The organism is Rahnella sp. CFA14(1/10) (genome assembly GCF_004195095.1).
GTDB lineage: Bacteria > Pseudomonadota > Gammaproteobacteria > Enterobacterales > Enterobacteriaceae > Rahnella > Rahnella perminowiae.
The window spans coordinates 1-57671 of the sequence record NZ_SEWS01000017.1; the positions used below are offsets into that span (position 1 = coordinate 1).

Annotated in this window: 51 protein-coding genes, 1 tRNA gene and 2 pseudogenes (1 of these 54 running past the window's edge); 31 read left to right on the plus strand and 23 right to left on the minus strand. The window is 52.7% G+C overall.

Features of this window, described 5'->3' with window-relative positions; all coding sequences use genetic code 11:
* Positions 1 to 124: 124 nt before the first annotated feature.
* From EVX52_RS24070 to EVX52_RS24080, 3 genes and pseudogenes are all read left to right on the plus strand, one after another.
* Positions 125 to 742: pseudogene (locus EVX52_RS24070) on the plus strand (IS3 family transposase); the annotation flags it as partial.
* A 90-nt stretch (positions 743 to 832) separates the two neighbouring features.
* A complete protein-coding gene (locus EVX52_RS24075; protein WP_129992275.1) occupies positions 833 to 1189 on the plus strand; it encodes a hypothetical protein in 357 nt (118 codons plus the stop codon).
* A 101-nt stretch (positions 1190 to 1290) separates the two neighbouring features.
* The gene (locus EVX52_RS24080; RefSeq protein WP_129992276.1) at positions 1291 to 1920 is read left to right on the plus strand and encodes a hypothetical protein; all 630 of its coding nucleotides are present in this window, start codon (positions 1291 to 1293) and stop codon (positions 1918 to 1920) included.
* On the opposite strand, the pseudogene EVX52_RS24085 reads toward EVX52_RS24080, so the two are convergent.
* The 3 genes and pseudogenes from EVX52_RS24085 to EVX52_RS24095 form a co-directional block, all read right to left on the minus strand.
* Positions 1865 to 2287: pseudogene (locus EVX52_RS24085) on the minus strand (tyrosine-type recombinase/integrase); the annotation flags it as partial. The gene EVX52_RS24080 and the pseudogene EVX52_RS24085 overlap by 56 nt on opposite strands.
* A 196-nt stretch (positions 2288 to 2483) precedes the next feature.
* A tRNA-Arg gene (locus tag EVX52_RS24090) sits at positions 2484 to 2560 on the minus strand.
* A 145-nt stretch (positions 2561 to 2705) separates the two neighbouring features.
* Positions 2706 to 3617, minus strand: coding sequence for an L-lactate dehydrogenase (locus EVX52_RS24095; protein ID WP_129955575.1), 912 nt, complete (start codon positions 3615 to 3617; stop codon positions 2706 to 2708).
* 185 nt (positions 3618 to 3802) lie between these two features.
* Between EVX52_RS24095 and folD the strand changes: the two genes are divergently transcribed.
* Positions 3803 to 4675 carry a bifunctional methylenetetrahydrofolate dehydrogenase/methenyltetrahydrofolate cyclohydrolase FolD gene (gene folD / locus EVX52_RS24100; protein ID WP_129992277.1) on the plus strand — a complete coding sequence of 291 codons (873 nt, stop codon included), beginning with the start codon at positions 3803 to 3805 and terminating at the stop codon, positions 4673 to 4675.
* A gap of 32 nt (positions 4676 to 4707) precedes the next feature.
* A complete protein-coding gene (ybcJ, locus tag EVX52_RS24105) occupies positions 4708 to 4926 on the plus strand; it encodes a ribosome-associated protein YbcJ (protein WP_129955577.1) in 219 nt (72 codons plus the stop codon).
* Between the two features lie 98 nt (positions 4927 to 5024).
* On the opposite strand, the gene EVX52_RS24110 is transcribed toward ybcJ, so the two are convergent.
* Positions 5025 to 6092, minus strand: a complete 1068-nt coding sequence (locus EVX52_RS24110; protein ID WP_129955578.1) for a DUF1176 domain-containing protein — start codon at positions 6090 to 6092, stop codon at positions 5025 to 5027.
* Between the two features lie 254 nt (positions 6093 to 6346).
* Between EVX52_RS24110 and EVX52_RS24115 the strand changes: the two genes are divergently transcribed.
* The gene (locus tag EVX52_RS24115) at positions 6347 to 7522 is read left to right on the plus strand and encodes a hypothetical protein (protein ID WP_129992278.1); all 1176 of its coding nucleotides are present in this window, start codon (positions 6347 to 6349) and stop codon (positions 7520 to 7522) included.
* 55 nt (positions 7523 to 7577) lie between these two features.
* Here EVX52_RS24115 and nudK read toward each other — a convergent pair whose 3' ends face one another.
* A complete protein-coding gene (gene nudK, locus EVX52_RS24120) occupies positions 7578 to 8168 on the minus strand; it encodes a GDP-mannose pyrophosphatase NudK (RefSeq protein WP_129955580.1) in 591 nt (196 codons plus the stop codon).
* A gap of 72 nt (positions 8169 to 8240) precedes the next feature.
* On the minus strand, positions 8241 to 8531 hold the full coding sequence (locus EVX52_RS24125; protein ID WP_129955581.1) for a helix-turn-helix domain-containing protein: 291 nt from the start codon (positions 8529 to 8531) through the stop codon (positions 8241 to 8243).
* Positions 8532 to 8861: 330 nt separating this feature from the next.
* Between EVX52_RS24125 and acrD the strand changes: the two genes are divergently transcribed.
* From acrD to EVX52_RS24160, 7 genes are all read left to right on the plus strand, one after another.
* Complete coding sequence (acrD, locus tag EVX52_RS24130) at positions 8862 to 12017, plus strand: multidrug efflux RND transporter permease AcrD (RefSeq protein ID WP_129955582.1); 3156 nt, start codon at positions 8862 to 8864, stop codon at positions 12015 to 12017.
* 448 nt (positions 12018 to 12465) lie between these two features.
* Entirely contained in the window at positions 12466 to 12849 is a 384-nt protein-coding gene (locus EVX52_RS24135) for an ArsC family reductase (protein WP_129955583.1), read from the plus strand.
* A 1-nt stretch (position 12850) separates the two neighbouring features.
* On the plus strand, positions 12851 to 13978 hold the full coding sequence (gene dapE / locus EVX52_RS24140) for a succinyl-diaminopimelate desuccinylase (RefSeq protein ID WP_129955584.1): 1128 nt from the start codon (positions 12851 to 12853) through the stop codon (positions 13976 to 13978).
* An 11-nt stretch (positions 13979 to 13989) separates the two neighbouring features.
* A complete protein-coding gene (locus EVX52_RS24145; protein WP_205951638.1) occupies positions 13990 to 14649 on the plus strand; it encodes a M15 family metallopeptidase in 660 nt (219 codons plus the stop codon).
* Between the two features lie 10 nt (positions 14650 to 14659).
* Entirely contained in the window at positions 14660 to 14845 is a 186-nt protein-coding gene (locus EVX52_RS24150; RefSeq protein WP_013576544.1) for a YpfN family protein, read from the plus strand.
* Positions 14846 to 14954: 109 nt separating this feature from the next.
* A complete protein-coding gene (locus tag EVX52_RS24155) occupies positions 14955 to 16253 on the plus strand; it encodes a hypothetical protein (RefSeq protein WP_240783495.1) in 1299 nt (432 codons plus the stop codon).
* 2 nt (positions 16254 to 16255) lie between these two features.
* Positions 16256 to 17356 (plus strand): phosphoserine transaminase, encoded by a 1101-nt coding sequence (locus EVX52_RS24160; RefSeq protein WP_129992279.1) that lies wholly within the window; start codon positions 16256 to 16258, stop codon positions 17354 to 17356.
* Between the two features lie 77 nt (positions 17357 to 17433).
* Here the strand turns inward: EVX52_RS24160 and ypfH are convergent, their stop codons facing one another.
* The 7 genes from ypfH to dapA form a co-directional block, all read right to left on the minus strand.
* The gene (gene ypfH / locus EVX52_RS24165) at positions 17434 to 18084 is read right to left on the minus strand and encodes an esterase (protein ID WP_129955587.1); all 651 of its coding nucleotides are present in this window, start codon (positions 18082 to 18084) and stop codon (positions 17434 to 17436) included.
* 108 nt (positions 18085 to 18192) lie between these two features.
* Positions 18193 to 20178, minus strand: coding sequence for a tRNA(Met) cytidine acetyltransferase TmcA (locus EVX52_RS24170; RefSeq protein ID WP_129992280.1), 1986 nt, complete (start codon positions 20176 to 20178; stop codon positions 18193 to 18195).
* A 1-nt stretch (position 20179) separates the two neighbouring features.
* Entirely contained in the window at positions 20180 to 20632 is a 453-nt protein-coding gene (locus EVX52_RS24175) for a DUF441 domain-containing protein (RefSeq protein WP_129955589.1), read from the minus strand.
* A 113-nt stretch (positions 20633 to 20745) separates the two neighbouring features.
* Positions 20746 to 21621, minus strand: coding sequence for a neutral zinc metallopeptidase (locus tag EVX52_RS24180; RefSeq protein WP_129955590.1), 876 nt, complete (start codon positions 21619 to 21621; stop codon positions 20746 to 20748).
* A 225-nt stretch (positions 21622 to 21846) separates the two neighbouring features.
* Positions 21847 to 22560, minus strand: coding sequence for a phosphoribosylaminoimidazolesuccinocarboxamide synthase (gene purC / locus EVX52_RS24185; protein ID WP_015698209.1), 714 nt, complete (start codon positions 22558 to 22560; stop codon positions 21847 to 21849).
* A 56-nt stretch (positions 22561 to 22616) separates the two neighbouring features.
* Positions 22617 to 23696: an outer membrane protein assembly factor BamC gene (bamC, locus tag EVX52_RS24190; protein WP_129955591.1), complete on the minus strand. Its 1080-nt coding sequence runs from the start codon at positions 23694 to 23696 to the stop codon at positions 22617 to 22619.
* Positions 23697 to 23712: 16 nt separating this feature from the next.
* Positions 23713 to 24594 (minus strand): 4-hydroxy-tetrahydrodipicolinate synthase, encoded by an 882-nt coding sequence (gene dapA / locus EVX52_RS24195; RefSeq protein ID WP_013576553.1) that lies wholly within the window; start codon positions 24592 to 24594, stop codon positions 23713 to 23715.
* A 145-nt stretch (positions 24595 to 24739) separates the two neighbouring features.
* Here dapA and EVX52_RS24200 point away from each other — a divergent pair, with 145 nt between their 5' ends.
* Both EVX52_RS24200 and bcp read left to right on the plus strand, forming a co-directional pair.
* Positions 24740 to 25306 carry a glycine cleavage system transcriptional repressor gene (locus EVX52_RS24200; protein WP_129992281.1) on the plus strand — a complete coding sequence of 189 codons (567 nt, stop codon included), beginning with the start codon at positions 24740 to 24742 and terminating at the stop codon, positions 25304 to 25306.
* Positions 25307 to 25331: 25 nt separating this feature from the next.
* Complete coding sequence (bcp, locus tag EVX52_RS24205) at positions 25332 to 25799, plus strand: thioredoxin-dependent thiol peroxidase (protein WP_015698249.1); 468 nt, start codon at positions 25332 to 25334, stop codon at positions 25797 to 25799.
* 76 nt (positions 25800 to 25875) lie between these two features.
* Here the strand turns inward: bcp and EVX52_RS24210 are convergent, their stop codons facing one another.
* Entirely contained in the window at positions 25876 to 26940 is a 1065-nt protein-coding gene (locus EVX52_RS24210) for an AI-2E family transporter (protein WP_129955593.1), read from the minus strand.
* A 260-nt stretch (positions 26941 to 27200) separates the two neighbouring features.
* Here EVX52_RS24210 and EVX52_RS24215 point away from each other — a divergent pair, with 260 nt between their 5' ends.
* Together EVX52_RS24215 and arsC are read left to right on the plus strand one after the other, a co-directional pair.
* Positions 27201 to 28733, plus strand: a complete 1533-nt coding sequence (locus EVX52_RS24215) for a M48 family metallopeptidase (RefSeq protein ID WP_165383774.1) — start codon at positions 27201 to 27203, stop codon at positions 28731 to 28733.
* Between the two features lie 27 nt (positions 28734 to 28760).
* Positions 28761 to 29117 carry an arsenate reductase (glutaredoxin) gene (gene arsC, locus EVX52_RS24220; RefSeq protein ID WP_129955595.1) on the plus strand — a complete coding sequence of 119 codons (357 nt, stop codon included), beginning with the start codon at positions 28761 to 28763 and terminating at the stop codon, positions 29115 to 29117.
* 51 nt (positions 29118 to 29168) lie between these two features.
* On the opposite strand, the gene hda is transcribed toward arsC, so the two are convergent.
* The 3 genes from hda to upp form a co-directional block, all read right to left on the minus strand.
* Positions 29169 to 29876 carry a DnaA inactivator Hda gene (gene hda, locus EVX52_RS24225; RefSeq protein WP_013576559.1) on the minus strand — a complete coding sequence of 236 codons (708 nt, stop codon included), beginning with the start codon at positions 29874 to 29876 and terminating at the stop codon, positions 29169 to 29171.
* Positions 29877 to 30052: 176 nt separating this feature from the next.
* Positions 30053 to 31345, minus strand: coding sequence for a uracil permease (gene uraA / locus EVX52_RS24230; protein ID WP_129955596.1), 1293 nt, complete (start codon positions 31343 to 31345; stop codon positions 30053 to 30055).
* Between the two features lie 205 nt (positions 31346 to 31550).
* On the minus strand, positions 31551 to 32177 hold the full coding sequence (upp, locus tag EVX52_RS24235) for a uracil phosphoribosyltransferase (protein WP_013576561.1): 627 nt from the start codon (positions 32175 to 32177) through the stop codon (positions 31551 to 31553).
* A 232-nt stretch (positions 32178 to 32409) separates the two neighbouring features.
* Between upp and purM the strand changes: the two genes are divergently transcribed.
* The 5 genes from purM to ppx all read left to right on the plus strand — a co-directional run bounded on the left by purM (position 32410) and on the right by ppx (position 38996).
* Positions 32410 to 33447 (plus strand): phosphoribosylformylglycinamidine cyclo-ligase, encoded by a 1038-nt coding sequence (gene purM, locus EVX52_RS24240; protein ID WP_129955597.1) that lies wholly within the window; start codon positions 32410 to 32412, stop codon positions 33445 to 33447.
* Between the two features lie 36 nt (positions 33448 to 33483).
* Complete coding sequence (purN, locus tag EVX52_RS24245) at positions 33484 to 34122, plus strand: phosphoribosylglycinamide formyltransferase (protein ID WP_129992282.1); 639 nt, start codon at positions 33484 to 33486, stop codon at positions 34120 to 34122.
* A gap of 220 nt (positions 34123 to 34342) precedes the next feature.
* A complete protein-coding gene (speG, locus tag EVX52_RS24250; RefSeq protein WP_129955599.1) occupies positions 34343 to 34918 on the plus strand; it encodes a spermidine N1-acetyltransferase in 576 nt (191 codons plus the stop codon).
* Between the two features lie 441 nt (positions 34919 to 35359).
* Positions 35360 to 37429 (plus strand): polyphosphate kinase 1, encoded by a 2070-nt coding sequence (ppk1, locus tag EVX52_RS24255; RefSeq protein WP_129955600.1) that lies wholly within the window; start codon positions 35360 to 35362, stop codon positions 37427 to 37429.
* A 22-nt stretch (positions 37430 to 37451) separates the two neighbouring features.
* Complete coding sequence (gene ppx, locus EVX52_RS24260) at positions 37452 to 38996, plus strand: exopolyphosphatase (RefSeq protein WP_129955626.1); 1545 nt, start codon at positions 37452 to 37454, stop codon at positions 38994 to 38996.
* Positions 38997 to 39070: 74 nt separating this feature from the next.
* Here ppx and EVX52_RS24265 read toward each other — a convergent pair whose 3' ends face one another.
* On the minus strand, positions 39071 to 41275 hold the full coding sequence (locus EVX52_RS24265) for an EAL domain-containing protein (RefSeq protein WP_240782878.1): 2205 nt from the start codon (positions 41273 to 41275) through the stop codon (positions 39071 to 39073).
* Between the two features lie 769 nt (positions 41276 to 42044).
* Between EVX52_RS24265 and mgtE the strand changes: the two genes are divergently transcribed.
* Positions 42045 to 43484, plus strand: a complete 1440-nt coding sequence (gene mgtE, locus EVX52_RS24275) for a magnesium transporter (protein ID WP_129992283.1) — start codon at positions 42045 to 42047, stop codon at positions 43482 to 43484.
* 202 nt (positions 43485 to 43686) lie between these two features.
* The gene (locus EVX52_RS24280) at positions 43687 to 45963 is read left to right on the plus strand and encodes a diguanylate cyclase (RefSeq protein ID WP_129955604.1); all 2277 of its coding nucleotides are present in this window, start codon (positions 43687 to 43689) and stop codon (positions 45961 to 45963) included.
* 13 nt (positions 45964 to 45976) lie between these two features.
* On the opposite strand, the gene alkA is transcribed toward EVX52_RS24280, so the two are convergent.
* Both alkA and cysS read right to left on the minus strand, forming a co-directional pair.
* Complete coding sequence (gene alkA, locus EVX52_RS24285; RefSeq protein ID WP_240783497.1) at positions 45977 to 46840, minus strand: DNA-3-methyladenine glycosylase 2; 864 nt, start codon at positions 46838 to 46840, stop codon at positions 45977 to 45979.
* A 121-nt stretch (positions 46841 to 46961) separates the two neighbouring features.
* Entirely contained in the window at positions 46962 to 48353 is a 1392-nt protein-coding gene (gene cysS, locus EVX52_RS24290; protein ID WP_129992285.1) for a cysteine--tRNA ligase, read from the minus strand.
* A gap of 227 nt (positions 48354 to 48580) precedes the next feature.
* Here cysS and ppiB point away from each other — a divergent pair, with 227 nt between their 5' ends.
* Together ppiB and lpxH are read left to right on the plus strand one after the other, a co-directional pair.
* Positions 48581 to 49075 carry a peptidylprolyl isomerase B gene (ppiB, locus tag EVX52_RS24295; RefSeq protein ID WP_129992286.1) on the plus strand — a complete coding sequence of 165 codons (495 nt, stop codon included), beginning with the start codon at positions 48581 to 48583 and terminating at the stop codon, positions 49073 to 49075.
* 11 nt (positions 49076 to 49086) lie between these two features.
* Positions 49087 to 49809, plus strand: coding sequence for a UDP-2,3-diacylglucosamine diphosphatase (gene lpxH, locus EVX52_RS24300; RefSeq protein WP_129992287.1), 723 nt, complete (start codon positions 49087 to 49089; stop codon positions 49807 to 49809).
* Between the two features lie 111 nt (positions 49810 to 49920).
* On the opposite strand, the gene EVX52_RS24305 is transcribed toward lpxH, so the two are convergent.
* Complete coding sequence (locus EVX52_RS24305; RefSeq protein WP_129992288.1) at positions 49921 to 50553, minus strand: tRNA-(ms[2]io[6]A)-hydroxylase; 633 nt, start codon at positions 50551 to 50553, stop codon at positions 49921 to 49923.
* A gap of 180 nt (positions 50554 to 50733) precedes the next feature.
* On the opposite strand from EVX52_RS24305, the gene purE reads away from it, so the two are divergent.
* Together purE and purK are read left to right on the plus strand one after the other, a co-directional pair.
* A complete protein-coding gene (purE, locus tag EVX52_RS24310) occupies positions 50734 to 51243 on the plus strand; it encodes a 5-(carboxyamino)imidazole ribonucleotide mutase (protein WP_129955610.1) in 510 nt (169 codons plus the stop codon).
* Positions 51240 to 52304 carry a 5-(carboxyamino)imidazole ribonucleotide synthase gene (gene purK / locus EVX52_RS24315; protein ID WP_129955611.1) on the plus strand — a complete coding sequence of 355 codons (1065 nt, stop codon included), beginning with the start codon at positions 51240 to 51242 and terminating at the stop codon, positions 52302 to 52304. The genes purE and purK overlap by 4 nt, the downstream gene beginning before the upstream one ends.
* 120 nt (positions 52305 to 52424) lie before the next feature.
* Here the strand turns inward: purK and ybbP are convergent, their stop codons facing one another.
* Together ybbP and ybbA are read right to left on the minus strand one after the other, a co-directional pair.
* Positions 52425 to 54857, minus strand: a complete 2433-nt coding sequence (ybbP, locus tag EVX52_RS24320) for a putative ABC transporter permease subunit YbbP (protein WP_129992289.1) — start codon at positions 54855 to 54857, stop codon at positions 52425 to 52427.
* Positions 54854 to 55540 carry a putative ABC transporter ATP-binding protein YbbA gene (gene ybbA, locus EVX52_RS24325; RefSeq protein ID WP_129955613.1) on the minus strand — a complete coding sequence of 229 codons (687 nt, stop codon included), beginning with the start codon at positions 55538 to 55540 and terminating at the stop codon, positions 54854 to 54856. Before ybbA ends, ybbP begins: the two co-directional genes overlap by 4 nt.
* On the opposite strand from ybbA, the gene tesA reads away from it, so the two are divergent.
* The 3 genes from tesA to EVX52_RS24340 all read left to right on the plus strand — a co-directional run.
* A complete protein-coding gene (tesA, locus tag EVX52_RS24330) occupies positions 55511 to 56140 on the plus strand; it encodes a multifunctional acyl-CoA thioesterase I/protease I/lysophospholipase L1 (RefSeq protein WP_129955627.1) in 630 nt (209 codons plus the stop codon). The genes ybbA and tesA overlap by 30 nt on opposite strands.
* Positions 56141 to 56261: 121 nt before the next feature.
* Positions 56262 to 57038 carry an SDR family oxidoreductase gene (locus EVX52_RS24335; protein WP_129955614.1) on the plus strand — a complete coding sequence of 259 codons (777 nt, stop codon included), beginning with the start codon at positions 56262 to 56264 and terminating at the stop codon, positions 57036 to 57038.
* A gap of 208 nt (positions 57039 to 57246) precedes the next feature.
* Positions 57247 to 57671, plus strand: the beginning of a protein-coding gene (locus tag EVX52_RS24340; RefSeq protein WP_129955615.1) for a co-chaperone YbbN. The gene runs 433 nt beyond the window's last position; the window shows 425 of its 858 coding nt (coding positions 1-425); its start codon is at positions 57247 to 57249; its stop codon lies off the right edge, out of view.

Below are 57671 nucleotides of genomic sequence, written 5' to 3' on the forward strand. Positions count from 1 at the left end.
GGGCAATACCCCTGCGGGAATCACATAGGAATGAAGACGACGTCTGGCAACATGTTGTAGCATCTAAAAAATGACTACGAAGACGACAAAGACCCCATCTGATCCAGATATTGACTGATTAGACGACCACAAACGCGTTCACCGGATTTACTGTCTGCTGAAACTGAATTTTCGACGCAAGGGTAAGCAACGTCTTCCGGTGCGCAATCCGGCTCCGCTGGCAACGCCGGAAGCGCTCAATCAGAGCTGGTCTATCGATTTTATGCACGACGCGCTGGTCTGTGGTCGGCGTTTTCGGACCTTCAACGTGGTGGATGATTTTAACCGCGAGGCCCTTGCGATAGAAATCGATCTGAATATTCCTGCGCAACGAATGGTGCGGGTCCTGGACAGGATAGTGGCGAATCGCGGATATCCGCTGAAGATGCGGATGGATAACGGCCCGGAACTGATATCACTGGCTCTGGCGCAATGGGCTGAAGACCATGGCGTGATGCTGGAATTTATCAAGCCGGGTAAGCCAACACAGAACGCGTTTATAGAACGGTTTAACCGAACATACCGGACAGAAATACTGGATTTTTACCTGTTCAGAACACTGAATGAAGTACGAGAAATAACGGAGCGCTGGCTGGCTGAATATAACAACGAGCGGCCTCATGAATCCCTGAACAACCTGACGCCGGAAGAGTACCGGCTGATGGCCGAAAACCCGGAAGTCTCAAAAAGTGCGTGGAACTAAAGCTGGGATACTTACAGTGGGCCTGCGGATCATATTGAATCTCCTGCTTGAACCGCACTTTATCCGTTCTGCGCAGCAAGGAAGCTGATTGTGAAGAAAATCATTACACGTCTGGGAATATTGTTCCTTCTGCTGGCCGTTGCAGTTGCGGTTATCAGTGTGATCCGGCAATTCAGCGTGTTTTCTTCGTTCGCAGATGGCCCGGGCATTTTAATGTCCGTTGTGGTCATCACGCTGATTGTCGCGCTTATTGCCCTGTCATTTACCCTCGTCACCACGTCGGCCAGCTGGCGGGTCCCGGTGCGTCCCAAAGTCGCACCGGCAGGTACAGAATCGGAGCGGCCTGTTCAGCCGTCCATTGATGTTGGCCGGTTGAGATCTGCACTCAGGCATCGCTACGGCCTGCGCTGGAAGCGCAAATTCTCCTGGCTGCTGGTGATGCGCTGATTTGGGTCAGTCATGAGGCGCACTATACCCAGGCGGAGCAGGCAGACACGGTACTTCGCGGTTATAAAATCGTCCGCCATCAGTTGCGCTGGGAGCTGCCGGTGTATCTGCTGGACCGGCGTGAACTGAGCTGGCCGCAGCCTGAACGTGCGGTAAAGCTGATCGGTGTATTGGAGCACAAAAGGCTGACGCCGGCGTCTTTATCGTCTTCCGTGGAGTCCCTGCTCCCGGAGCTGCGCGCACAGGGCATGGCACAAATCAGTGAAAATATGCGTCACACGTTTTTGCTGCAACTGGTCAGTGATTTACAAGCCCGCCTGTCCGGTTGGGCAGATGCATTCAAACCGCTGCTCAGTGGCTATTTTCAGCTGCCGCTGTACGGCGTGGTGTTTTCACCGGCATTGGTGTTTCAGGCGTACAGCCCGCATGAGCGCGCGGATTCTCCGGTCTGGCGGGAGTTGTCTGCGGGTATTCATCGCCGCGCCGGTCGTCCGGTTGGGATGACGGTGCGTACCGTTACGCAGTGGTGTGCCGACACCGCGATACTGATTTTTGCGGTCGGTACGATAGTGTCCGGCGTCAGCAATTACCGACTGGTGACCGGCAGTGCGGAGCAGGTTCAGCAGGCAAAAATCTCCCCCTCGCCTGCCGTCTTGTCTTCACTGCGACAGAGGGTGCAATCGGGCGCTTACCGATATCCGGGAATATATCATTTTCAAACGCTTCCATAATGTCTTCAGCGTAACCCTTCGACCAGTTAGGGCGTTTGTACTCATGCCATTCCAGAGCGATCGCTTTGAAAGTATTTTCCACTGTAGCTTTGCGAGCTTGTTTCTCAACCTTTTTCTGTTCACTGGGGTCGATAGCGTTAGCAACTTGCCGCTTAGCTTCATCTCTCCGCTGCCTGGCTTCAGATAAAGAAATCTCAGGATAGATACCCAACGCCAACATCTTTTGTTTACCGTCAAAACGGTACTGTAAGCGCCAGTATTTAGATCCATTAGGATGAACCATTAAATGCATTCCTTCGCCATCGGTAATCTTGTAAGGCTTATCCGTGGGCTTTGCACTTCTTACCTTTACATCGGTTAAGGCCATTTGAGGCCCTCCGTTGCTGGCTGTTGGTACAGGATTTCATTGAACGGGGATATACCATCACATATACCAACAGATACTACTTGATGCAGGTAAATGTAGGTAGACTCAGAGAGAATTTCGACGCGCCAAAATTAGCCAACACACTTGAATTTAAGGCATAAAAAAAGACGTCGGTTGACGTCTGTTTACTTCGAAATGGTACGCCCTACAGGGCTCGAACCTGTGACCTACGGCTTAGAAGGCCGTTGCTCTATCCAACTGAGCTAAGGGCGCATTGCTTGTCCCTTTCGGGAGCGTTGCGGGTTCGGATTATACGGGCAGACCGGGATGAGTCAATGGCTTTCGAACTCACTGCTTAATGCCTGAGCAATTTGCAGATATTCCCGGCTGTCTTGCAAGGTTATGTACACGGTATCGGCTATTTGTCGGATTTCAGCGCGGCAGCTATCACACGGGCGGAAGCATGATAAGCCACGCTTTCGTAAGCGGTCAGTTCCGGCAGCAGTGTTTGTACAATGCCCTTTTTGCCAATGACGGCTGGCTGACCAATATAAACGCCCAGTTTTTCATCCAGGGCAGAAACCGGATACACGCTATGGGCGTCAGACAAAATGGCATTCACCAGTCTGGCAGTGGCTGTAGCAATGCCAAAACTTGTCCACCCCTTCCCCTGCAGGATTTCCCAACCTCCGCCCCGTACAGCATCGTTCATTTTTACCCAGTCGACGTCACGGTCGCCTGCCAGTTCAGCCACCGGGCGTCCGCCGAGGGTGACGGTACTCCAGGCCACAAACTGTGATTCTCCGTGTTCGCCCATCACATAACCGGTGACACTTTTCGGATCAAAGCCAAAAAATTCGCCCACGACACGTTTCATGCGCGCGGTATCAAGCGAGGTGCCGGTGCCGAAGACCTGTGCGTCAGGGAATCCGCTGGTCTGCTGAATAATCTGCGTAATAACATCACACGGGTTGGTGATGTTGACGATCACACCGCCAAAGCCGCTGGCAATCACGCGGGGGATCACTTCGCGCACGGCGGCGCGGGTCTCAGCGAGTTCTTCCAGGCGGTCTTCACGCAGCAATGTTTTCGGTCCAACGGCAATCACCAGGACATCGGCGTCATGCAGCTCGCTATAATCATTGGCAATAACCTGTACGCGTGAGGTCGTCAGCGACGCCATGTCGCGCAACTCCAGCGCCTGACTGGCTGCTTTAGGTTCGTTTTCGTCGAGCAAAACTATTACGTCACACAAACCCTGCGTGACCAACGAGAATGCAACGTCAGCACCCACATGACCGGCACCGATGATCCCCACTTTGCGTGTCATTTGTTCCTTTCCTTATGATTTAAAAAGAGCCAGCTCTAAAATAGACACTTTTTCCGCCCCTGTCTCAGGTTAAATTTTCAGCCGTGAATAACAACTTATTCGCATTCAACGCCTGACAGCGTCCGCCGCTTCTGACAAAATAGACTTATCCCCCTGCATTTATTAATTGATGGATTTACTCCCTGATGGCAGCAAAGATTATTGATGGTAAAACGATTGCGCAGCAAGTCAGAAGCGAAGTTGCGGCGCGTGTTCAACAACGACTGGCTGAAGGAAAACGCGCCCCAGGTCTGGCTGTCGTGCTGGTCGGTGAAAACCCGGCATCACAGATTTATGTCGCCAGCAAACGTCGTTCTTGTGAAGAAGTCGGGTTTATCTCCCGTTCTTATGATCTCCCTGCCACCACCACCGAAGGTGAGTTGCTGGAACTGATCGAAAAACTCAATAACGACAGTGCCATCGACGGCATTTTGGTTCAGCTTCCCCTGCCTGCCGGTATCGATAACATTAAAGTGCTGGAGCGTATCCACCCGGATAAAGATGTCGATGGCTTCCATCCGTATAATGTCGGTCGTTTGTGTCAGCGTGCACCGACGCTGCGCCCATGTACACCGCGCGGCATTGTGACGCTGCTGGAGCGTTACGGTATTGATACCTTCGGGCTGAACGCTGTTGTTATCGGTGCTTCCAATATTGTGGGCCGTCCGATGAGCATGGAATTACTGCTGGCCGGTTGCACCACGACCGTCACGCACCGTTTCACCCGGAATTTGCGCCACCATGTTGAGAATGCCGATCTGATGATTGTCGCTGTGGGTAAACCGGGCTTTATTCCCGGCGAATGGATTAAACCAGGCGCGATTGTCATTGATGTCGGTATTAACCGTCTGGAAAGTGGTAAAGTTGTCGGCGATGTGGAATATGATGCCGCCGCTGAGCGTGCTTCCTTTATCACACCGGTGCCGGGCGGCGTAGGCCCGATGACGGTCGCGACGCTGATTCAAAATACCTTGCAGGCATGCGAGGAATATCACGATATCAGTGCCAGTAAGCCTTAAACCATTTGCATTACACAAAAAGTCAGGAATACATGGAAACTTTCTTTCTCGAAAAACACCCGCACGTTGAACTGTGCGATCTGCTCAAATTTATGGGCTGGTGTGACAGCGGCGGTACGGCGAAAGCAGTGATTGCCGAAGGCCAGGTTAAGGTCAACGGTAAAGTCGAAACCCGTAAACGCTGCAAAATCGTTGCTGATATGAATGTTGAGTTCGCCAGCAATAAAGTCGTTGTGAAAGCATCCGCATAATCTTTCCTGCGACGTTGCAACGTAAAAGAAAATGCCCTGGAAGCGAAAGCTCACAGGGCATTTTTCATTGACAGGCTGAGCACAAGCCCGGGCATCCGTTACGGCTGCGTCACCCACAATACCGGCCATTCTCCACCACGGCTATAACCATCGCAGCTGGGCTCAGAGGCAAAAGCCGCCAACCGGAACTGTTTGCCATCAAACACCCAGCGCGAAGAGACGCCACAATCACCGATGCCTCGTCCTTTATCGTAGGTCGAGAGCATACCGGTTTTCGGGTCGAAATCAGCGTTGATAAGCTCCGGCGACTCATCATCCTCACCCAGTTTAAACGGCATATTCAGCGTCAGATTTTCCATTTTATAAGGCGCCTGTCGCGAAACCAGGAAACCCAGCGCATACAGGTTGTATGCCCCCATATCGCAGTTGACGGTCATCAGGGCTTTATCGTTGCTCAAAGCGAAAATATGCACTTCACGTTCGGAAGGGTCGAGACTGCAATCGTTATTTTCAATGGTGGTCGCGGCATTTTGTGTAATGGCTGAAATCTCGGTTTCAGATAACGCATGCGGTTCGCTGAAACGCGCAATGACCGGCGTGGCCGGGATCGGCGGCACACTGCTGGCAGGTTTTGCACCCCGGCTAACCCAGGCGGTTTTGGTGCCGACACGGCCTTGTTGCGCATCAATCGCCAGCAGCGCGGCTTTTATGCCTTTGAGGGAGATTACCGGCCTGACAGGCTGAGCCGGATCGGCTTTTACTGCCAGCTGAATGCTACTGCCTTCGCGGACAGTGGCGATAAAATCATTCACCACCAGACGGTTAGTGGTGGAAAGATGTTTTGTACTGACATCCCATTCGCGGTGATTAAAACTCAGCGTTTTGCCGTTCATCTGCAAATGGTTAGCAACCGGCACATCCGCCGTCTGCTCATCACTGTTACGCTGATAATCAATACTGACGGAGGATTTTCCTTCCGGTCCGGCTTCGCGGGTGATTTTCATGACCAGCTCCTGCCCGTCCTGCGAATTGCGCGCGACACAGTGATTCAGGTTGTCACAGCTGACCTGCCAGTCGTTATAAATAGCCTGCAACGGCTCAGCCTGCACACTAAAAGCCAGTATTGTGGCCAGCAGGCATAAAGGGGCGGTTATCCATTTACACATTATGAGTTTCAGCTCTGTTCGAAATTATCTTTCTGATAATAGCGTAACCCCCGGCAAGACTCTGCCACCAATTCAGCATTTTTTATTCGGATTTAGAAAGAGATACTCTGCCAGCAGGGTGTGCGGCAGACAATAATTTTTCATGACAGGCAAGAAGCCGTAATGGTGACGCAGGGAAACTTTCAGTACACTGGCTGAGCCAAAAACAAACAATAATGGCGAAAGGATGAAGATCATTTCTCTGGGAGATACGGATGAAGTTATTGGTTTTGATGATAACGCTGTTATCACTGCCTGCGCTGGCTGAAGAGCCGCCGGTGGTGTACGCCGGCACACTGGGTAGCACCAGTATTGTTGTCGAACTCGATTTAAATAAACCTGACGAAGTCACCGGCCGGTATTTCTATCAAAAATACCGGCTGGATCTGCCGCTGAACGGGGTGCTGGATGGTCAGGAACTAAAATTACAGGAAGGCCTGGATGATTTCGACGATACGCCGCGTCCTGAACTGACGCTGACCAAAGATGAAAACGGTGGCTGGCAAGGCAACTGGACTAACCCGCAGGGCAAAAATATGCCGGTTAAGCTTCAGCCTGCGCAGTTACCGGCAGCAGCCACTGACGACGGCTATCTCAGTTCTTTGTTCCACACCGATCCATATGAGTATTTGCGTTTATCCGCGCTGCAACTGAAAGCCGGTAAAAATGAAAACTTTATGGGTTATCAGCTGCAATGGTGGACTGAGCCACAGTCGAAAATCAGCTTCTTTGAGATTGTCTCCGGCTATCCGGAAGCCAGTTTACCGGCCATTAACCAGAAGCTACGCGCCCGTTTATGGCAGGAAGTCAGCGGCTGGCATGCCTGTATGCTGGGTGCCAGTCGTTTTGGTCAGGGTGAATATCAGCAGACAGTGACGCCTGAATACATGAGCGACCAGGTCGTCAGTATCAGCGTGTTTACTTCTTATGATTGCGGTGGCGCGCATCCTGATTTTGGCGAGGCACCGATCAACCTGAACGCAAAAACTGCAGAAACACTGACGCTGGAAGATGTGGTCTGGGTGGGCGATGGTGCACCATTCCACTATCTGAATGCTGAAGATCGCGCCCTCACCGGTAAGAACGATGTGGATTTCGATACCTTCGCCCAGTACCGCGATAAAAAATGGGCACCGTGGCTGGTAAAACAGCTGGCAGTGGCCTATCCGCAACAAATGAAAAAACCGACAGAAGAAAGCGAAGACGATTGCGATTACTCAGACCCGTCGGTCTGGCAGTTCCCGGCCTGGTATTTCACGCCAAAAGGGCTGTATTTTGATCCGACCTTTGCCCGCGTTATGCGTTCGTGCGAAGGCCCTGAATGGTCAGTTTTGCCGTGGTCTGCCATGAAAGGTCACGCAGGCAGTACCGTGATAAACATGGAGCACTGAAACAACAAAGGCACCTGCGGGTGCCTTTGGCGTTAATGCATTTCGCCGGTCTTCTTTACGCCAGCCAGCCCTGAATCTGCGCATATTGCAGCAACATGATGGTTTTACCATCTTTGATGCGCCCGTCTTTGATCATCGCCAGTGCCTCGGTAAAGGGCACCTCCAGCACATCAATGTCCTCGTCTTCCACACCACCACCGGCGTTCTGACGCTGCGACTCATCATATTCCGCCGCAAAAAAATGTACGATTTCTGTCACGCTGCCCGGCGACATATAGGCTTCAAAAAGTTTATCTACCTTGCCCACCGCAAAACCGGTTTCTTCGATGGCTTCTTTACGGATGCAATCTTCCGGCGAGTCGTTGTCGAGCAAACCGGCGCAGGTTTCCAGCAGCATACCGGTCGGGTTGCCATTGACGTAGGTCGGCATACGGAACTGTCTGATCAGCAGGACGGTTTTCTTAGGACGATTATAGAGCAGAATCGTCGCGCCATTACCCCGGTCATACACTTCGCGGGATTGCGGCTGGCGTTCGCCATTACGCTTGATTAGATCATAGGTATATTTGCGAAGAACATACCAGTTATCAGACAGTAACTGGTTCCGGACGTTTTCGATTCTGGATGAATTGTCATCAGATGACATAAAGCGTGCCTCCGCTCAGAGGGGGTGAGAGAAGCCAGACATCATAGCGATATTACACCGCGCCCGCCAGATTCAGCCGTGCTCAATTGCATTAAGCAATTGTTCACGATGGCGTTCAATCCACTTTGCATCCAGTGGCCCCCAGCCTGAAAGCTGATAATACCCGTCATTGTTGCGTACACCTTGTTGCACAAACTCCAGCTCAACGCCCATGCCCGGCAACGCTTTCAGAACGTCCTGCAAAGTGCGGCGTGGCCAGCCGGTGATTTCCATCAGTTTCGGTACGTTCGGTTTTTGCTCAGTGTCCAGCAACCAGCAAAGGTAGAGACGACGGGCGAAAACCGAATTTAACATCAAACTCATCTGAACGGCTCCGGTATGGACATAAGAATGGGGGCTAAAAAAAGCGGGCAGTCAAAGCGTAGCCGCTTTTAGCGAATCTGTCTGCGAGATAACCCTGTGTGCGGGGAGGTTTTTTTTACATTATCTCCTTTATTTCTCCACGTTTTATACGTGATGAGAAGGTAAAGTGCACTGATGTAGCACTACACTCTAACACTTGCTCAGTCCCGCCGGGACGGTACCGCCTCTGAGAAGATGACGCTCAGGGGATTTTTTTGTCAGATTACTGACATTGTGTTTGTTTGCTGATGTTAGTCACTCACGCCAGAGTGACAACGAGGTTTCTGAAGCATGGCTAACTTTTTTATCGATCGCCCAATCTTTGCCTGGGTTTTAGCGATCATCATTTCTTTATCCGGCGCACTCGCTATCTATTTTCTGCCGGTTGAGCAGTATCCCGATCTGGCTCCGCCAAACGTCAGGATTTCTGCAACCTATCCCGGTGCATCAGCACAAACATTAGAAAACACTGTTACTCAGATTATTGAACAAAACATGACCGGCCTCGATAATCTGATGTACATGTCTTCACAGAGTAGTAACGACGGTAAATCGCAGATTACCCTGAGTTTTACTGCCGGAACCGATCCGAATGAAGCGCTGCAACAGGTACAAAATCAACTGCAACAGGCGCTTAAACGTCTGCCACAGGATGTTCAGACGCAAGGGGTGACGGTATCAAAAACCGGTGATACCAACCTGATGATGGTGGCGTTTGTATCCACAGACGGCAGTATGGATAAACAGGATATTGCCGATTATGTGGCTTCCAATATTCAGGATCCGCTGAGCCGCGTGCCCGGCGTCGGCAGCATCGATGCTTACGGCTCACAGTATGCGATGCGTATCTGGCTGGATCCGGATAAACTCAATAATTACCAGCTGACCACTGCCGATGTGGTCACCGCCATCAAAGCGCAAAACAGTCAGGTCGCCGTGGGCCAGCTCGGCGGCGCGCCTTCGGTAGATTTTCAGGCGCTGAATGCCACCATTAATGCCCAGGCGCAGTTACAGACGCCGGAGCAGTTCCGTCAGATCACGCTCAAAGTAAACCAGGACGGCTCACAGGTTAAACTTGGCGACGTCTCAACTGTCGGTCTTGGTGCGGAAAACTATGCCCTGCTCAGCCGGTATAACGGGCAGGCTGCGTCCGGTATGGGCGTGAAACTGGCGTCCGGTGCCAACGAACTGCAAACGGACAAAGCCGTTCGTGCACGTCTTGATGAGCTCTCTCACTATTTTCCGCACGGGCTGAAAGCCGAAATTGCCTACGAAACCACGCCATTTGTTAAAGCGGCAATCACGGACGTCGTGAAAACGCTGTTTGAAGCTATCGTGCTGGTGTTTTTGGTGATGTATTTATTCCTGCAAAACTTCCGCGCTACGTTGATCCCGACGATTGCCGTGCCGGTGGTTTTACTGGGGACTTTCGCCGTACTGCATCAGTTCGGCTACAGCATAAATACCCTGACGATGTTCGCGATGGTGCTCGCCATCGGCTTGCTGGTAGATGACGCCATCGTGGTGGTGGAAAACGTAGAGCGCGTAATGAGCGAGGAAGGCCTCAGTCCCCGAGAGGCGACGCGAAAATCGATGGGGCAAATTCAGAGTGCGCTGGTCGGGATTACGATGGTGCTGTCAGCGGTATTCGTGCCGATGGCGTTCTTCGGCGGAACCACCGGCGCGATTTATCGCCAATTCTCCATCACGATTGTCTCGGCGATGGTACTGTCAGTCTTTGTCGCCCTGACACTGACACCGGCGCTATGTTCGACCATTCTTAAACCCGTCACGCAGGGGCATCACCACGGCAAACGCGGCTTCTTCGGCTGGTTTAACCGGATGTTTGACCGCAACGCCCGTCGCTATGAGAACGGCGTGGCACGGGTGCTGCGTAACAGCCTGCGTTACATGCTCGGTTATGCCGCACTGGTCGCGGTGCTGGCGGTCATGTTTATCAAATTACCCACGTCGTTTCTGCCACTGGAAGACCGCGGGGTATTCACCGTGCAGATTCAGTTGCCGCCGGGTTCGACGTTGCAGCAAACCCAAACAGTCGTGGAAAAGGTCGAAAAGTATTTTCTGACTGAAGATAAGAAAGACGTACTGTCGGTGTTCTCGACCATAGGTGCAGGGCCGGGTGGTAACGGGCAGAACGTCGCACGTATGTTTGTGCGCCTGACGCCATGGGATGAACGTACCGGCACAGATGACTCTTCCTTTGCCCTGATTGAACGGGCAACCAAAGCGTTTAACAAGATTACTGAAGCCCGTGTTATCGCCAGCAGCCCGCCTGCCATCAATGGTCTCGGCAGCGCGACCGGCTTTGATATGGAATTACAAGATCACGCCGGGCTGGGCCACGACGCGCTGATGGCGGCACGTGATCAGTTACTGGCGATGACCGCTAAAGACAGCAATCTGACCCGTGTGCGTCACAACGGTCTGGATGACAGTCCGCAGTTGCAGATCGATATCGATCAGGTGAAAGCGCAGGCTCTGGGTGTGGCAATTACGGATATCAACAGCACGCTGAGCACCGCGTGGGGCTCAACGTACGTCAATGACTTCGTTGATCGTGGCCGCGTGAAGAAAGTCTATGTGCAGGCCGCAGCAAAATACCGCATGTTGCCGGATGATATCGATCGCTGGTATGTGCGAAACTCGGCCGGAACCATGGTGCCCTTCTCCGCTTTTGCGACGTCAAAATGGCTGACCGGTTCGCCACGTCTGGAACGTTATAATGGCTATTCCGCGCTGGAAATTGTGGGCGAACCGGCAGCGGGTATCAGCAGTGGTACCGCCATGGATGATATGGAAAAACTGGTAGCAAAATTGCCGGTCGGGATTGGCCTTGAATGGACCGGACTGTCATATCAGGAAAGGCTGTCAGGCTCACAGGCACCGGCGCTGTATGCGATTTCCCTGCTGGTGGTATTCTTGTGTCTGGCCGCGTTGTATGAGAGCTGGTCAATTCCGTTCTCCGTCATGCTGGTGGTGCCGCTCGGGGTACTGGGGGCGGTCATTGCCACCTGGCTGCGCGGGCTGGAAAACGATGTCTATTTCCAGGTCGGGATGCTGACTATCATTGGTTTGTCGGCGAAGAACGCGATTCTGATTGTCGAATTTGCCAATGATCTGAATGTCCGCGGGAAGGCATTACTGGAGGCCACCCTGGAAGCCGCAAGAATGCGTCTGCGTCCGATTCTGATGACCTCGCTGGCGTTTGTTTTCGGTGTTTTGCCAATGGCAACCAGCATGGGTGCCGGTTCAGGCAGCCAGCACGCGGTCGGTACTGGCGTGATCGGCGGGATGATTTCCGCAACGATTCTGGCCATTTTCTTCGTGCCGCTGTTCTTCGTCCTGATCCGCCGCCGGTTTCCCGGGAAAATCGTGCATCCGGTGATTGCTGATATCGTTGAGACTGTGCCCGCAGAACATAAATAACGGTGCTGGATAACGGACAACAAAAAAGGCGTTAATAGAGATTAACGCCTTTTTTATTAATGATTTACTGGCTGTGAGAATCGTCGATAAATCGGACGTAATGATCTTCCTGAACAAACGTTTTTTATAATGACGTGCTGCACTGAGAATAAATCTTTTCTTTGCTTTAACGGTAACGATGTGGGGCAATTACGCTTTCAACATACGGTCGATAAAGTCTTTCCAGTGACCTAACTCTTGTTCTAACATTTTACTCCCCTTGATTGGACGAACGCATTATACGTCTATTTTTTAACCATGCAAAAACTCCATCATTATTTTTTAAGCGCGATCACAATCCCGCCCCGTCTGGATCCTGCCGACGTTTTGCCTCATTATGTGTTCTATCCTTACGCCCGTTTTTATGCGGGTGAAAAGTTCTTATTTTACTGACAGGTTACGTTTTTCTATGGCAACGACTTCTGCTCCAACCTCTTTTATTCTCTACGGCATAAAAAATTGCGATACCGTCAAAAAAGCCCGACGCTGGCTGGAAGAAAACGGGGTTGACTATCAGTTTCATGATTACCGTGTCGAAGGACTGGATGGTGCGTTGTTGCAAAACCTGCTGGATAAACAGGGCTGGGAAGCCATGCTTAATACCCGCGGGACAACCTGGCGTAAGCTCGATGAAACGACACGCGCCGCCTGCAATAACGAAGCCAGCGCCAAAGCCGTGATGCTGGAACAACCTGCGGTAATCAAACGCCCATTTTTACTGGCCGCAGAGGGTCAGTCCCTGCTGGGATTCAAACCAGAAATCTATCAGCAATTCCTCGCACAGGTGAAGTAACATGAGTTGTCCGGTTCTCGATTTAGCCCAACAGTTAATCCGCCGCCCTTCCCTCAGCCCGGATGATGCCGGTTGTCAGGAGATTATGATTGCCCGCCTCAGGGCCATTGGTTTTCACATTGAACCGATGCATTTCGGCGATACCCTGAACTTCTGGGCAACGCGGGGAGAAGGTAAAACGCTGGCATTTGCCGGACATACCGATGTCGTCCCGACCGGCGATCACAAACTCTGGGTCACCGGCCCGTTTGAGCCCACGCTGCGCGACGGCATGTTGTATGGTCGCGGTGCGGCAGATATGAAAGGTTCCCTGGCGGCGATGGTGGTGGCAGCGGAGCGTTTTGTCGCCGCCAATCCCCACCATCAGGGGCGTCTGGCTTTTCTCATTACTTCTGATGAAGAGGCCAGCGCCGTTAACGGCACCGTGAAAGTAGTGAATGCGTTAATGGCGCGCAATGAACGCCTTGATTACTGTCTGGTAGGTGAGCCTTCCAGTACCACGCGCGTCGGCGATATCGTGAAAAATGGCCGCCGTGGTTCCATGACTGCCAATCTGCATGTGCATGGCGTTCAGGGACACGTCGCGTATCCGCATCTGGCAGATAATCCGGTGCACCGCGCCATGCCGGCACTGAACGAACTGGTCGCTACCGTGTGGGATAACGGCAACGAATTCTTCCCGCCGACCAGCATGCAAATCGCCAATATCAACGCGGGCACCGGCAGCAACAACGTCATTCCGGGCGAACTGTATGTGCAGTTCAACTTCCGGTTCAGCACCGAGCTGACCGATGACATTATCAAACAGCGCGTGGCAGAACTGCTGGACCGGCATAACCTGCAATACACCCTGAACTGGGTGGTTTCCGGCCAGCCCTTCCTGACATCACGCGGTGCGCTGGTGGATGCGGTGGTCAATGCGGTGCGTCATTACAGCGAAATCACGCCGGAACTGCAAACTACCGGCGGTACTTCAGACGGGCGTTTTATCGCACTGATGGGGGCGCAGGTGGTCGAACTCGGGCCGGTCAACGCCACTATCCACAAGATCAATGAATGCGTCCATGCCGCCGATCTGCAGGTGCTCAGCCGCATGTATCAGCGCATCATGGAACAGTTAGTCGCATGATCGATCACGAGATGCTGACCGGGCGCTCCGTTGCACATCTGGTGACGCTGGGTGAAGGGCCACACCGGTTGCAGAAAGAGGCGGCACACGCATTTGAAAAAATGCATCAGGCAGCCCGTGAGGCTGGTTTTGACTTACAACCGGCCAGTACCTTTCGTGATTTCGATCGGCAACTGACCATCTGGAATGGCAAATTTCGCGGCGAACGACCAGTATTAGATAAGAACAGCCAGCCGGTAGATATCCGTGCACTGACGACCGCAGAACGTTGTGAGCTGATTTTACGCTGGTCTGCACTGCCGGGCGCCAGCCGTCACCACTGGGGCAGTGATCTGGATGTGTATGATCCTTCATTGCTTCCGGCAGGTAAAACGCTGCAACTGGAGCCGTGGGAATATGAGCAAGACGGGTATTTTTATCCGCTGAACCAATGGATGTCAGCGCATATGGCAGAGTTTGGTTTTTACCGCCCGTATGCCGAAGACCGCGGCGGCGTGGCTGTCGAACCCTGGCATCTGAGCTACCAGCCGCTGGCGGCGGAATGTGAAAAACAGCTCACGCCGCAGGTCTTACTCAGCGCCTGGACCGGAAAAGACGTGGCTGCCGCAGACTGGTTAGCCGGGCAAATAGACACCCTTTTCCCGCGATTTATCGCCCCCTCACCCCTTTAAGGAGTACACCATGGAGTGGATTAAAGATTACTGGTGGATCGTTCTGATCATTCTGGTCGGCATGTTCATCAGCGGTATCAAAGAGCTGAACCGCGTTGATGTGAAAAAGTTCCTGAAAGACAAACCTGAAATCCCGCCGCATCGCGACAATAATGCCGAGTGGGATAAAGATGACGACTGGCCAAAGAAAAAGTAACGCCCCGTCAGCCTCTCATCGTTAATCAATATTAGTCGGCGGATAATCTAGCGATTCTCCGCCGATTGACTTTCTCTCCTGCCATTATCATGCGACATGAAACTGATGCATGGAGAGAGCAAGTCCTTTGCAAACATTACCTATTTCCCGGGCGGACCACGCAGTGCCTGAACGCTTCGACGCCTCGCAATTTCTGGGTCTGGCTCCGTTTTTACGCATGAGCATCGCAGGCGAAGAATGGTCTGACATTGCGCAGGTGCTGATCACCCGTGCGCAGCAATCCCCTGATGACGCCGTATTGTGGATGAATCTTTCTACCGTCATGCTGTGTCTGCAACGCACTGAACTGGGTCTGACTATTCAGAATCAGGCACTGGCGATGCAGCAGGTCTATACCCTTCGTGCCGCGCGACAACCGGCAACATTACGCTTACTGATACTGATGGTGCCCGGTACGCTTTCTGCGAACGTACCGCTGGATTGCCTGCTGGAAAACAGCGATATCGAGCTGATTTATTACTACATTACGCAAGAAGCCCCGTTTGAAGCCCCGATCCCTGAGCACGATTTAATGATGGTCGGCATCAGCGCCACCACTGAAAATTTGTTCCTGTTGCAGCAACTTGAGAATGTCACGCAACATTGGCCGGTGCCTGTTATCAATGCGTCACAACATATCCCGAATTCTGAGCGCCACACTGCCAGCCGGTTGTTGCAAAACAAACCCGGTTTAGCCATTGCACAGGCGCATGCGGTGACATTTGCCACTTTATCGGCCGTCGCCGCCGGAGAAACCACGCTGCACGATGCGTTGCCTGAAAGCCACTATCCGGTGATCCTGCGTCCTGCCGGTTCGCACGGCGGCCACGGTCTGGAAAAAATTACCTGTCAGAAAACACTCGCGGACTATCTGACCCGCGTGCAGGTTGAAGATTATTTCCTGTCGCAGTTTATTGATTACAGCAATAAAGACGGCCAGTTCCGTAAGTACCGAATTTCGTTGATCGACGGCGTGCCTTATGCCTGTCATATGGCGATTTCATCCCACTGGATGGTGCATTACGTGAACGCTTTCATGTACGAAGACATTCAAAAACGCGAAGAAGAAGCGGCATTTCTGAACAACTTCCGGGCATTTGCGACGCGCCATCAACAGGCGCTGCAAGCGATTTATGACGCCACGCAACTTGATTATCTGGGCATTGATTGCAGTGAAACGCCGGACGGCAGGTTGCTGGTGTTTGAAATCGATCCGGCCATGGTGGTACATGCGATGGATCTGGAAGTGATGTTCCCGCACAAACAAATCCACATGAATAACGTTAAAACAGCATGCCGCGAGTTGCTGCTATCCCGTGCCCTGGCGCACACCAACATCTCTGCTGATGCGTTTAAAGGACAAGAATAAATATGATTTCACGTAACGCTCTGAATTTCTCCGGTGGACCTGGTGCATTGCCGGAAACCGTGCTCACTCAGGTTGAAGCTGCAATAAAAGAAGTGCCGGAGGTGGGGCTGTCGATACTGGGTATCAGCCACCGTTCAGACTGGTTTGCCGCCATTGTGCAGGAAACAGAAAACAACATCCGGGCCCTGCTCGGGTTATCGAAAGACTTCCATATCCTGTTCCTGCAGGGCGGTGCAACGCAGCAGTTTTCGATGGTGCCGATGACCCTGTTACGCGGCCAGAAGCACGCCGCCGAATATCTGGATACCGGTTACTGGAGCAGTAAAGTCGTCACCGAAGCGCGTCGCGAAGGGCCGGTAAAAGTCCTGTGGAGCGGTGAGTCCTGCGGATTTAACCGTCTGCCTACGGACGAAGAGCTGGCATTCTCGCCTGATGCGCCGTATCTGCATTATGTTTCTAACGAAACGGTGGAAGGATTACAGTTCCAGCGCGTTCTCGGCCGCGACGATGTGCCCCGTGTCTGCGATATGTCTTCTGATTTTCTGTCCAAACCGTGCGATGCGAACAAATTTTCCGTGATCTACGCCCACGCACAGAAAAACATCGGCCCGGCAGGCGTCACCATCGTACTGGTGCACGATACCGTCGTGAAAGCATCTTCAGATGAATTGCCGTCATTCCTGAACTACCGTCGTCAGGTTGAATCCCATTCCAACCTCAATACGCCGCCGGTGTTTGCGATTTACGTTGTACTGCTGGTCACCCGCTGGTTGCTCAACGATGTTGGCGGTCTGGAAAATATGGAACAGACCAACCGCCATAAAGCGGAACTGTTATACGCGATGCTCGACAACAGCAATGGCTTCTACAATGGCTGGAGCAGCAAAGCAGACCGTTCATCTATGAACGTGGCCTTTAAATTGCCTGATGCGGACCTGGAGAAAAAATTCCTGGCAGAGAGCCATGAAGCTGGCTTTTCCGGCCTGGCGGGTCACCGCGCGATTGGCGGTATCCGTGCCTCTATCTACAACGCCCTGTCGCTGCCGGCAGCCGAAAAGCTGACGAACTTCATGGATGATTTCATGCGTAAGAACCGCAAATAATCACCCTCAGTCAGCCATAAAAAAACGCCCCCGGTTGTGATACAGCCGGGGGCATTTTTTATTAAAGTCGCGAAAAATTAATGCTGATGTGATTTCGGCTCGTAGTTTTTCAAATGCGCTATCGCCGTATTAATCATATGCGAATCCAGCCCGTGGCCCATGCCCGGCTGAAGATTGAGCGTACATTCACAACCTAATGATTTCAGACGTTCTGCCGCACTTTTCGACTGGAACGGATTAATCACCGGATCCTGCTCCCCATGAATGAAATGCACGACCGTACCGGCGGCAATCGGTTTTTCCGGAAGCGTTGAAAAACGTCCGCTGAACGCGATAATACGCGACGCCAGATGCTCTTCTACTTTCGTTGATTCCAGCGCCATGATGGTGCCCTGCGAGAAACCGACTAATGTGGTGTGTTCCGGCGGGACACCGGTTTTTTGCTGCCAGTCACGCACAATCTGCACAAAAACTGGCATTGCGGCATCGACACGCGGCTGACGGTTTTGCTCAGTCACACCCTGAACTGAGAACCACTGGAAGCCCCGGCCAAAATCACAGATATCCGGACTGCCGACGCTGATCACCTGCGCCTGCGGAAATGAAACAGCGAAAAATTTACCGATTTCCCCCATTGAAATCGGATTATCGCCTACGCCATGAAACAATAAAATCAGCTGATTAGCCCTTTCCTCCGGCTGCCGGACGATGATCTGTTCTGAGCTCATTGCTCTCTCCCGTTGTCGAATAATGGGTTCACTATACGCCGCCTGCCGGTCAGTGAAATCGGGTTTTATTGAACGAGTCTTTCCATTTATTGCAATGAAAGCGGGGGCTTATCCGCCCATACCCGCCTCTTTCAGTATCTGCTGCGTTTCCTCACGCCAGCGCGAAACCAGCGCTTTGCGCCCGGAAAGCCGCAAGTGTTGTACGATGTCCGCCACGCTTTTCCCTTGCTGCAAATACGCACGCAACGCCGTCAGCGGCAAATCACTGTGCAGCAAAACACGGCTGAGCGCAGGTAAACTGCTTTCCAGCGGACGATGGGCGAAGGCAAATCCGCTCAGCTCGCGCCAGTCGGCGTCATCGGGTTGTGTATCTGCAGCGATATTGAGCGGCAGAGTTAAATCCACCTGAGGTGCCAGCCAGCGCCAGTCCCGCTGAAGCTGATGCACGGCGTTGTCCGCCAGTGCCTGCCCCGCCGCGCTCAGCGGTAATATCGCCATCGCAGCATAACACCCGCTGCTGGCTTCTTTGTGCATACTCACGCGTACCAGCCGGAATCCGGTCTGCTGCCACAGAGCAGCCAGCTCCGTGGTATAACCAAAACTGACCGACAGAAAATCCAGCCCCGCCTGCTGAGCCTGCCGTTTCTGCGTCAACAATAAATGACGGGCAATCCCCTGACGACGGAATAACGGGTGCACGGCAATCCGGCTGATGCGCCGTGAACGCATGACGGCAGCCTCCTGGAACCCCGCGTGCGCGGCAAGCGACTGCGCCACCAGATTCCCGCGCGGACGCCGTCTTCCGGCCCAGACTTCCTGCGCCAGCGCTGCGCTAAGGCCGCCCTCATCCACCAGCCATAACGCGCCGGTCAGCGTATTGTTGTGCCGTGAGGCGCTGAACGTCATGCCCGGCGCATCCAGCAGACGCCGCAGATCCAGCGGCGACGTGCGGTAATGTGCGCTGGTCAGCAGGCCGTAGAAATCCTCTAACAGCACCGGTTCATTCGGCCAGTCGTCAGCATGAATCGGAAAAATTTCTGATGTACCGCGCGCCTCACCGGCCACCGGCAGATGCTCCTCAAACAGCAATAACTGGCTGATGAACGGCTCAAGCGTGTCGGATGATGACCAGCGGATGGGTGCGTTCAGACGCAAGTCATGCCACTGCGGCAAAGACGCACAGAATTTGAGTAAGAATCCGCGTCCGGTGCCTTCGTACCCCTGAACCGTAGTGGTGAGCAACACGCGCGGAAAAGCCGCGATAATTTCCGACAGCATCGGGGCCGGAATGGCGGCAGCTTCATCGATGATCAGCCAGTCAACGCCGGTTACCGCGCCTTCGCGACATAAGGCAAGCAATGCATCAGGTGCGATAAAGCAGGCAGAGTCTGTTTGCTGATTAAGGATCTGGCTGGCAGAGGCTTTAGCCGGTGCGGTTACCCGGCAGGTACCCGGCCAGTGTTTGACCAGCATTCCCGCCAGGGTCGATTTCCCCCGCCCGCGCGGCGCGGTCAGCACCCACACGCCGGAACCGGCCTGCATCAGTTGTTTTAAAATCTGGGACTGCTCAGAGGTTGGCTGGCCGTCGGGTGGCAGCCAGTCGGGTGCGGCAGGCAGAGGAGCAATAGTTAAAGGCTGACCCTGCCGGCAAATCGTAATGCCAGAGTCTTGCTCAAGGAAAGACCGGAAACGACGTATAAAACGCGGAGTGGGGATTGGCCGGGGTTGCTCGCTCCAGCGCAGGCTGTCCGCGTCCGGCGTGTCAGCCCAGCAATGCCATTCCGGTATCAGCAGAATCAGCCAGCTTCCGGCTTTTAATGTGCCTGAAAACGCCGCCAGTGCCTCGACATTCAGACCATAACGCGCATCAAACACACCGTGAAAAATATCCTGCCCGAGCAACGTATGTGCCGCTGAAGGCGGACAGGAAGTGACGCCGTCAGGCGGTGAATCGCTCAGCCAGAGCCAGTCACCCACACTATGTGCAGAAAACAGAATCGCCTGTTGCTCACACCACTGCGTTGCGCCACTGAACACCAGCAAACGCCGGACGCCCAGCCGCTGCAACTGTTGCTGTAGCAAAGTGGCAGACATCTCAGGTTTTCCCGATAATCATCGATAACAGACCGGCAGCAATCAGCGGCCCGACCGGCACGCCTTTAAATAACGCCACCCCCAGCACGGTGCCTACTAACAGGCCAGCCACCAGATGCGGCTGCGTGCCCATCAGCGTCAGGCCACGCCCGCCCAGCCACGACACCAGCACACCAACCAGAATGGCAACGATGGATTTCCAGTGGAGGAAAGAATGTACAACGGTACTGGCGCTGATTTTTCCGCTGGCAATCGGTGCCATTACCCCAATAGTGAGAATAATAATACCGAGGGTCAGACCGTATTTTTCTATCCACGGAAAAAAGCTGTTCAGCGGCGTGATGCGCACCGTGAGGAGGAAAAACATGGCGATGGTGACGGCGCTGTTATGGCTGATAATGCCCAGACCGGCGAAGACAAGTAAGATCAATAGCGTTGGATCGAGAAAAGCCATGGCGTTCCCAGCGGGTCAACATGAAAATGAAAGAGAGATCCGCAGACCTCTCCGGATCAGTCACTGATTATTAAACAGTTTTTAGCAGCAAACCAGCGCTTCCTGCCACATAATCAGCGGCTGGCAAAGGTATTACACTGGTCAGGATTACCGGTATCAAACCCGCGTTTGAACCAGGTATAACGCTGCCGGGAAGTCCCGTGGGTAAAGCTGTCCGGCACCACGCGCCCCTGACTTTGCTGTTGCAACCGGTCATCGCCGATGGCCTGTGCGGCATCCAGCGCTTCTTGCAGGTCACCCTCTTCGAGAACGTTTTGCTGCTGCATCGCATGTCCCCAGACACCGGCATAACAGTCAGCCTGTAATTCCATTTTTACCGATAGCTGGTTTACCACAGCCTGCGATGCGCCCTGTTGCAACTGGCGAACCTTGCGTTCAGTGCCCAGCAGATTCTGCACGTGATGGCCGACTTCATGCGCCACAACGTAGCCCTGTGCAAAATCGCCCCCCGCCCCGAGTTTGTCCTGTAATTCCTGATAAAAAGACAGGTCGATATAGACCGTGCTGTCCGCCGGGCAATAGAACGGGCCCATTACCGACTGGCCGGTACCACACCCGGTGCGGGTCGCGCCGCGATACATCACCAGTTTGGGCTCACGATAAGTCATGCCCTGCTTCTGGAAAATGTCTTTCCAGGTGTCTTCTGTCGAGGCAAGGATCACCGAGGTGAATTTTGCCTGCTCGTCATCTTTCGGGCTGATGGATTGTGATTGTGTTTGTTGCTGCATGCCGCCGGACTGACCACCATCAATCAGCGGCGTCAGGTCGATACCGTAATACCCGGCGACCAGCACCACGATGATGATCACGATACCGCTTTTGCCACGGATCGGCAGGCGCATTCCTCCGCCACCTAAACCGCCGCTGTTAGCTCCCTGTCCGCGTCTGTCTTCTACATTGTCGCTTTCGCGACGCCCTTGCCAACGCATAATCACCTCCAGACTGTTTTTGTAAGACTAGCCAGCACACGCGGTTAATACCATCCGCGAAGGGACGTAATTTTAGGGAAGTCAGAATTAAATGAAAGAAAGCAGGGCAGGAAGACAAAAATAAAACGCAAATAAAAGAACGGGAAGCGGTATCCGCCCCCCGTTTAGCGCCAGCGCAGACTGCGTAAACGATTGCGCAGCCTGGCTAAAAAAATAATGCGCAGCTTAGTCCAGTTTCACACCGATACGGTGAGCGACTTCTTCGTAAGCTTCGATCAGGCCACCCAGACTCTGGCGGTAACGGTCTTTGTCCATTTTGTTCAGGGTTTCTTTATCCCACAGGCGGCTGCCATCAGGAGAAAACTCATCACCGAGCACCACTTCACCGTTGAACAGACCGAATTCCAGTTTGAAGTCGACCAGGATCAGACCGGCGTCATCAAACAGTTTGCTCAGCACGTCGTTGGCTTTGTAGCTCAGCTCTTTCATGCGTGCGAGGTTTTCTTCATTCACCCAGCCAAACGTCTTGCAATACGATTCGTTGACCATCGGGTCATGCATGGCGTCATTTTTGAGGAACAAATCGAACAACGGCGGATTCAGTTCCAGACCTTCTTCAATGCCCAGACGTTTTACCAGCGAACCTGCAGCACGGTTACGGATAACGCATTCAACCGGGACCATATCCAGTTTTTTCACCAGCACTTCGGTGTCAGACAGCAGGCGTTCCATTTGGGTTGGAATACCGGCTTCTTCCAGCTTAGCCATGATGAAATGGTTAAATTTGTTGTTAACCATGCCTTTACGGTCGAACTGCTCAATACGCTGACCATCCAGTGCTGACGTATCGTTACGGAACTCCAGTACCAGAAGGTCCGGGTTTTCGGTGGTGTAGACGGTTTTCGCCTTGCCGCGATACAACTCAGCTAACTTTTGCATCTTTACTTACTCCAGTGGAAAAAACAGATGTAAAAAGGGGCCGGAGCCCCTTGGTATTATTTTGCGCTGCTCTGGCTAAACGCGGCCTGCATGACCGCCACCATCGCATCGTTCTGCGACTGGCTGAGAGCATGACCTTTCGGATCAAGGAACTGCAAGCTGCTGCGGTTGTCCAGATCGCCAACCTGAAGTTTGTAATCACCGGAAGTCAGGCCCGGATCTTTCGCACCCAGTGTCTGCCATGCATCGTCATTCAGCGGTTTGTAGGTCACAGACAATGTGCCTTGCGGACGGCTGCTGTCGGTCACTTTCATGCCAGCTTTTGCCAGGGCATTTGGCAGGCGATCCCACACAACGCCGTAGTTCTCACGGACAATCAGCACCGGCAGGCCGGTATCATCTGCGCCGCTCTGAACGTCAATCTCACCAACACGACGGTTGTCGAGACGCGCCTGCGTATCCTGCTGCACTTTATCCAGACTCGCCGTGATGGAGTTCATCATCTGGCTGTTATAACGCTGGATTTCAGCGGAAGACGTCACAGCTTTATCCTGTTGTTTCAGCTCAAGCGTTTTCACCGTCAGCGCTAACTGGTAGCTCTGCTGTTTCACGCTAACCTGATAACGTCCCTGATACTGGAAGTCTTCATCCGCACGATTCCAGTCAATGAAATCAGTGGTGAGCGTCTGGTTAGCGTCATCACGGTTGGCAATTTTGAAGTTATTTTGCTCAACGGCTTTCACGACGTTATTCCACAGGTCACGGTTCTGTGCGGTGTTTTCCAACAATACGGTACTGCTGTCACCAGAGAACTGCGTCTGAGAACCATTCAGCAGCGCCAGTGGCTGGGAAGGAGGACGGATGTCAAGCTGCTTACCTACCGCGCCTTGCATTGCACCGGGCTGAATTTCGTACGTTCCGTTCTGCACTGGCAAAATCATGCCGGTCGGCGCTTTGAGCTCATGCAGCCCTGCCGCATCCAGGTAGGACTCATCACCACTGACCTGGCGTTTGTAACGTTGATCACTTGAACAGGCGGCCAGCAACATGATCAGGGAAACCCCGACCACTTTCGCTACCGCCGTTTTCTGCAAACGGGTCATCTGGAAACTGTTCTTGTCAAATAAAGAGGCCATCAAATCTTCCTAAGAGTTACAGCAAACCGGCGCTTTTTAATGCTTCTTCCACGACCGGACGGGCAGCATCTGTTAACGGCGTCATAGGCAGACGCATCGTATCGGTTGCCATCAAACCCAGTGCCTTACAGGCCCATTTCACCGGGATTGGGTTTGCTTCTACAAACAAATTCTGATGCAAAGGCATCAGGCGCTGATTCAGGCGACGCGCTTCGGCAAAGTTGCCAAGCGCAGCCAGCTCACAAAGTTGTGCCATCTCACGGGCAGCTACGTTAGCCGTGACGGAAATAACACCCTTACCACCGAGTTGCATAAAGTCCAGACCGCTGGCGTCATCGCCGCTCAGCAGAATGAAATCTTCATCATCAACCAGCACTTGGATCTGACTAACGCGACTTAAGTTCCCTGTTGCTTCTTTAACAGCAACAATATTCTTCAATTTTGCTAAACGCGCGATGGTCTGCGGCAACATATCGCAGCCGGTACGTGACGGCACGTTGTAGAGAATTTGCGGCAGAGAGGTATTTTCAGCGATGGCCTTGAAGTGCTGATACAGACCTTCCTGCGTCGGACGGTTGTAATAAGGGGTGACAGTCAGACAACCAACAACGCCACTTTTTTCAAAACGTTGCGTAAGAGAAATCGCTTCAGCGGTCGCGTTTGCGCCGGTGCCTGCGATAACAGGAATGCGTCCATCAGCCAGTTCCAGCGTCTGTAAGACCACGTCACCGTGCTCTTCATGGCTCAACGTGGCCGACTCGCCGGTCGTGCCAACGGAAACGATCGCCGCAGTACCACTGGACACATGATAATCAATCAGTTTTTTCAGACTCGCGCGATCGACAGCACCTTTGGTGTCCATCGGCGTAACCAGTGCAACAATACTTCCCGTAAACATTGACCTTCCCCTCCACAAACAGGTCACTCATGGTACTTTTGACACCACTGCAAAAGCAAGCAATCAACGAGCGGTAACCGCTTGTCCGGCGGTTTTTTTTATGTTTACCTTGGGAATACTCCCAAGCACGACAGGAAGACCTATTTTGCCGCAGCCACAACAACATTATCTCGTGATCACCGCGTTAGGTGCTGATCGCCCGGGCATCGTCAACACCATAACCCGCCAGGTCAGCAGCTGCGGCTGTAATATTGAAGACAGCCGTCTTGCGATGCTCGGTGATGAGTTTACGTTTATCATGTTGCTTTCCGGTAGCTGGAATGCGATTACGCTGATTGAATCCACCCTGCCGCAAAAAGGCGCAGAGCTGGAATTATTAATCGTGATGAAGCGAACCAGCGCACATGAACGTCCGCCCATGCCTGCTACGGTTTGGGTGAAAGTGGAAGTGAAAGACTCAGCGCATCTGATCGAGCGTTTTACCGATTTGTTCGATACGCATCAGATGAATATCGCCGAACTTGCCTCCAAAACCCGCCCGGCAGATGCCAACACACCGGCGCAGTTATCGATTCAAATTACGGCGCACAGCGCAGCCAACACTGATGCGGCAATTATTGAGCAGGCGTTTCATCAGCTATGTACAGAACTGAAAGCGCAAGGCAGTATTAATGTCGTTAGTTATTCTGAGAATGAAGATAAACTGCAGTAATCGCTAAGAGATATGGAGAAAGACAATGAGCCCACTGAAAGCCGGTGACCCTGCGCCGCAATTTAGTTTGCCCGACCAAGACGGTGAACAAATTAATCTGGCCGACTTCCAGGGACAGAAAGTCCTGGTCTATTTCTATCCTAAAGCCATGACCCCGGGTTGTACCGTACAAGCCTGCGGACTGCGCGATAACATGGATCAGTTAAAAAGTGCCGGCGTTGAAGTGCTGGGGATCAGCACCGATAAGCCGGAAAAGCTGTCGCGTTTTGCTGAGAAAGAACTGCTGAACTTCACCTTGCTGTCCGATGAAGATCATCAGGTCTGTGAACAGTTCGGTGTCTGGGGTGAAAAATCCTTTATGGGTAAAACCTACGATGGCATTCATCGCATCAGCTTCCTGCTCGATGGCAATGGCAAAGTCGAGAAAGTGTTCGACGATTTCAAAACCACTAATCACCATGACATCGTGATGGCCTACCTGAACGGTAAATAACCGAAACGGTCAGAGTGTGGATACAAAAAAAGCGCAGACGCGCTTTTTTTTTATTGGATACGCTCAGCAGAATAAATCACCGGGTTTCGTTCAGTGATTCATCCGGCCAGACGTGAACCACTGCTTTGACCAGCGTCGCCAGCGGTATTGCAAAGAACACGCCCCAGAATCCCCACAATCCGCCAAACACCACGACAGAAAGAATAATCACCAGCGGATGCAGATTCACCGCTTCCGAGAACAGCAACGGCACGATCACATTCCCGTCCAGCCCCTGCACTACCAGATAGGCAACGAAAAGCGTCCAGAAATCCGCGCCCAGTCCCCACTGGAACATCGCGACAATGACCACCGGAATGGTCACCAGCATCGCGCCGATATACGGAATCAGAACCGATACACCGACCAGCACCGCCAGCAGCAGCGAATAATGCAGATCCATCACCCAAAACACCAGATAAGTGGCCACACCGACGATAATCATCTCGAGCACTTTGCCGCGGATATAGTTGGTGACCTGCTGATTCATCTCCACCCAGACCTGTCCGGCCAGTCCACGATCGCGTGGCAGTATGCGACGCACGGCATTCAGCATCTGCTCTTTATCTTTAAGCAGGAAGAAGACCATCATCGGTACCAGAATCAGGTAAATCGCCAGCGTCAGTAAACCGACCAGCGAGGCCAGTGAATATTTCACCACTGATTCACCCAGACCGGATAATTTGCTGCGCATATTTTCTGCCATCATGTCGATGATGCCCGCATCCACCAGCGCAGGATAACGTTTCGGCAATGTCGCGGCGAAATCATAGAAGCGGTTCAGCATGCTCGGTAAATCAGTCATCAGGTTCACGCCCTGCTGCCAGGTCACCGGCGCAATGACAAACATACCGAGCAGTAAAATACCGGCGAAAATAATCAGCACCACGCTCACCGACAGCGTGCGGGAAAGCCCGACATGTTGCAGACGCACTGTCGGCCACTCCAGCAAATAGGCGAGCACCATCGCCACCAGAAGCGGCGCCAGGATGCCATTGAGGAAATAGAGAATGCAGAAACCTGCGACCAGAATAGCCAGCAGTGCGATAGCCTGCGGATCCGTAAAGCGACGGCGATACCACTGTAATAACATATCCAACATCAAGAAAACGCTCCTGTAATTTCGGGTCCGGCATATGCGCGCTGTTCGTTCCCTGCGCGCTCAGACACAAGTAACTATTTAAAAAGTTCGTTGTCACACAACTGTAGCTTCGGAGTGTTTTAAACTCTCACGCGGATAGCTACTATAGAGACCGGCGCAGAGAAAAGCGCAAGAAAATAACAGTCTGGCTGACTGTTCGCGAAAGAAAGGCTCGTAAAGCTCATCGGTATCGCGGTTAACTTATTGGGAAGCAAATGTTTATGGTTATGCGGTTGAAAAAAAGAGTGATTGCCCTGTGTCTGGGTAGCCTGCTCGCGGGTTCCATACTGCCCGCCGGTGCAGATGACAGTTCATTCTGGTCAACTCCCGCGGGTCCCGCAAAAAGCATTAACTCGCCCTTAGCCCCGCCGGTGAGCGACCAGTTACCGGACATCGGCACTACCGCAGGCGGCACGCTCAGTATTAATCAGGAATTACAGATGGGCGATTTTTATGTCCGTCAGATGCGCGCCAGCACGCCGCTGATTAACGATCCGCTGCTCAATCAGTACATCAACGAACTGGGGCAACGGCTGGTGGCGCATGCCTATTCCGTACGCACCCCGTTCCATTTTTTCATCGTTAATAACGATGAGCTGAACGCCTTTGCCTTTTTTGGCGGCAATGTTGTGCTTCACTCTTCGCTGTTCCGCTACACCGATAACGAGAGCCAGCTGGCCTCCGTCATGGCGCACGAAATTTCCCACGTAACCCAGCGCCATCTGGCGCGTGCGATGGAAGACCAGCAACGTAACGCCCCGCTCACCTGGGTGGGCGCGCTGGGGTCGATTCTTCTGGCGATGGCCAGCCCGCAAATGGGCATGGCGGCACTGACCGGTACCCTGGCCGGCACGCAACAGGGCATGATCAGTTTCACGCAGGGCAATGAGCAGGAAGCTGACCGTATCGGCATTCAGGTCTTACAGCGTTCCGGTTTTGATCCGCAGGCTATGCCAGCCTTCCTGCAAAAACTGGCGGATCAGGCAAGTTACTCGACCCGTCCGCCGGAAATGCTGCTGACTCACCCCCTCCCCGACAGCCGCCTGGCCGATATCCGTAACCGCGCCAACCAGATGCCGCACCCGATTGTGCAATCCTCACAAGATTATCTGATGGCAAAAGTGCGCATTTTGGGCATGTACGGTTCCGAGAGTTTCCCGTTGTCAGATGACTATCTGCAAAAACTGAGTAACGGCAATATCCGTGAACAACTGGCGGCAAAATATGGCCGTGCATTGCAATTTTACAAAGCCAAGAAGAATGATCAGGCACGGACCTTACTGGATCAGTTGCTGATACAGTATCCGGGCAATGAATGGTTGCTGGATTTAGCCACCGATAATGATATCGACAGCAAACGTGCACCGCAGGCGATTGCGCGTCTGGAACAGGCCGGTGCGGCCAGTAGTTCCAACGCCGTGCTGCAACTCAACCTGGCCAACGCCTATCTTGAGGGCGCCAAACCCGCCAATGCCATGAAAATTCTCAACCGCTATACTTTTAATTATCCGGGCGATCCGAATGGCTGGGATTTGTTGTCTCAGGCCGCTGCGGCACAAGGACTGCGTGCGCAGGAACTGGCTGCCCGGGCAGAAAGCATGGCGTTAGTCGGACGTCTGGATCAGGCGATTGAGATGCTGAGCAATGCCAGCGCATTACAAAAATTAGGCAGTCTGGAACAGGCCCGTTACGATGCACGAATCGATCAGCTTCGTCAGTTACAGCAACGGTTCCGTCAGTATCAGAAAGGCTGATCCCAGGGCCAGAATGGAGGAAATCTTATGCAACACGATGTCGCAATCTATCATAATCCGGCATGTTCAAAGAGCCGCGAAACCCTGAAATTGCTGGAAGCAGAAGGCATTGAACCGGAAGTGATTTTATATCTGGAAACGCAGCCGTCTGTGGATAAGCTTAAGGAACTGCTCGGGCTGCTGGGCTTTAGCTCAGCACGCGAACTGATGCGTAAGGGCGAGCAAATTTACAAGGACATGAATCTGAAGGATGCTCATCTGAGCGAGGACGCGCTTTTACAGGCAATGGCTGATCACCCGCGGCTGATTGAACGTCCGATTGTGGTAGCCAACGGCAAGGCGCGTTTAGGGCGTCCGCCGGAGCAGGTGAAAGAGATTTTATAACCCCCCGCTTTCCGTTCGGGTTCAGCTAACGAACCCGGACATTCCTTCCCGTTACAGCCCGAGAATTTCTTTCACAAACGGGATTGTCAATTTCCGCTGCGCCGTAATAGAAGCGCGATCGAGCTGATCAAGGGTCATAAACAGCGTACGCATTTCCCGGTCGAGACGCTTAAGCAGAAAACGGCCCACGTCTTCCGGCAGTTCAAAGCCGCGCAGTTTAGCGCGTAACTGCAATGCCTGAAGCTTTTCTTCATCGGAAAGCGGCTGAAGTTTGTAGATTTGTCCCCAGTCCAGACGGGAGGCCAGATCCGGCAGGCTGAGATTCAGCTGACGCGGAGGACGATCGCCGGTAATAAACAGGCGCGTACGACCGGTTTCAAGAATGCGGTTATAGAGATGAAAAACAGCCGCCTCCCATTCATCATCACCGGCAATGCCTTCAATATTGTCGATACAAACCAGCGCCAGATGTTCCATACCGTCCAGGACTTCAGGCACAAAATAAGCGCGTTTATCCAGCGGCACATAACCGACCGCTTCACCGCGTTGTGATAATTCAGCACAAGCCGCATGCAGCAAATGGCTGCGGCCACCGCCTTCACGTGACCAGAAATAAATATAGGTGCCGTGTTCCTGATGCAATGCGCTCTGAATGGCAGAAAGCAGAGAAGGGTTTTCCCCCGGATAAAAACTGGCAAAGGTTTCATCATCGGGAAGATAAAGTGGCAGGGAAAGCTGTGCCGGCGTATTCAGAAGCACCTCAACCAAAGCGGCATGATGACCGCAGATGTTGTCACGTCAAAAAAAAGAACTGCCGAATTCTAGCAAGGATCCGCGGTGAAATGAACTGTGCCCGGTGCAACCGCTTGCGATCCGAGCACCCGACCGGCGGGTTATGCGCCCGCCGGTCAGGGATTGACTTAAAAACGCCCGGATCAGACTGGCGGATTTTCCCGCTCATCATCAACATCAATGATCTGTTCTTCACCACGGAAAATCTCGATCACTTTGAACAACAGACTCAGGAAAATGCCCACGATCGTTGCCAGCGCCATACCTTTCAGCTCTGCCGCACCAATGTGGATCTTCGCGCCGCTGACACCGATAATCAGGATCACCGCCGTCAGGATCAGATTCTGTGCTTTGTTGTAATCAACCTTCGATTCAATCAGCACGCGGATACCGGATGCGCCAATCACGCCGTACAGCAGCAAAGAAACGCCCCCCATCACGGGCACCGGAACGGCCTGGATTGCCGCCGCCAGTTTGCCGATACAGGAAAGCAGAATGGCGAGGATAGCCGCGCCGCCGATCACCCAGGTACTGTAGACCTTGGTGATGGCCATGACGCCGATATTTTCACCATACGTGGTGTTTGGCGTTGAACCAAAAAAACCGGATAACACGGTCGACAGGCCGTTAGCCAGCATCGAACGGTGCAGGCCAGGATCACGCAGCAAATCTTTCTTCACAATGTTTGCCGTCACAACCAGATGCCCGACGTGTTCGGCAATAACAACCAGCGCCGCAGGCAGGATCGTGAGGATTGCGACCCATTCAAAACGTGGCGTATAGAAGGTTGGCAGCGCGAACCAGTGCGCGTTTTCAATGGCAGAAACATTCACCACGCCCATGAAGAACGACAGCGCATAACCCACCAGCACGCCAATCAGGATCGGGATAATCGCCAGGAAGCCGCGGAACAATACGGAACCGAGAATAGTCACGGCCAGCGTCACCAGCGAAATGGTAATGGTGGTGGAATCCACCGCAGCGCCATCAGCAGGCAGCAACCCCGCCATGTTCGCCGCCACGCCCGCCAGCTCCAGCCCGATAACGGCTACAATTGCGCCCATTGCCGCCGGAGGGAACATCACGTTAATCCAGCCAATCCCGGCTTTCTTAACAATCAGCGCCACCAGACAAAACAACAGACCACAGGCAATAAAGCCGCCCAGCGCCACTTCATACCCCATCGGCAACAGCAACAGCACCGGAGAAATAAATGCAAAACTTGAGCCGAGGTAGGCGGGTATCTTCCCTTTACAGACAAATAAATACAGCAAAGTCCCTATGCCATTGAACAGCAGCACTGTTGCCGGGTTGATCTTGAACAGAATAGGCACCAGAACGGTGGCACCAAACATGGCAAACAGATGCTGGAAACTCAGGGGAATCGTCTGCAGCAATGGCGGACGTTCGCTTACCCCGATGACACGACGGGTCATGAATGTGATCCTCTCAAAGGTGTTTGTGATGTGGTGTTAAACAGAACCTTTTGCTCTGCATAATTCGGGTTGCAGAAAGGCGGCCAATCCGTAAGCCCCGGAGGCACAGATAATTATGCGCTCAGGGTGAACAGGCACAGCCAACGCATCCGCAGCCTGAAGTATGACGAGCAAAAAAAAGCCGACTTCTCAGTCGGCTAATAACTTATTTCGTACCAAATATCTTGTCGCCCGCATCACCGAGCCCCGGGATGATGTAGCCTTTATCATTGAGCCCCTGATCCACCGAGGCGGTGTACAGCTCAACGTCCGGGTGCGCAGCTTCCAGAGCGGCGATCCCTTCCGGTGCGGCAACCAGCACCAGGACTTTAATACTCTGGCAGCCAGCTTTTTTCAGCAGGTCGATGGTCGCAATCATAGACCCCCCGGTCGCCAGCATCGGATCAACCACCAGAGCCAGACGTTCTTCAATGTTAGAAACCAGCTTCTGGAAATACGGCACAGGTTTCAGGGTTTCTTCATCACGGTATACGCCGACTACGCTGATACGCGCGCTTGGAACGTGCTCCAGTACGCCTTCCATCATGCCCAGACCGGCACGCAGGATAGGCACTACGGTAATTTTCTTGCCTTTGATTTGATCAATTTCGACCGGGCCATTCCAGCCTTCAATCGTCACTTTTTCAGTTTCTAAATCGGCAGTCGCTTCATACGTCAGCAGACTCCCCACCTCAGAAGCCAGTTCGCGAAAACGTTTCGTGCTGATGTCATTTTCACGCATCAGGCCCAGCTTGTGTTTCACCAGCGGGTGTTTCACCTCGACGATCTTCATTATTTATTCTCCTAAGGTGGTTGAGCTGCAAAAAAAAATCGCGAGATTATAACGCCATTTTTTTTGAACGCCATACCAAATAGCCTGATCTGGATCATCACTAACCCGGTTAGAGTATAGACAGCCTAAAATCCCTCATCGAATAAGGCGCTCGCAAACGTTTGCTTGCACTGTTAGAATTGCCCCGCTTTATTCTTCAACCACCAACCCAAACCGCCGTGGGGACTTCGCAGTGACCGACAAAACCTCTCTCAGCTATAAAGACGCAGGCGTAGATATCGATGCCGGTAACGCATTGGTAGACCGCATTAAAGGTGTAGTAAAACAGACTCGCCGCCCTGAAGTCATGGGTGGACTGGGCGGTTTTGGTGCCCTCTGCGCGCTGCCGCAAAAATATCGTGAACCCGTGCTGGTATCGGGTACCGACGGCGTTGGCACCAAGCTGCGTCTGGCGATGGATTTGAAACGCCACGATACTATCGGTATCGACCTGGTCGCGATGTGCGTCAACGATTTGATCGTTCAGGGCGCCGAACCCCTGTTCTTCCTCGATTATTACGCTACTGGCAAACTGGACGTCGATACGGCTGCCAGCGTGATCACGGGTATCGCAGAAGGCTGTAAACAGTCTGGCTGTGCGTTAGTTGGCGGTGAAACCGCTGAAATGCCGGGCATGTATCACGGCGAAGATTACGACGTGGCAGGCTTCTGCGTGGGCGTGGTGGAAAAATCAGAAATCATCGACGGCAGCAAAGTGGCTGACGGGGATGTGCTGATTGGTCTGGCCGCCAGTGGCCCGCATTCTAACGGTTATTCTCTGGTGCGCAAAATTCTGGAAGTCAGCAAGACCGACCCGGAAACCACCGATCTGGCAGGCAAACCGCTGGCTGATCATTTGCTCGCACCGACCAAAATTTACGTGAAATCGATCCTGAACCTGATCGAAAACGTGGATGTTCACGGCATCGTCCATCTGACCGGTGGCGGCTTCTGGGAAAATATCCCCCGCGTATTGCCGGACAACACGCAGGTGATTATCGATGAATCAAGCTGGCAGTGGCCGGATGTCTTTACCTGGTTGCAAACCGCCGGTAACGTCAGCCGTCATGAAATGTACCGCACCTTTAACTGTGGTGTCGGCATGCTGGTGGCACTTCCTGCAGAACTGGCCGATCAGGCGATTGCATTACTGAACGATAACGGCGAAAAAGCGTGGAAAATTGGCTACATTAAAGCCTCTGATGCCGCTGAACGCGTGATTATTGAATAAAACCAGTAAAACAACTGACTGATGACGGGTAGGAAAATGAAAAGGATTGTGGTTCTGGTATCGGGCGAGGGAAGCAATTTACAGGCCCTGATCGATGCCTGCCAGCAGGGACGAATCAATGCAACGCTTTGTGCGGTCTTCAGCAATAAAGTAGCGGCATACGGGCTTGAAAGAGCCCGTTCAGCCAATATTCCCGCGCATGCGCTGGATGTTAAAGCCTATGAAGACCGTGCGGCGTTTGACGTTGCGCTGGCCGATGCTATCCAAAGTTACCAGCCTGATCTGGTGGTACTTGCCGGTTATATGCGTATTCTGACCGCTGAATTCGTCCGGCGCTTTGCCGGTCGCATGATCAACATTCACCCTTCCCTGCTGCCAAAATATCCGGGTCTGCATACACACCGTCAGGCCATTGAAAATCAGGATGCCGAACACGGTACGTCCGTGCATTTCGTGACTGAAGAACTCGACGGTGGTCCGGTAATTTTACAGGCTAAGGTACCGGTATTTGCTGAGGATACCGAAGAAGATCTGATCGCCCGCGTGCAAACGCAGGAACACAGCATTTATCCGCTGGTGGTCAGTTGGTTTGTTGAGGGACGTTTGTCGCTGCAAAACGGCCAGGCACTGCTGGATAACCATTCACTTTCTGAACGTGGATACGCGGAAGATTAATCTGTCATTGCATCACGATTTCACTATAAACCGGCCACGTGCCGGTTTTTTATTTTCCGTTATTTGACATTTGTTTACATTTCGCCCGATATAATGCCCGTCCCGGTGCACGTTTAAACGTCGTTTGTGCGCCGACCTTCATCTGAACCACGGTTGTTTCAGATTTTATATTTACGAAGGTTACCCTCATAAAACGGCTTGTATAGTTGAGGAACACCCCATGTTTAGCCATAACAGCGTCAGATTACGTCCACTGGAAAAGGACGACCTGTCGTTTGTTCATCGTCTTGATAATAACGCCAGCATCATGCGTTATTGGTTTGAAGAACCTTACGAGGCTTTCGTCGAACTGACCGATTTGTATAACAAGCATATCCATGACCAAAGCGAGCGCCGCTTTATTATCGAATTCGAAAGCGGACCGGTCGGCCTGGTCGAATTGGTGGAAATTAATCATATTCACCGCCGCGCGGAGTTTCAGATCATTATTGACCCGCAGCATCAGGGCAAAGGCTTTGCCGGTGATGCCGTCCGTCTGGCGATGGATTATGCCTTCTCCGTGTTGAACCTCTACAAACTGTATTTAATTGTGGATAAAGAAAACAAAAAGGCAATCCATATTTACAGCAAATTAGGGTTCGAGCTTGAAGGGGAACTGAAACAGGAATTTTTTGTGAACGGCGAATATCGCAGCGCCATCCGCATGTGTATTTTCCAGCCTCAGTTCCTGGCGAAATACAAAACCAAGCCTGCTCAGGTCAAACCTGAATCTCTGGTGGGTGCCAGCGCGATTTAATTTATCGCGGTAAAAATTATTCAATATTTATACCCAAAATAATTCGGTTCGCAGGAAGGCGGCAAGTGGGTGAATCCCGCATCACTGATTTAAGTCAGTGGCGCGGGTCAGCAAACGGAGCCAACGCACCTGCGATCTGAAGTATGAAGCGTATCGGTCAGGGTAGACGAACTCCTTCACATGTAAGGCTTTGTCCTCCTTTTTCTCGCAATAATTCCCCTGCTATAAACTCTTCTGAAATCATCCTTTGTTATGTTGGACTTTCCTGTCAATCTTTCGCAATATTGATAGTAGACACTAGGTCCCTCTCACAGATGGCTTCCTGATGCGCTGGCCGCTTAAAAAGCGGGCAACACGAAGAATATGTTGAGCTATATTGCGGTGTTTTCAGGCAAATTTGCCTGTATGGGCCAGGTTGCAAGCTAAATGAACGGAGTGAAAATGGGTCAGGAAAAGCTTTATATCGAGAAAGAACTAAGCTGGCTGTCCTTCAATGAGCGCGTGTTGCAAGAAGCGGCTGACAAAAGCAATCCCCTGATCGAACGGATGCGTTTTTTAGGGATCTATTCCAATAACCTGGATGAATTTTATAAAGTTCGTTTCGCCGATTTAAAAAGACGGATCCTCATCAGCGAAGAACAAGGTTTTCTGGGCGCGTCCCGCCATTTACTGAAAAAAATCCAGGCCAAGGTGCTGCGCATTGATCAGGAGTTCGACAGCCTTTACAACGACTTGCTTCTGGAAATGGCGCGTAATCAAATTTTCCTTATTAACGAACGTCAGGTTTCCGAAAACCAGCAAGCCTGGCTGCGCCAGTATTTCAAACATCATCTGCGCCAGTACATCACACCGATTCTGATTAATCACGACACCAACCTGGTGCAATTCCTTAAAGACGATTACACCTATCTGGCGGTTGAAATTATCCGCGGCGAAGAGATCCACTACGCGCTGCTCGAAATTCCGTCCGATAAAGTGCCGCGTTTCGTTAACTTGCCACCGGAAGCACCACGCCGCCGTAAGCCAATGATTCTGCTGGATAACATTCTGCGTTATTGTCTGGATGATATTTTTAAAGGCTTCTTCGATTACGATGCGCTGAATGCGTACTCAATGAAAATGACCCGCGATGCTGAATATGATCTGGTCACGGAAATGGAATCGAGCCTGCTGGAGCTGATGTCATCGAGTCTGAAACAGCGTCTGACCGCCGAACCGGTACGTTTCGTTTACCAGCGCGATATGCCGGATGAAATGGTGGAGCTGCTGCGCGGTAAACTCGGTATCTCCAATTATGATTCGGTGATCGCCGGTGGCCGTTACCACAATTTCAAAGATTTCATTGGCTTCCCGAATGTTGGCAAAGCCAATCTGGTGAACCGTCCGCTCCCCCGTCTGCGCCATTTGTGGTTCGACAAATTCCGCAACGGCTTTGCGGCGATCCGTGAACAAGACGTACTGCTGTATTATCCGTATCACACGTTTGAGCATGTACTGGAACTGTTGCGTCAGGCATCTTTCGATCCGAACGTGCTGTCGATAAAAATCAATATATACCGCGTGGCGAAAGATTCCCGCATCATCGAATCGATGATTCACGCTGCCCACAACGGTAAGAAAGTCACTGTGGTCGTCGAACTGCAGGCGCGCTTTGATGAAGAAGCGAATATTCACTGGGCGAAACGCCTGACGGAAGCCGGTGTGCACGTTATTTTCTCTGCGCCGGGTCTGAAAATTCACGCAAAACTCTTTCTTATTTCCCGCCGGGAAGGCGATGAAATTGTCCGCTATGCTCATATCGGGACCGGTAATTTTAACGAGAAAACAGCGCGGCTTTATACCGACTATTCACTGCTCACCGCCGATGCGAGGATCACCAACGAAGTCCGACGTGTCTTCAACTTTATTGAAAACCCGTACCGCCCGGTGTCGTTCGAGCATCTGATGGTGTCACCGCAAAACTCACGCGACATGCTTTACCGTTTGATTGACCGTGAAATTGCCAACGTGCAGGCAGGGGGTACCGGCGGTATTACGCTGAAAATCAACAATCTGGTGGATAAAGGGCTGATTGACCGTCTCTACGTGGCGTCAAACGTCGGGGTGAAAATCCGTCTGCTGATCCGCGGCATGTGCTCACTGGTACCGAATTTGCCTGGTTTTAGCGAAAATATTCAGGTCACCAGTATCATTGACCGTTATCTGGAACACGATCGCGTGTATGTCTTTGAAAACGGCGGCGAGACTAAAGTCTTCCTGTCTTCTGCCGACTGGATGACACGTAATATTGATTACCGTATTGAAGTGGCCGTTGCCCTGCTCGATCCGCGTCTGAAACAGCGCGTTCTGGATATCCTTGAACTGCTGTTTAGTGACACAGTAAAAGCCAGAGTGATTGATAAAGAACTGAGCAACCGGTATGTTCCACGCGGAAATCGCCGCAAAGTTCGTGCGCAACTGGCGATTTATGAATATCTCAAAGAGCTGGAACAACAAAGTCAGCAAGCCTGAACCCCTGGAGCGTTATACCATTATGCCCCTTAAAAGCAGCCCACTGAATGCTAAACCACAGGAAATTGCGGCCATCGATCTCGGGTCGAACAGTTTCCATATGGTCATTGCCCGCGTCGTCAACGGCGCGCTACAGGTCCTCGGACGCCTGAAACAACGCGTTCATCTGGCCGATGGCCTCGACGCTAAAAATGTGCTCAGTGAAGAAGCCATTCAACGCGGGCTGGATTGCCTGGCTTTATTCGCCGAACGCCTGCAGGGGTTTGCGGAAAATAACGTCACTATCGTCGGCACGCATACGCTGCGTCAGGCAGTGAATGCCGAGGAGTTTCTCAAGCGCGCCAAAGAAGTCATCCCCTACCCGATTGAAATTATTTCCGGGCAGGAGGAGGCACGACTTATTTTTATGGGTGTTGAACATACCCAGCCTGAAAAAGGCCGCAAGCTGGTAGTCGATATCGGTGGCGGTTCAACAGAACTGGTCATCGGGGAAGATTTCGAGCCATTGCTGGCCGAAAGCCGCCGTATGGGCTGCGTCAGTTTTGCGCAGATGTTTTTCCCCAATGGCGAAATCAGTCGCAGTAATTTCAAACGTGCGCAGCTTGCCGCCGCGCAAAAGCTGGAAACTCTGGCGTGGCAATACAGGCTGCAAGGCTGGCAGTATGCTTTGGGTGCATCCGGCAGTATTAAAGCAGCACATGAAGTCCTGGTCGCCATGGGCGAGAAAGACGGCTTAATTACCCCTGAACGGCTGGAAATGCTGACCGAAGCAGTACTGAACTTCAAGCATTTCAGCGCACTGGATTTACCGGGTTTATCGGAAGACAGGCAATCGGTTTTTGTACCGGGTCTGGCCATTCTGCGCGGCGTATTTGATGCGCTGGCGGTCAAAGAGCTGCGTCTTTCGGACGGTGCGCTGCGTGAAGGAGTGCTGTATGAAATGGAAGGCCGCTTCCGTCATCAGGATATCCGTACCCGTACCGCGAAAAGCCTGGCTGAGCATTATAACATTGACCGGGAACAGGCTCGCCGCGTGCTGGATACGACCGAGCAATTGTATGCACAATGGCTGGCGCAAAATACCAAGCTGGTGCAGCCGCAGCTGGAATCACTGTTGAAATTCAGCGCCATGTTGCATGAGGTCGGCCTGAGTATTAACCACACCGGCATGCACCGTCATTCCTCGTATATTTTGCAAAATACTAACTTGCCGGGGTTCAACCAGGAACAGCAAACGCTGCTGGCCACACTGGTACGTTTCCACCGCAAAGCCATCAAGCTGGAAGAACTGCCGCGCCTGAATTTGTTCAAGAAGAAGCACTACATTCCGCTGATTCAGCTTCTGCGCTTAGGCGCATTGCTCAATAACCAGCGTCAGTCGACGACAACGCCTGAATCCCTGCGGTTATCCACCGATGATAATCACTGGACGCTGCGTTTCCCGGCCGGATATCTGGCGCAGAATAACCTAGTTCAGCTGGATTTCGAAAAAGAGCAAAGTTACTGGGATGACGTAACAGGCTGGAAACTGATGCTGGAGGAAGAAGACGGCATTGCGGAAAACTAACCGTTTCGCTGCAATAAAAAAGCCCTCTGGCATCTGATGCGCAGAGGGCTTTTTTCTCCGGCAGCCGTTCAGTTTCAGGCGCCCGGGAGTTCAAGTAGTGTCTTTAACGGCTCCGGTTTACCCACCAGATAACCTTGCATGTAATCCACACCCAGCGCATGCAGCGCGGTTTTCTGGTCTTCAGTTTCTACATACTCCGCCACAATCGATAAATGCTTCATGCGCGCCACCTGACAGATCGACTGCACAATGTAGGCATCCAGCGAATCAGTGAGCATATTGCGCACGAAGCTGCCGTCAATTTTCAGAATATCAGCCTGGATAGCCTTCAGACGACCATAACTGGCATAGCCGGTACCGAAGTCATCAATCGCAATGCGGCAACCATAAGAACGTAATTCCCGCATCGCCAGGTCAGCATATTTCATATTCTGTAGCAGATGAGATTCAGTCACCTCCAGCACAATCTGGAACGGTTCCACCTCATATTCCAGCATGAGTGCTTTAAAATCGCGGGTAAATGTCGGGCGGCACAACGTCGAAGGTGTGAAATTCACCGCAAAACGCAGGCTTGGCAGACGGACACGGTTTTGATTGATAAACATCAGCGTATGTTTCAGCACCCACATATCCAGCTGATACGACAAACCAAATTCATGCACCACCGGCAGGAACTTATCCGGTGTGATCAGCGTTTCATGCGCACCATCTGACATGCGCAGCAGAATTTCATGATAACTGTCGCCGCGTACCCCTAAGATCGGTTGCGCCATCAGCACAAAACGATCGTCATCCAGTGCCCGCTGGATTTTGTGCAGCATATCGACCTTCTCTCTGATCTCCAGTTGTACCTGAGTGTGATCGTTTTTATTCGATTCCGGCTGTCCGGTGGTCAGGGAAACTTCGGCAATCCCGCTCAGTTCGCCCAGTAAAACCGGCAGATGTTCCACCGGCGAATACACCGTACAGTAAGATAAACCAATGTTGGGATGCAGCGGCAAACCGTTCCAGATGAGTCGGAAATCTTCCAGATAGTCATGCAAATTCTGCAGTTTTTTATCCGCATCTTCGCAGTTAAGCCGCAAGACCAGATCATAACCCGGCAAATGATAAACCTGCTCCTCCTTCTGCAGATAAGGCTTCAGCCCGAGCGCCAGTTGTTGTTTGAACTGAATACGTAACTGCATGCCGTAATTACGGCTTAACACATCCATATCGGAGACGCGGATAAAACAGAGCATGGAACGCGGATAGCGCGCCAGATCACGGTTGAAGGCACGCAGGTTAGGCAGGCCAAACACCGGGTCCTGCAAGGCGGCGGCACTGGATCTTTTCATCAGCAAACGCTGCCGTGAGGCGATAGCCGCCATCAGTAACAACGTGATGGTATAAACCAGCATCAGGGCGGAGACGAACACCAGATTATGAATAAAGCCATTCCCGGAAATAAACCCCTGATAGTAGTGAAATAAAACCGTCAGGGTGAGGGTCCAGACAATACTGATAAAGTAATAACCGTAGCGCCATGCCCCAAACAGCAATACCGGGAACAGTAGCGTCAGCGTGTAATCGCTGAGTAAAATCTTCATGAACGGTTCACTCATCCCCGGCAGGCACAGCAGCGTGACCATAAACACCAGAACCGTAAACCACAGCACAATTTCAGCAAATCTCACGCCCGCTGATTGCTCTTTTCGCAGCCTCATGCATATCACACGTAAATAATGCGGCTTACGGATAATGCGTAACACCAGATAAATCACATGAGAGTTAAGCAGAATGCCGAGGATCAATGCCTGTAAATTGACCAGCGTCCTGAGCGTAACAAAATCCCGTGTCGCCATGCCGAGATAACCGGGCAGTAGCCCGCTTTCAATCACAACCTGCAGCACAATGACGAAAAATAACGTCAGGAAAATCACCAACCAGCCTACGCGGGCCTTCGCCAGATTCATCAGCCCGAGCGGTGCGGACCAGCGGCTGCCCGCCTGCCAGCGATAACCCAGCCAGGCCAGGGACAGCGCGGTGAAGTAAATTACCGTCATCAGCATGCCCATCTCGACCCCAACCCGCAGGTAATAACGCAGGAAAAGCGTCAGGACGATGCCAGGTAATGCAGCCCAGTCAAACACCATCAGCAACGCGACACAGGTCGCCATCGGCATATAAATAAGATAAGTGCGGCCATCCGGCAGGGAGATCATCGGAGAAAGCCACGAGGTCACCGGGATCAGCACCAGCGCACAAATTACGGGGAGTCCCCACCATTTATGGCGCATGTTGTGCCTGGAAAAAATTTTATGCATCAAGTCCATCTAAGTTTTGTGCATGAATTTCATGCCGCAATGAAGGGTTCAAAGTATAACTGACGTCAGACTGGCAGTCCGATGACGGTGGCTACGGGTCGCGTCCTCAATTATCGTTGTAAAAACGTCATCTCACAGAAAAAGCGCAGAAGAAAAAAGAATACAGCGGAGGTCGGGACATCACTTTTAAAATATGACTGGATTCTAATGTGCCCCATCTTAAATCCCTTGATGCATATCAATAAACACAATCTTTATGATTTGGCTGAAATTCATCTCAAACAAATTCATCGCGTGATTAACAAAATAAAATGTATAGATTATTTAATGAGATCATTCCCATGAATAAGGAAAAGGATGCGTTTTTGTCAGTTGTATAAAAGTTAATACCGCACGTTTTGTTCTTAATCCGATTATCTGGCCGCCTGTTTAGATGTGCTATATATTGTAAACGTTATCATTTGCATGTCTTCATTCCTTCACCGTAGCAACGATTTACTTAAGCGATTAAATTATGTCTCGAAAAACCAACATCAGAATAACGAAAATCGTTTTAGCGATAAGCTTCATTATTTTGTTCGGACGTCTGGTCTACTCCGCTATCGGCGCGTATTCACATCATCAGGATCAAAAACAAGCCCTGACCGATACGCAAACTTTGGGGCCACAGGAACCGGCTCCTGAAAAAACCTGTACCGGAACGTTGAAAACCTGCCGTTATTCAAAGGACTAAGGATCTCAAATGCCTGGTGAAAAACCGAAAAATTACGGCCAGAAGCTGGCTGAAAGCCGCAGCAGGATCCTCGATCTCCTTCTGAACACCGATGACCTCGCCGACAGTATTCTGGGCGAGGAACCGGACGTCGATGACGACACGCGTGCACAACTGATGGACAACACCGCCGAGCTGACCTCGCGGGTAAAAAATCTTCATGCCGCTGACGTGGCGGACGTACTGGAAGCCTTGCCGATACGGGAGCGTCTGGCGCTTTGGCGGCTGGTAGAACCTGCTGCGCGCGGCAAAGCACTGGTGGAAGTCTCAGAAACGGTCTGGGACAGCCTGATCGAAGAAATGAGCGATAAAGATTTGCTCAAAACCATGTCACTGCTGGATGTCGATGATCAGGTTTATCTGGCGGAGTATCTGCCCCGCGACCTGATTGGCCGCGTACTGACTTCGCTGGATCCGCGCCAGCGCGACAAAGTCCGTGAAGTCATGAAATTCAGTAAAGAATGCGTTGGCCGCATTATGGATTTCGAGTTACTGACCGTTCGTCCGGATGTGTCACTGGGCACCGTTCAGCGCTTTCTCCGATCACGCAAATCAATTCCCCAGGCAACCGACAAAGTCTTTATCACTGACCGGAAAAATACGCTGATCGGCGAATTGCCGCTGACTACCATTTTACTGAACCCGCCGCATACGCTGGTTTCTGATGTGATGATCACCGAACTCACGAGCTTTGAACCGGAGGATAAAGCGGAGGATGCAGCCAGTGCGTTCGAGCGCTACGATCTGATCACCGCTGCCGTCGTGGATAAAAAAGGAAAACTGATGGGGCGCCTGACGGTGGAAGAAATTGTTGATTTCGTCAATAACGACACCGACAGCAACTTACGCCGTATGGGGGGGTTAAGTCCTGAAGAAGATGTTTTCTCGCCGGTGACCAAAGCTGTACGTAATCGCTGGGCATGGCTGGCCATCAATCTGTGTACGGCGTTTGTGGCTTCCCGCGTGATTGGCCTGTTTGAACACACGATTTCACAGCTCGTTGCACTGGCCGCGCTGATGCCCATTGTTGCCGGTATCGGCGGGAATACCGGTAATCAGACCATCACTATGATTGTGCGCGGGCTGGCGTTGCACCACGTACAGCTCGGCAATCTGAAATTCCTGATATTCAGGGAACTGGGCGTGGCGCTGATCAACGGCCTTGTGTGGGGCGGATTAATGGGGGTCGTCACCTGGCTGCTCTACGGCGACTGGCAAATGGGTGCCGTGATGACGTTGGCGATGGTACTGAATTTGCTGCTGGCCGCACTGATGGGCGTCGTGATCCCGCTGACCATGGTGCGTCTTGGCCGGGACCCGGCAGTCGGTTCGAGTGTCATGATTACCGCGCTGACAGACACCGGCGGATTTTTCATTTTCCTCGGCCTCGCCACCATTTTCCTGCTCTGATGAATCAATTCCGGCTTTCTGGCCGGAAAATTCGTTATCTATTACAGCGTAATGTAGAATTTACATTAATAATTAGCGCTGATTCTCCGATATTCATTCCTCCTGTCGCAGCCCGACTTGCGACAGGTGCAGAGTAACAGGAATAAATAAGTGTCACTGCGACTGCCTGCAACTCTCCGTCAGCCAGAAAAAGGTTTTCATTGTGGAAAAGAGCAAACCGCTTTCACGCAGGATTTATCGGGCAAACTGGACATCCTGCTTACTTTTGGGCATTTCAATTTGCCTGCTGGCGCTGACTTGCCTGAGTATTATTCAGAAGTCATCCAGCCTCGCCGGGATGTGGCTACCGACGGCATTGCTGATCCCTGTTTTATTCCATAACCGTTATCGCGCCTGGATCCCGCTGCTGGGGTCCGCTGCGCTTGGGATCGCGGCATCACATACCATCCTCGGCACCCCTTTTTTCCATTACCTGCCTTATCTGATCAACAATCTTATTGAAGGGGCACTTTGCGCCGCGTTGTTGCGCAGAATGCTGCCAGCCCAGGATCCGCTTTCCGGGCTGGGTTCCTGGATGAAATTTCTCTTCGTCGCGGTAATTTTCTGCCCGCTGGTCGGCGCGTTAATTATGCTGTTGTTTATTCTGCCTGCTCATACCCCGGCGGAATTACAAAGCCGCTTTGTGACCTGGTTTATGTCAGAAGCGGTGGCGATCCTCGCTCTCACACCACTGGGGCTAATCTACCAGCGCGGCTATCTGTCTAAACTGCTCACTTCACGACGTCTGTTCGGGCTACTTCTGACGTTAATCCTGACCCTGGCCGCCGGTTATCTTGCGCTGAAATGGCTGCCTTACACTTTCGCATTTATCACCATTCCCCTGCTGTGGTGCGCCATTCGTTTACCCCGGATTGAAGCGTTCATTATTTTCCTGGCAGTGACCCTGATGATTGCGTTACTGCATACCAGCGGCATTATTTCTGTTCAGCCGCGACTGTCGATTCAGGTCCCCCAGGGGTTAATTTTTCTGCCGCTGTTACTGATTCTGATGCCTGCGAATGCCATGGCGATGGCGATGCATGCGCTGCGCGCTGAAAAATCTCACATCACGCAGAGTGAAAATCGCTTCAGAAATGCCATGGAATATTCAGCGATTGGTATGACGCTGGTATCTCCGGAAGGCAAACTGTTGCAGGTAAACAAAGCGTTATGTCAGTTGCTGGGTTATGAGGCGGAGTATCTGACGACCCTGACGTTCCAGGAAATTACCTATCATGACGATTTGGGCAAAGACCTGATGCTACTGCAGCAACTGCTTAACGATGAAATCCAGAGCTACACTCTGGAGAAGCGCTATATGCGCCGCAGCGGGGAAATTATCTGGACACTGCTCGCCGTATCGCTGGTGCGTGATGAACACCATAATCCGCTGTATTTCATTTCTCAGATTGAAGATATCAACGAACTTAAACACACCGAAGTGACCAATAAGCGCCTTTCGGAAGCGCTGCATGAAGAAAAAGAACTGCTGCATATCACGCTCAATTCTATCAATGAAGCCGTGATCTCAACTGACCGTAACATGAATATTACTTTCATGAATCCGGTGGCCGAGAAAATGACCGGCTGGACAGAACAGCAGGCACAGGGACAACCGGTGAGCCGCATTGTGCTTATCAGCAAAGGGGCGGGAGGGCCGCTTATCGATAACCTTTTGCAGTTTGATATCAATGAAAACCTGCACTCTTCGGTTGAGCGTTCCCTGGTTCTGCACGGACAGCATACTGCTTTGTTTGACGTTCAGCTGGCCGTGTCGCCGCTGCGTACATTGAAAGACGAACCGATTGGCATTGTGCTGGTACTACAGGATGTCAGTAAATCCCGCGAACTGATGCGCAAACTTAGCTACAGCGCCTCTCACGATTTACTCACCGGGTTATCGAATCGTGGCAGCTTCGAATCGAGCCTGAAAAAAGCGCTCAATGTGACGGCAACACAACGTCAGTCTCATGTGCTGGCGTTTATCGATCTGGATCATTTTAAGGCGATTAACGACACGGCAGGGCATGCCGCCGGGGATGAACTGCTGCGTCAATTAAGCACCCTGATGCAGGAGAATATCCGCAACAGTGACCGGCTGGCGCGGCTGGGTGGCGATGAATTTGCGCTGATTTTATTTGATTGTCCCCAGGAACAGGGGTTGATAACGCTTCAGCATCTGGTGGATAAAATCAATAATTTTTACTTTATTTGGGAAGGAAATGGCTACCGGATCGGAGCCAGCGCAGGGATGACGCAAATAAACGATGCAAACGTAACCGGCAGCGAATACATGGCACAGGCGGATATGGCCTGCTATATCGCCAAACACAACGGACGCGGGCGGGTTTATAAATATGAACCGGAGCAAAAAAACGCCATCGCGTACACCAGCGGCGAAACACCGCCTGAAAATCCTCAGTCTGGTGCACAAGGGTAACATTGGAACCCGACTAGGGCATATCCGGCTGCCAGTCGTGATTGAACCATAAATGTAGCGTGGCATAAGTACGCCAGGGTTTCCAGATTTCAGCATAGCGGGCAATTTTCGCCGGCGTCATTCCCGGAAAGCGTTGCTTAATCAGATAATCGCCCCCGAGAAAAACATCAGGCGCAGACCAGGCGCGCATGGCGATATAACTGGCGGTCCAGTTGCCAATCCCCGGCATTGCCAGCAGTTGTTTTATTCCGTCCTGCACATCGGTGATGTCATCCAGCGGCAAACGCCCCTCTTCCACCGCCTGTGCAAGATTAATCAGACATGCCGCACGCTTGCCCTGCACACCGATGCCCCGTAAATCATCCACCGTTAACTGCCCGATCGTAGCCGCAGATGGAAACAAATGGGTCAGCGCCACAAACGGCGTACACACAGGATCTCCCCATTTTTCGGTCAGCCGCGTCGCCAGTGTCGCCGCCATTTTCACGCTCACCAGTTGTCCGAGAATGGCGCGAACCGTCAGCTCAAAACGGTTGATACAGCCCGGCAGACGTAATCCCACGGCGTTTTCCGCCAGCGTCCCCAGACCGCCGGCGATCAGCATCGGCTGCGCGTCCAGATCCAGCAAACGCCGCACCTGTGCCGCCACTTTTTCCGTGACCGGCGAGAGCGACGCCGACACTTCCAGCTCAACGCCATGTTGCTCAGGCAACGGACGCAGCCGCAACCAGCCTGTCAGCCGTTCACCATTGTGCATCACTGCCAGCGTGCGCTGATAATATTCGCCGTCCTGCTGTTCGACGCCCTGCAACGCACGTACGCCGAGAAAAGTCGTCATCCATTGCCAGTCATACGGGGGCTGATACGTCAGAAGCATTCGGGTCACAGGGTAATCCTTATAAAAAAGCCTCCAAAAAGGAGGCTGTTGAGATCACGCCTCTCCAAAATAACTGGAGTTGCAGCAAGGCACACTGCTGCAGCTTCAGGTATGAAGGAGATTACTTGCGGCGCCAGGTGGTTCCGGCAGCGCCATCTTCTAACACGATACCCATTTCATTGAGACGATCACGCGCTTTGTCCGCCATGCCCCAGTCTTTGCTGGCACGGGCATCGTTACGTTGTTTGATCAACGCTTCGATTTCAGCCACTTCGTCGTCATTATCCGCCTGTGCGCCGGACTTGAGGAACTGCTCCGGATCCTGTTCCAGCAGGCCAAGTACACCCGCCAGCTGGCGCAGTTCGGCGGCCAGTCCGTTTGCCGCAGACAGGTCTTCCGCTTTCAGGCGGTTGATGTCACGCGCCATATCGAACAGCACAGAATAAGCTTCCGGCGTATTGAAATCGTCGTCCATAGCGGCACGGAAACGCGCAACGAAAGCCTCACCACCGGCTGGCATTGCAGCAGCATCGGTCCCGCGCAGCGCGGTGTAAAGACGCTCCATTGAGGTACGCGCCAGTTTCAGATTCTCTTCGCTGTAATTCAGCTGGCTGCGGTAATGACCCGACATCAGGAAATAGCGCACACTTTCAGCATCGTAATATTTCAGCACGTCGCGCACCGTAAAGAAGTTATCCAGCGATTTGGACATCTTTTCACGATCAATCATCACCATACCGGAGTGCATCCAGGTATTCACATACGGACCGTCATGCGCGCAGCTTGACTGTGCAATTTCGTTTTCATGGTGCGGGAACATCAGATCAGAACCGCCGCCGTGAATGTCGAAATGCGCGCCGAGCTGTTTGCAGTTCATGGCAGAACATTCGATATGCCAGCCCGGGCGACCTTCGCCCCACGGTGATGTCCAGCTCGGCTCGCCCGGCTTAGACATTTTCCACAACACAAAATCCATCGGATTGCGTTTCACGTTAGCTTCAACTTCAACGCGTGCGCCAGCCTGTAACTGATCCAGATCCTGACGGGACAACACGCCGTAATCCGGATCACTTTCCACCCAGAACATCACGTCGCCGTTCGACGCGACATAAGCATGGTTGCGGTCAATCAGCTTCTGCACGATATCGATGATCTCATCAATGTGCCGCGTCGCACGCGGTTCCGCGTCCGGTGGCAAAATGTTCAGTGAGGCAAAATCAGCGTGCATTTCCGCGATCATACGATCGGTTAGCGACATGAAAGTTTCGCCATTTTCAGCGGCACGTTTAATGATTTTGTCGTCGATATCGGTAATGTTGCGCACATATTTCAGGTCATAACCGAGGTAGCGCAGATAACGTGATACCACGTCGAAAGACACAAAGGTGCGACCATGGCCGATATGACACAGGTCGTAAACAGTGATCCCACACACGTACATACCGACTTTACCGGCATGAATTGGCTTGAATTCCTCTTTTTGGCGACTCAGGGTATTAAAAATCTTCAGCATCAGGCTATTCCGTGTGTTGGGCGTAGAAAATGACGTTGACGCGTTTAAGCGACACTAACGCGTATAATATAACGAAAATGATTTCACCGAAACGCCATAAGGCCACCGGACGGGCTTTAGTCATCACAAAGCCACTGCTGACGGCAACTTTTGAGTTATGGTATAAGAAAAGGCTATAGTAGCCGCTCTTACTAAGAGCACACATCAACATTAGCAGGATGATAAATATGGTCACTTTCCACACTAACCACGGCGACATCATCATTAATACTTTCGCTGACAAAGCGCCAGCCACCGTTGAAAACTTCCTGAACTATTGCCGTAAAGGCTTCTACGACAACACTATTTTCCACCGTGTGATTAACGGTTTCATGATCCAGGGCGGCGGTTTTGAGCCAGGCATGAACCAGAAAAACACCGATGCGCCTATCAATAATGAAGCAGACAATGGTCTGAAAAATACCAAAGGCACGCTGGCAATGGCGCGTACCAACGATCCGCACTCCGCCACGGCTCAGTTCTTCATCAACGTCACTGACAACGATTTCCTGAACCACAGCGGCAAAAATGCGCAAGGTTGGGGTTACTGCGTATTCGCAGAAGTGGTCGAAGGCATGGATGTGGTTGACGCGATCAAAGCCGTCAAAACCGGCCGCAGCGGCATGCACCAGGACGTTCCAAAAGAAGATGTTGTGATCAAAAGCGTCACAGTCAGCGAATAATCAACGTCGGGATGACCACGTTTTTTATTGCAGATATCCATCTTTGCGCACAGGAACCGGCAATCACTGCCGGTTTTCTGCGTTTTCTGCGCGAAGATGCGCCGCAGGCTGATGCCCTGTACATTCTCGGTGACCTGTTTGAAGCCTGGATAGGCGACGATGATCCGCAGCCGCTTCATGCCGAGATCGCCGCAGCACTCAATCAGTTACACCAGCAAGGCGTACCCTGCTTTTTCATTCATGGTAACCGCGATTTTCTGCTCGGCAGACGCTTCGCACGCGACAGCCTGATGACATTGCTGCCGGAAAAAAAAGTGCTTGAGCTGTATGGCCGCCGCGTCCTGATCCTGCACGGTGATACCCTGTGTACCGATGATGTCGCGTATCAAAATTTCCGCAAAAAAGTCCACAACCCGCTGATCCAAAAACTTTTCCTGATGCTGCCGCTGAAATGGCGGCTGGCGATTGCCGCCAGAATGCGCGCCAACAGCAAAGCCTCAAATCAGGGTAAGTCACTGGATATTATGGATGTGAACCCGCAGGCAGTGATCAGCGAAATGCAGACGTCAGGCGTAGAATGGATGATTCACGGCCATACCCATCGTCCGGCGATCCACGAGGTGGCGTTGCAGAATAAAACCGGGCACCGGGTGGTACTCGGTGCCTGGCACGAAGAAGGCTCGATGGTCAAGGTGACTGCCGACAACGTGGAACTGATCAGCTTCCCGTTTTGAGTCACCCTCCCATTACCCTGAATAATGTTGAGTTGCCGAAGGCAACAAGTTTGTGAATCCCCGGGAGCTTAGCTGGCTCAGTGACCAGGGCGAATGAACGCAGTCAACATATCAGCAGCCTGAAGTATGAAGGGTAACAGGTACGCCGCTGTGGAAGCGGAATTGCTCATCCGGCGTGAGGATCAGTTCCGCTTCAATTCTGCCAAACTCCTCTACCCGTTCACGGATATCCGTTCCGGCATACTGTTCTGCCAGCGCCAGGTAATCGGCAAAATGCCGTGATTCAGAACGCAGCAGTGAGGTATAAAAGCGCGATAAGGTTTCATCGAGATGTGGCGCAATTTTGGCAAAGCGCTCGCAGGAACGCGCTTCGATGTACGCTCCGATAATCAGCCGGTCAACCAGAATATTCAGATCATCATGATGACGGGTATGTTTGATCATCCCGCTGGCATAGCGCGACGGTGAAAGCTGGGTATAAGTAATATTGCGTTTTTGCATGATTTCCACCACCTGCTCAAAGTGGTGAAGCTCTTCCCGTGCCAGACGGGCCGCGCAAAACAGCAGTTCAGTGCGCTCAAGATATTTGGTCATCAGGCTCATCGCCGTTGCCGCCGCTTTCTTTTCACAGTTGGCGTGATCAATCAGCATCACCGTCTGATTTTCCAGCGCCACATCGACCCAGATAGCAGGGGTTTCACAGTGAAGAAAATCATAAATCGGTGCCAGTAAAGCCTGCGTCATAAATCAGTTTCCAGTCAGATTTGTCATTAACAGCGTGAGGGGGATTATACAAATCTGCCGCCAACTTCTCATCAAAAATGCGCGGTTTTCCGGCGACGCAACCGTTTTCCTCCCTCACGGAGCATGCTATCATTTGCGCCCTCGCAGTTTCTATTTCCGAATCACAGGAGCTTTACAGACATGTCATCCAACGTTACCCCGGCAAAAATCGCCATCGTTATGGGGTCAAAAAGTGACTGGGCGACCATGCAGTTCGCCGCCGACGTCCTCACAACGCTGAATATTCCTTTCCATGTCGATATCGTCTCCGCTCACCGTACGCCGGACAAGTTATTTACTTTCGCTGAGCAGGCTTCCGCTAACGGATTTGATGTGATCATCGCGGGTGCCGGTGGCGCAGCGCATTTACCGGGCATGCTGGCGGCGAAGACGCTGGTACCGGTGTTGGGTGTTCCGGTGCAAAGTGCGGCACTCAGTGGCATCGACAGCTTATATTCCATCGTGCAGATGCCGCGTGGCATTCCGGTCGGTACGCTGGCGATTGGTAAAGCGGGTGCGGCTAACGCGGCGCTACTGGCGGCACAGATTCTGGCGCTGCATGATGCTGAAATCGCCAAAAATCTGGCGACATGGCGCACTACACAAACGGACGAAGTGCTGAATAATCCCGATCCGCGGGAGGAAGCATGAAACCGGTTTGCGTACTCGGAAACGGCCAGTTAGGCAGAATGCTGCGTCAGGCCGGTGAACCACTGGGCATCGCCGTATATCCCGTCGGCCTGGATGCCGAGCCGGAAGCCGTACCGTATCAGCAAAGCGTCATCACTGCTGAAATCGAGCGCTGGCCGGAAACTGCCCTGACCCGTGAACTGGCGACGCATAATGCGTTCGTCAACCGCGATATTTTCCCGCGTCTGGCCGACCGCCTGACGCAAAAACAGTTACTGGATCAACTCGGCCTGGCAACCGCACCATGGCAATTGCTGGCCGATGTTGCCCAATGGCCGCAGGTTTTCTCACAGCTGGGTGAACTGGCGATTGTGAAACGTCGTGTTGGCGGTTACGACGGCCGGGGTCAGTGGCGTCTGCGTTCAGGCGAAGAAAATACGCTGCCGCAGGATTGCTACGGCGAATGCATCGTTGAGCAGGGCATCAATTTCTCCGGTGAAGTCTCGCTGGTGGGTGCGCGCGGACACGACGGCAAAACGGTCTTTTATCCGCTGACCCACAACCTGCATCAGGACGGTATTTTGCGCACCAGCGTTGCGCTGCCACAGCCGGATGCTAATCTGCAACGGCAGGCAGAAGGCATGCTGTCGGCCATCATGAACGAACTGAAATATGTCGGCGTGATGGCGATGGAATGTTTCGTGGTCAGCGAAGGGTTGCTGATCAACGAGCTGGCGCCGCGTGTGCATAACAGCGGACACTGGACGCAAAACGGCGCATCCTACAGTCAGTTTGAAATGCATCTGCGCGCCATTCTCGATCTGCCACTGCCGAAACCGGTAGTGAGTTCGCCGTCGGTGATGGTGAATCTGATTGGCACCGATGTATCAGAAAAATGGCTGAGTCTGCCGCTGGTCAATCTACACTGGTATGAGAAAGACGTGCGTCCGGGTCGTAAAGTCGGACACCTGAATCTCAACGACGCCAGCGCCAGCCTGCTGAAAGACACTCTCAACGCACTGGTCCCGATGCTGCCGCCAGAATACGCCAGCGGCATTGAATGGGCAGTTGATAAGCTTTGATTTGATCGACTCCCTCCCCTGCGAAGGGGGAGGAGAAAAGCGCGATCGGCTCCCTCCCCTGCGATGAACTGAACCCCTAAACCTGGACACCCGGTTAGCGCAGGGGGAGGCGTTTAGAAACTACGAGTCGTATTGCCTGAACAACGCCCGTCCCCGCAGCAATCTGACACCCAGCCAGCCACCGCAAACTGACAACAGCACCGCCCCGACGACCGGAACCGCAATCCACATCAGATAATTCGGCTCCCACGGGAAATCAAACACTTTGCGTTGCAGCAGCCATAACGCGGCTTCCGCACCGATTGCGGCGGCGATCCCGGCCACCAGCCCGAGCACGGCAAATTCACACCACAGTGTCCGGTGGAGCATTTTTTTGCTGGCACCCAGCGTACGGTAAACAATCAGTTCCTGACGGCGCTGATGCATGCCGACCTGAATCTGCGCCAGCAACAGCAATCCGCCACACAGCATCACCAGGATCACCATCACTTCCAGCGCCCTGCTGACCTGCTGTAATACCTGCCCGACCTGACGCAGAATCGCGCCGATATCCAGCAAACTCAGCGTCGGGAACTGGCGGTTAAGCTGCGTGATAGTGCTGATATCGCCATGATAGCGGAAGCTGGTCAGCCAGCTTTGCGGTTGTGCATCCAGCGCACCAGGCGGGAAGATAAAGTAGAAATTCGGCTTCAGGCTGTCCCAGTCTACTTTCCGCAGGCTGGTAATTCTGGCACTGAATTCCTGCGTATCGCCGCTGAACATCACGGTATCACCGAGTTTAAGCCCCAGTCTTCCCGCCAGCCCTTCGTCAATTGACACTTCACCGGCTTTCGGCGGCCCGTTGCCTGCCACCAGCGGATTGTGATCCGGCAAGCCCTGCATCCAGGTCAGATTCAGCTCACGGTTCACCGCTTCCCCGCCCGCATCGTCCGGTCTGATGATATCCGTGGCCACTTTATCGTTAATCTTTGTCAGGCGAACCCGCACAATCGGATAGAAGGTTTCCGGCTCAGCGTTATGCTGATGCAGGAAATCCGTTACCTGTGGGATCTGCTCTTTGGTGATATTAAGCAGGAAGTAATTCGGACTGTCCGGCGGCAGTTGTTGTTCCCAGCGGTCCAGCAAATCACCACGCATCACCAGCAGTAACGCCAGCAACATAAACGACATTGAGAACGCCGCCAGCTGACTGAGTGTTACCCACGGCTGGCGCAGCAGGCGGTTAACCGCCAGACGCAGCGGTAACTGACGGAGCGTCAGCTTGCGTAACAGCATCAGTGCTCCCCAGCCAGTCACACCGAGCAGTAACGAAAGCACCAGCACGCCTGCCAGCAACGACCAGAGCAGTGAACTTCCGCCCATCAGTGCCGCCAGCAGACCGATCACCACCAATACCATTACCGGCAGGAAATAACGCAGCGGCCAGACATTCGCTACCACGTCATGGCGTAGCACACGCAGCGGCTGTGTGGCCAGCAATTGACGATAGGGACGGATGCCGATCAGCAGAGAAATCACCACCATCGCACCCATCGACCACACCCACGGCCAGCCACCGGCAGGCGGCAAGGTGGCGGGCAGAACCGGTGCCAGCACCTTCATAAGCACGGCTTCAAACACCCGACCGATCACGCTACCGCACAACCCTGCCAGTACCAGTACTGCCAGCCACTGACCAATAATCAGTTTGCGCAGCGCTTTTTTCCCGGCACCCAGTGTTTTCAGCACCGCAACCAGATCGTAACGGCTGCGGCAATAATGCCCCATTGAAACGGCAATGGCGGCAATCGACAGCATCAGCGTCAGCAACGCAGACAGCGTGAGGAATTGCTGTGAACGCTGTAAGGATTTGCCCAGCGCGCCATCGGAATCTTCCATGCCGCTCCAGCGCTGATCCGCCTTGAGCAGGCCTTTTATCGCCTCACCATAACTCTGAATGGCCTGCGGTGAACCGGCAAACATATAGCGATACGTCAGCCTGCTGCCCGGCTGAACAGCACCGGTTTTTTTCACGTCTTCCAGATTCATGATCACCCGGGGTGCAGTCTGGAAGGGGTTAAAGCCTGAATCCGGCTCCTGTAGGATCACACCGGCAATTTTCAGCGTGGTATCACCCACATCCAGATTGTCACCGATTTTCACGTTCAGCAGCGCCAGTAATCGCGGCGCAACCAGTACCGTTCCCGGCTCAGGTTTCAGCCCTGCCGGTTCGGTTTGTAACGCCCCATACAGCGGATACGCCAGATCAGTCGCTTTAACCGCTGCCAGTTGCGGCGTTTCACCGGCAAAAGTCATGGTCATGAAAGAGAGCTGACGGCTGACTTTTAATCCCTGCGCCTGGGCATCTTGCAGCCAGGCTTCGGTGATCGGACGGGCAGAACTCAGCACGCGATCCCCGGCAATAAACTCACGGCTCTGCTGACTCAGCCCTTTGTCCATGCGGTCGCTGATGCTGCCGAGGGCCAGCACACAGGCTACCGCCAGCGCCAGCGCCAGCCAGACAATCAGCAGTGAGGGCGAACGCCATTCCCGCCAGAACCAGCGCCAGATCATGCTTCCTCCCACAATTTCCCGTCACGCAGACGTAACCGGCGCTGACAACGCGCCGCCAGCTGTTCGTCGTGCGTGACCAGAATCAGCGTCGTCGCCGCATCACGGTTTAGTGAGAACAGCAGATCGACAATGCGTTCGCCGGTTACGCGATCCAGATTACCGGTCGGCTCATCGGCAAAGAGCAATTTCGGCTTGCCGATAAAGGCCCGCGCCAGCGCTACACGTTGCTGCTCACCGCCGGAAAGTTGTGCCGGAAGATGATGAAGACGTTCGCCCAGCCCCAGGCTTTCCAGTAACTGCATCGCCTGCTGACGGCTGCGGCTGTCGCTTTCGCCACGTAACAACGCAGGAAGTTGAACATTTTCCAGCGCGTTGAGTGTCGGCACCAGCATGAAGGACTGAAACACAAAACCAACATTTTTAGCCCGCAGTGCTGCGCGCCCTTCTTCGTTCAGTTCGCTAAGAGATTTACCCAGCAATTTCACGTCACCGCGGGTGCCATCATCCAGCCCGGCAAGAATGCCAAGCAAGGTGGATTTACCGGAGCCGGATTCGCCAATCAGGGCAATTGTCTGGGCAGGTTTGACAACCAGCTCCACACCGGACAGGATGGTGAGCTGACCTTCACCCTGACCGACGTGCTTACTTAGATGATGAACTTCAAGAACATTTTCCGCTGGCATCTCCCCTTCCTTATGTTGTTAGGATTATTGAGTTTTCGCGCCGTTGCTGCTGATAACTTGCTGATTATTGGCGACAGTCTGAGTGCTGTCTATCGCCTTCCGGTAGCCGAATCGTGGCCGACATTACTGAATAACAACTGGCAAAAAGAAGGCGGTAAACCCACCATTATCAATGCCAGTATCAGCGGTGATACCGCTGAACAAGGGCTGGCACGCCTGCCGTCCTTGCTGCAACAACATCATCCCCGCTGGGTGCTGATTGAACTGGGCGCCAACGACGGGTTACGGGGCTTCCCGCCACAGGCCATCTCCCGGACGCTGACCCAGGTGATTAAGCAGGTTAAACAGGCCAATGCCCAACCGCTGCTGATGCAAATCCGCCTCCCGCCAAATTATGGCCGCCGCTACGGCGATGCGTTCTACGCCATTTATCCGGCACTGGCAAAGCAGGAGAACATCCCGCTGGTGCCGTTCTTTATGGAACAGGTCGCCGTGAAACCTGAGTGGATGCAGGACGACGGCTTACATCCGGCCCTGGCAGCACAGTCGTTTATTGCCGGATGGATGTCAGAAAAACTCACGCCGCTGCTGGTACATTAGGGTTAAAATACGACGAATAAAATAATACCGGGACGTGAGTAAAACCAAGACGTTACCTTTTTCACCCGACTCCCTAGTAAATCACAGCCATAAAAAATAGGGACACCTCACAGGTAAAGTTATGCAAAAAGCAGTATTAATCACCGGTTGTTCCAGCGGTATCGGACTGGTTGCCGCACAGGATTTGCGCGCACGCGGTTATCGGGTTCTGGCGGCATGTCGTAAAACACAGGATATCGACACACTGCAACAAATGGGTTTTGAAACTATTCAGTGTGATCTTGATGACAAACAGAGCGTCGAACTTGCGGCTGCCAGGGTCATAGCACTGACCGGCAACCGTCTGTACGGCCTGTTTAATAATGCAGGTTACGGTGTTTACGGCCCGCTCGGCAGCATCAGCCGTGAGCAGTTCGAACAACAATTTTCCACCAATTTGTTTGGTACACATCAGCTGACGCAGCTTTTGTTACCCGCCATGTTACCGCACGGCGAAGGCCGTATTATCCAGACCAGCTCGGTGATGGGGCTGATAACGACGCCACGACGTGGCGCTTATGCCGCCAGTAAATTTGCGCTGGAGGCCTGGTCCGATACGCTACGTATGGAACTTCACGGTACGGGGATTCAGGTCAGCCTGATTGAACCCGGTCCGCTGAGCAGTAATTTCACCGCCAATGTGAATCAGTCACAGGCCGACCAGCCGGTAGAAAATCCAGGCATTGCACGACGTTTTACGCTCAGGCCTGAGGCAGTTTTACCCAAACTGCACCATGCTTTAGAAAACCCGCGCGCGCGTTTTCGTTATCCGGTCACGCTGGTCGCCCATGCGCTGACGGTACTTAAACGCCTGTTACCGGCACGCCTGCTGGACAAAATATTACGCGGAAACAGCTAAGTAAAAACGATAAGGGGTTGAAGCGGCACGCGTCGCCCCCATCTATTCTTAAATACTTTAATTTTCTATACCCTAAATAATTCGGCTTGCGGGAAGGCGGCAAGTTCACGAATCCCCGGGAGCTTAGATACCTAAGTGACCGGGGTCAGTGAGCGTAGCCAACGCATCAGCAGTTCGAAGTATGACAGGTAGCGGAGAGAACAAATTCATGCTTGCACAACCTACAGTAATCGATATCAACGAAACCAATCTGCACCAGACGCTGGAACAATCTATGTCGGTGCCGGTGATGTTCTATTTCTGGTCTGAACGCAGCCAGCATTGTCTGCAACTGGGGCCCGTTCTGGACAAACTGGCTGCGGAATACGCCGGTCAGCTGATCCTGGCAAAAGTGGACTGCGATGCCGAGCAGATGATCGCCCAGCAATTTGGCCTGCGCTCAATTCCTGCCGTTTACCTGTTCAAGGACGGTCAGCCGGTCGATGGTTTCCAGGGGCCGCAGCCGGAAGAGGTGATCCGCGAACTGTTGCAGAAAGTGCTGCCGAAAGAAGAAGAGCTGAAACTGGCCGAGGCACAGGAGCTGCTGCAGGCGGGCAATACTCATGACGCCCTGCCGTTACTGAAAGAAGCGTG

What these genes read in the sequence shown, in the direction of transcription:
- uraA (WP_129955596.1), bottom strand. Translation starts at nt 31,345, where the DNA reads ATGACCCGTCGTGTCATCGGGGTAAGCGAACGTCCGCCATTGCTGCAG.
- EVX52_RS24210 (WP_129955593.1), bottom strand. Translation starts at nt 26,940, where the DNA reads ATGTTGGATATGTTATTACAGTGGTATCGCCGTCGCTTTACGGATCCG.
- dapA (WP_013576553.1), bottom strand. Translation starts at nt 24,594, where the DNA reads ATGTTTACGGGAAGTATTGTTGCACTGGTTACGCCGATGGACACCAAA.
- EVX52_RS24110 (WP_129955578.1), bottom strand. Translation starts at nt 6,092, where the DNA reads ATGTGTAAATGGATAACCGCCCCTTTATGCCTGCTGGCCACAATACTG.
- EVX52_RS24145 (WP_205951638.1), top strand. Translation starts at nt 13,990, where the DNA reads ATGCTGACCGGGCGCTCCGTTGCACATCTGGTGACGCTGGGTGAAGGG.
- dapE (WP_129955584.1), top strand. Translation starts at nt 12,851, where the DNA reads ATGAGTTGTCCGGTTCTCGATTTAGCCCAACAGTTAATCCGCCGCCCT.
- ppiB (WP_129992286.1), top strand. Translation starts at nt 48,581, where the DNA reads ATGGTCACTTTCCACACTAACCACGGCGACATCATCATTAATACTTTC.
- EVX52_RS24095 (WP_129955575.1), bottom strand. Translation starts at nt 3,617, where the DNA reads ATGACACGCAAAGTGGGGATCATCGGTGCCGGTCATGTGGGTGCTGAC.
- EVX52_RS24170 (WP_129992280.1), bottom strand. Translation starts at nt 20,178, where the DNA reads ATGTCTGCCACTTTGCTACAGCAACAGTTGCAGCGGCTGGGCGTCCGG.
- EVX52_RS24305 (WP_129992288.1), bottom strand. Translation starts at nt 50,553, where the DNA reads ATGACGCAGGCTTTACTGGCACCGATTTATGATTTTCTTCACTGTGAA.
- purC (WP_015698209.1), bottom strand. Translation starts at nt 22,560, where the DNA reads ATGCAAAAGTTAGCTGAGTTGTATCGCGGCAAGGCGAAAACCGTCTAC.
- EVX52_RS24265 (WP_240782878.1), bottom strand. Translation starts at nt 41,275, where the DNA reads ATGCGCCATAAATGGTGGGGACTCCCCGTAATTTGTGCGCTGGTGCTG.
- tesA (WP_129955627.1), top strand. Translation starts at nt 55,511, where the DNA reads ATGAACTTCAAGAACATTTTCCGCTGGCATCTCCCCTTCCTTATGTTG.
- upp (WP_013576561.1), bottom strand. Translation starts at nt 32,177, where the DNA reads ATGAAGATCGTCGAGGTGAAACACCCGCTGGTGAAACACAAGCTGGGC.
- ybbA (WP_129955613.1), bottom strand. Translation starts at nt 55,540, where the DNA reads ATGCCAGCGGAAAATGTTCTTGAAGTTCATCATCTAAGTAAGCACGTC.
- arsC (WP_129955595.1), top strand. Translation starts at nt 28,761, where the DNA reads ATGCAACACGATGTCGCAATCTATCATAATCCGGCATGTTCAAAGAGC.
- purN (WP_129992282.1), top strand. Translation starts at nt 33,484, where the DNA reads ATGAAAAGGATTGTGGTTCTGGTATCGGGCGAGGGAAGCAATTTACAG.
- purK (WP_129955611.1), top strand. Translation starts at nt 51,240, where the DNA reads ATGAAACCGGTTTGCGTACTCGGAAACGGCCAGTTAGGCAGAATGCTG.
- ypfH (WP_129955587.1), bottom strand. Translation starts at nt 18,084, where the DNA reads ATGAGCTCAGAACAGATCATCGTCCGGCAGCCGGAGGAAAGGGCTAAT.
- EVX52_RS24125 (WP_129955581.1), bottom strand. Translation starts at nt 8,531, where the DNA reads ATGAGTTTGATGTTAAATTCGGTTTTCGCCCGTCGTCTCTACCTTTGC.
- ybcJ (WP_129955577.1), top strand. Translation starts at nt 4,708, where the DNA reads ATGGAAACTTTCTTTCTCGAAAAACACCCGCACGTTGAACTGTGCGAT.
- cysS (WP_129992285.1), bottom strand. Translation starts at nt 48,353, where the DNA reads ATGCTGAAGATTTTTAATACCCTGAGTCGCCAAAAAGAGGAATTCAAG.
- EVX52_RS24135 (WP_129955583.1), top strand. Translation starts at nt 12,466, where the DNA reads ATGGCAACGACTTCTGCTCCAACCTCTTTTATTCTCTACGGCATAAAA.
- purE (WP_129955610.1), top strand. Translation starts at nt 50,734, where the DNA reads ATGTCATCCAACGTTACCCCGGCAAAAATCGCCATCGTTATGGGGTCA.
- ppx (WP_129955626.1), top strand. Translation starts at nt 37,452, where the DNA reads ATGCCCCTTAAAAGCAGCCCACTGAATGCTAAACCACAGGAAATTGCG.
- nudK (WP_129955580.1), bottom strand. Translation starts at nt 8,168, where the DNA reads ATGTCATCTGATGACAATTCATCCAGAATCGAAAACGTCCGGAACCAG.
- acrD (WP_129955582.1), top strand. Translation starts at nt 8,862, where the DNA reads ATGGCTAACTTTTTTATCGATCGCCCAATCTTTGCCTGGGTTTTAGCG.
- ybbP (WP_129992289.1), bottom strand. Translation starts at nt 54,857, where the DNA reads ATGATCTGGCGCTGGTTCTGGCGGGAATGGCGTTCGCCCTCACTGCTG.
- bamC (WP_129955591.1), bottom strand. Translation starts at nt 23,696, where the DNA reads ATGGCCTCTTTATTTGACAAGAACAGTTTCCAGATGACCCGTTTGCAG.
- alkA (WP_240783497.1), bottom strand. Translation starts at nt 46,840, where the DNA reads ATGCTTCTGACGTATCAGCCCCCGTATGACTGGCAATGGATGACGACT.
- EVX52_RS24160 (WP_129992279.1), top strand. Translation starts at nt 16,256, where the DNA reads ATGATTTCACGTAACGCTCTGAATTTCTCCGGTGGACCTGGTGCATTG.
- EVX52_RS24175 (WP_129955589.1), bottom strand. Translation starts at nt 20,632, where the DNA reads ATGGCTTTTCTCGATCCAACGCTATTGATCTTACTTGTCTTCGCCGGT.
- mgtE (WP_129992283.1), top strand. Translation starts at nt 42,045, where the DNA reads ATGCCTGGTGAAAAACCGAAAAATTACGGCCAGAAGCTGGCTGAAAGC.
- EVX52_RS24215 (WP_165383774.1), top strand. Translation starts at nt 27,201, where the DNA reads ATGGTTATGCGGTTGAAAAAAAGAGTGATTGCCCTGTGTCTGGGTAGC.
- ppk1 (WP_129955600.1), top strand. Translation starts at nt 35,360, where the DNA reads ATGGGTCAGGAAAAGCTTTATATCGAGAAAGAACTAAGCTGGCTGTCC.
- folD (WP_129992277.1), top strand. Translation starts at nt 3,803, where the DNA reads ATGGCAGCAAAGATTATTGATGGTAAAACGATTGCGCAGCAAGTCAGA.
- EVX52_RS24180 (WP_129955590.1), bottom strand. Translation starts at nt 21,621, where the DNA reads ATGCGTTGGCAAGGGCGTCGCGAAAGCGACAATGTAGAAGACAGACGC.
- EVX52_RS24155 (WP_240783495.1), top strand. Translation starts at nt 14,955, where the DNA reads ATGGAGAGAGCAAGTCCTTTGCAAACATTACCTATTTCCCGGGCGGAC.
- bcp (WP_015698249.1), top strand. Translation starts at nt 25,332, where the DNA reads ATGAGCCCACTGAAAGCCGGTGACCCTGCGCCGCAATTTAGTTTGCCC.
- lpxH (WP_129992287.1), top strand. Translation starts at nt 49,087, where the DNA reads ATGACCACGTTTTTTATTGCAGATATCCATCTTTGCGCACAGGAACCG.
- EVX52_RS24115 (WP_129992278.1), top strand. Translation starts at nt 6,347, where the DNA reads ATGAAGTTATTGGTTTTGATGATAACGCTGTTATCACTGCCTGCGCTG.
- EVX52_RS24335 (WP_129955614.1), top strand. Translation starts at nt 56,262, where the DNA reads ATGCAAAAAGCAGTATTAATCACCGGTTGTTCCAGCGGTATCGGACTG.
- speG (WP_129955599.1), top strand. Translation starts at nt 34,343, where the DNA reads ATGTTTAGCCATAACAGCGTCAGATTACGTCCACTGGAAAAGGACGAC.
- EVX52_RS24150 (WP_013576544.1), top strand. Translation starts at nt 14,660, where the DNA reads ATGGAGTGGATTAAAGATTACTGGTGGATCGTTCTGATCATTCTGGTC.